This window comes from Micromonospora sp. BQ32 (genome assembly GCF_059358895.1).
In genome coordinates this window covers 57,672-114,669 of sequence record NZ_JCADBI010000010.1, presented here as the reverse complement: position 1 = coordinate 114,669, position 56,998 = coordinate 57,672, and the positions used below count along the sequence as shown (strand labels likewise).

53 protein-coding genes and 1 pseudogene (2 of these 54 only partly in view) are annotated in these 56,998 nt (G+C 70.6%); 30 read left to right on the top strand and 24 right to left on the bottom strand.

Features of this window, described 5'->3' with window-relative positions:
• Window positions 1–317, bottom strand: the 5' portion of a protein-coding gene (locus AC5L30_RS19950; protein WP_494869032.1) for a winged helix-turn-helix transcriptional regulator. Its footprint begins 82 nt before the window's first position; 317 of the gene's 399 nt are visible here — the first part of the coding sequence; its start codon is at window positions 315–317; its stop codon lies off the left edge, out of view.
• Window positions 318–422: 105 nt separating this feature from the next.
• On the opposite strand from AC5L30_RS19950, the gene AC5L30_RS19945 reads away from it, so the two are divergent.
• Together AC5L30_RS19945 and AC5L30_RS19940 are read left to right on the top strand one after the other, a co-directional pair.
• Window positions 423–1,325 (top strand): NADP-dependent oxidoreductase, encoded by a 903-nt coding sequence (locus tag AC5L30_RS19945; RefSeq protein ID WP_494869030.1) that lies wholly within the window; start codon window positions 423–425, stop codon window positions 1,323–1,325.
• Between the two features lie 96 nt (window positions 1,326–1,421).
• Entirely contained in the window at window positions 1,422–2,414 is a 993-nt protein-coding gene (locus AC5L30_RS19940) for a MerR family transcriptional regulator (protein WP_494869029.1), read from the top strand.
• A gap of 199 nt (window positions 2,415–2,613) precedes the next feature.
• Here AC5L30_RS19940 and AC5L30_RS19935 read toward each other — a convergent pair whose 3' ends face one another.
• From AC5L30_RS19935 to AC5L30_RS19920, 4 genes are all read right to left on the bottom strand, one after another.
• Entirely contained in the window at window positions 2,614–4,032 is a 1,419-nt protein-coding gene (locus tag AC5L30_RS19935; RefSeq protein ID WP_494869028.1) for a xylulokinase, read from the bottom strand.
• Window positions 4,033–4,275: 243 nt separating this feature from the next.
• Window positions 4,276–5,508: a helix-turn-helix domain-containing protein gene (locus AC5L30_RS19930; protein ID WP_494869027.1), complete on the bottom strand. Its 1,233-nt coding sequence runs from the start codon at window positions 5,506–5,508 to the stop codon at window positions 4,276–4,278.
• Window positions 5,498–5,665, bottom strand: a complete 168-nt coding sequence (locus tag AC5L30_RS19925; protein ID WP_494869026.1) for a hypothetical protein — start codon at window positions 5,663–5,665, stop codon at window positions 5,498–5,500. The genes AC5L30_RS19930 and AC5L30_RS19925 overlap by 11 nt, the downstream gene beginning before the upstream one ends.
• A 136-nt stretch (window positions 5,666–5,801) precedes the next feature.
• Entirely contained in the window at window positions 5,802–7,022 is a 1,221-nt protein-coding gene (locus AC5L30_RS19920) for a helix-turn-helix domain-containing protein (RefSeq protein WP_494869025.1), read from the bottom strand.
• Window positions 7,023–7,253: 231 nt separating this feature from the next.
• Here AC5L30_RS19920 and AC5L30_RS19915 point away from each other — a divergent pair.
• From AC5L30_RS19915 to AC5L30_RS19905, 3 genes and pseudogenes are all read left to right on the top strand, one after another.
• A pseudogene (locus AC5L30_RS19915) lies at window positions 7,254–7,996 on the top strand (XRE family transcriptional regulator).
• Between the two features lie 278 nt (window positions 7,997–8,274).
• Complete coding sequence (locus tag AC5L30_RS19910; RefSeq protein WP_494869024.1) at window positions 8,275–8,607, top strand: hypothetical protein; 333 nt, start codon at window positions 8,275–8,277, stop codon at window positions 8,605–8,607.
• On the top strand, window positions 8,604–12,440 hold the full coding sequence (locus AC5L30_RS19905) for a tetratricopeptide repeat protein (RefSeq protein ID WP_494869023.1): 3,837 nt from the start codon (window positions 8,604–8,606) through the stop codon (window positions 12,438–12,440). The genes AC5L30_RS19910 and AC5L30_RS19905 overlap by 4 nt, the downstream gene beginning before the upstream one ends.
• A 489-nt stretch (window positions 12,441–12,929) precedes the next feature.
• On the opposite strand, the gene AC5L30_RS19900 is transcribed toward AC5L30_RS19905, so the two are convergent.
• The 5 genes from AC5L30_RS19900 to AC5L30_RS19880 form a co-directional block, all read right to left on the bottom strand.
• Window positions 12,930–14,672: an ABC transporter substrate-binding protein gene (locus AC5L30_RS19900; protein WP_494869022.1), complete on the bottom strand. Its 1,743-nt coding sequence runs from the start codon at window positions 14,670–14,672 to the stop codon at window positions 12,930–12,932.
• Window positions 14,673–14,830: 158 nt separating this feature from the next.
• Window positions 14,831–15,817, bottom strand: coding sequence for an ABC transporter permease (locus AC5L30_RS19895; RefSeq protein WP_494869021.1), 987 nt, complete (start codon window positions 15,815–15,817; stop codon window positions 14,831–14,833).
• 12 nt (window positions 15,818–15,829) lie between these two features.
• Window positions 15,830–16,837, bottom strand: a complete 1,008-nt coding sequence (locus AC5L30_RS19890) for an ABC transporter permease (protein WP_494869020.1) — start codon at window positions 16,835–16,837, stop codon at window positions 15,830–15,832.
• Window positions 16,834–17,886: an ABC transporter ATP-binding protein gene (locus AC5L30_RS19885; RefSeq protein WP_494869019.1), complete on the bottom strand. Its 1,053-nt coding sequence runs from the start codon at window positions 17,884–17,886 to the stop codon at window positions 16,834–16,836. The genes AC5L30_RS19890 and AC5L30_RS19885 overlap by 4 nt, the downstream gene beginning before the upstream one ends.
• Window positions 17,883–18,938 (bottom strand): ABC transporter ATP-binding protein, encoded by a 1,056-nt coding sequence (locus AC5L30_RS19880; RefSeq protein ID WP_494869188.1) that lies wholly within the window; start codon window positions 18,936–18,938, stop codon window positions 17,883–17,885. Before AC5L30_RS19880 ends, AC5L30_RS19885 begins: the two co-directional genes overlap by 4 nt.
• Before the next feature lie 277 nt (window positions 18,939–19,215).
• Here AC5L30_RS19880 and AC5L30_RS19875 point away from each other — a divergent pair, with 277 nt between their 5' ends.
• The 6 genes from AC5L30_RS19875 (at window position 19,216) to AC5L30_RS19850 (ending at window position 26,689) form a co-directional block, all read left to right on the top strand.
• Entirely contained in the window at window positions 19,216–19,764 is a 549-nt protein-coding gene (locus AC5L30_RS19875; protein WP_494869018.1) for a Uma2 family endonuclease, read from the top strand.
• Between the two features lie 32 nt (window positions 19,765–19,796).
• Window positions 19,797–21,233, top strand: coding sequence for a TldD/PmbA family protein (locus AC5L30_RS19870; protein WP_494869017.1), 1,437 nt, complete (start codon window positions 19,797–19,799; stop codon window positions 21,231–21,233).
• Complete coding sequence (locus AC5L30_RS19865) at window positions 21,230–22,636, top strand: TldD/PmbA family protein (protein ID WP_494869016.1); 1,407 nt, start codon at window positions 21,230–21,232, stop codon at window positions 22,634–22,636. Before AC5L30_RS19870 ends, AC5L30_RS19865 begins: the two co-directional genes overlap by 4 nt.
• A gap of 244 nt (window positions 22,637–22,880) precedes the next feature.
• Entirely contained in the window at window positions 22,881–23,687 is an 807-nt protein-coding gene (sdhC, locus tag AC5L30_RS19860; protein ID WP_112583731.1) for a succinate dehydrogenase subunit SdhC, read from the top strand.
• Window positions 23,688–23,699: 12 nt separating this feature from the next.
• A complete protein-coding gene (locus AC5L30_RS19855; RefSeq protein ID WP_494869015.1) occupies window positions 23,700–25,628 on the top strand; it encodes a fumarate reductase/succinate dehydrogenase flavoprotein subunit in 1,929 nt (642 codons plus the stop codon).
• A complete protein-coding gene (locus AC5L30_RS19850) occupies window positions 25,625–26,689 on the top strand; it encodes a succinate dehydrogenase/fumarate reductase iron-sulfur subunit (protein ID WP_494869014.1) in 1,065 nt (354 codons plus the stop codon). The genes AC5L30_RS19855 and AC5L30_RS19850 overlap by 4 nt, the downstream gene beginning before the upstream one ends.
• A gap of 173 nt (window positions 26,690–26,862) precedes the next feature.
• On the opposite strand, the gene AC5L30_RS19845 is transcribed toward AC5L30_RS19850, so the two are convergent.
• Window positions 26,863–27,306, bottom strand: coding sequence for a (deoxy)nucleoside triphosphate pyrophosphohydrolase (locus AC5L30_RS19845; RefSeq protein ID WP_494869013.1), 444 nt, complete (start codon window positions 27,304–27,306; stop codon window positions 26,863–26,865).
• 183 nt (window positions 27,307–27,489) lie between these two features.
• On the opposite strand from AC5L30_RS19845, the gene AC5L30_RS19840 reads away from it, so the two are divergent.
• A complete protein-coding gene (locus AC5L30_RS19840) occupies window positions 27,490–27,798 on the top strand; it encodes a 4a-hydroxytetrahydrobiopterin dehydratase (RefSeq protein WP_112675736.1) in 309 nt (102 codons plus the stop codon).
• Here the strand turns inward: AC5L30_RS19840 and AC5L30_RS19835 are convergent.
• Window positions 27,785–28,207, bottom strand: a complete 423-nt coding sequence (locus tag AC5L30_RS19835) for a VOC family protein (protein ID WP_494869011.1) — start codon at window positions 28,205–28,207, stop codon at window positions 27,785–27,787. The two genes, AC5L30_RS19840 and AC5L30_RS19835, sit on opposite strands and share 14 nt — an antisense overlap.
• Window positions 28,204–28,557 (bottom strand): DUF1801 domain-containing protein, encoded by a 354-nt coding sequence (locus AC5L30_RS19830; protein ID WP_494869009.1) that lies wholly within the window; start codon window positions 28,555–28,557, stop codon window positions 28,204–28,206. Before AC5L30_RS19830 ends, AC5L30_RS19835 begins: the two co-directional genes overlap by 4 nt.
• 114 nt (window positions 28,558–28,671) lie before the next feature.
• Between AC5L30_RS19830 and AC5L30_RS19825 the strand changes: the two genes are divergently transcribed.
• From AC5L30_RS19825 to AC5L30_RS19810, 4 genes are all read left to right on the top strand, one after another.
• Window positions 28,672–29,556 (top strand): LysR family transcriptional regulator, encoded by an 885-nt coding sequence (locus AC5L30_RS19825; RefSeq protein WP_494869007.1) that lies wholly within the window; start codon window positions 28,672–28,674, stop codon window positions 29,554–29,556.
• On the top strand, window positions 29,553–30,308 hold the full coding sequence (locus AC5L30_RS19820) for a class I SAM-dependent methyltransferase (RefSeq protein ID WP_494869006.1): 756 nt from the start codon (window positions 29,553–29,555) through the stop codon (window positions 30,306–30,308). The genes AC5L30_RS19825 and AC5L30_RS19820 overlap by 4 nt, the downstream gene beginning before the upstream one ends.
• A 10-nt stretch (window positions 30,309–30,318) precedes the next feature.
• Window positions 30,319–30,681 (top strand): PH domain-containing protein, encoded by a 363-nt coding sequence (locus AC5L30_RS19815; protein WP_030337500.1) that lies wholly within the window; start codon window positions 30,319–30,321, stop codon window positions 30,679–30,681.
• A gap of 222 nt (window positions 30,682–30,903) precedes the next feature.
• Window positions 30,904–31,635: a class I SAM-dependent methyltransferase gene (locus tag AC5L30_RS19810; protein ID WP_494869005.1), complete on the top strand. Its 732-nt coding sequence runs from the start codon at window positions 30,904–30,906 to the stop codon at window positions 31,633–31,635.
• 105 nt (window positions 31,636–31,740) lie between these two features.
• Here AC5L30_RS19810 and AC5L30_RS19805 read toward each other — a convergent pair whose 3' ends face one another.
• From AC5L30_RS19805 to AC5L30_RS19795, 3 genes are read right to left on the bottom strand one after another with little or no spacing between them, the layout of a single operon-like run.
• Complete coding sequence (locus AC5L30_RS19805) at window positions 31,741–32,184, bottom strand: SRPBCC family protein (protein ID WP_494869004.1); 444 nt, start codon at window positions 32,182–32,184, stop codon at window positions 31,741–31,743.
• A 2-nt stretch (window positions 32,185–32,186) separates the two neighbouring features.
• Window positions 32,187–32,537 carry an ArsR/SmtB family transcription factor gene (locus AC5L30_RS19800; RefSeq protein ID WP_494869003.1) on the bottom strand — a complete coding sequence of 117 codons (351 nt, stop codon included), beginning with the start codon at window positions 32,535–32,537 and terminating at the stop codon, window positions 32,187–32,189.
• On the bottom strand, window positions 32,534–32,992 hold the full coding sequence (locus tag AC5L30_RS19795) for an SRPBCC domain-containing protein (RefSeq protein ID WP_494869001.1): 459 nt from the start codon (window positions 32,990–32,992) through the stop codon (window positions 32,534–32,536). Before AC5L30_RS19795 ends, AC5L30_RS19800 begins: the two co-directional genes overlap by 4 nt.
• 114 nt (window positions 32,993–33,106) lie before the next feature.
• Between AC5L30_RS19795 and AC5L30_RS19790 the strand changes: the two genes are divergently transcribed.
• On the top strand, window positions 33,107–33,481 hold the full coding sequence (locus AC5L30_RS19790) for a VOC family protein (protein WP_494868999.1): 375 nt from the start codon (window positions 33,107–33,109) through the stop codon (window positions 33,479–33,481).
• 60 nt (window positions 33,482–33,541) lie between these two features.
• Window positions 33,542–34,348: a hypothetical protein gene (locus tag AC5L30_RS19785; protein WP_494868998.1), complete on the top strand. Its 807-nt coding sequence runs from the start codon at window positions 33,542–33,544 to the stop codon at window positions 34,346–34,348.
• A gap of 159 nt (window positions 34,349–34,507) precedes the next feature.
• Here AC5L30_RS19785 and ychF read toward each other — a convergent pair whose 3' ends face one another.
• The 3 genes from ychF to AC5L30_RS19770 all read right to left on the bottom strand — a co-directional run bounded on the left by ychF (window position 34,508) and on the right by AC5L30_RS19770 (window position 37,080).
• Window positions 34,508–35,593: a redox-regulated ATPase YchF gene (ychF, locus tag AC5L30_RS19780; protein WP_494868996.1), complete on the bottom strand. Its 1,086-nt coding sequence runs from the start codon at window positions 35,591–35,593 to the stop codon at window positions 34,508–34,510.
• A 122-nt stretch (window positions 35,594–35,715) separates the two neighbouring features.
• Window positions 35,716–36,450, bottom strand: coding sequence for a Type 1 glutamine amidotransferase-like domain-containing protein (locus AC5L30_RS19775; RefSeq protein ID WP_494868994.1), 735 nt, complete (start codon window positions 36,448–36,450; stop codon window positions 35,716–35,718).
• A 126-nt stretch (window positions 36,451–36,576) separates the two neighbouring features.
• A complete protein-coding gene (locus AC5L30_RS19770) occupies window positions 36,577–37,080 on the bottom strand; it encodes a hypothetical protein (protein ID WP_494868992.1) in 504 nt (167 codons plus the stop codon).
• A gap of 140 nt (window positions 37,081–37,220) precedes the next feature.
• Here AC5L30_RS19770 and AC5L30_RS19765 point away from each other — a divergent pair, with 140 nt between their 5' ends.
• From AC5L30_RS19765 to valS, 8 genes are all read left to right on the top strand, one after another.
• On the top strand, window positions 37,221–37,730 hold the full coding sequence (locus AC5L30_RS19765; RefSeq protein WP_112583752.1) for a SigE family RNA polymerase sigma factor: 510 nt from the start codon (window positions 37,221–37,223) through the stop codon (window positions 37,728–37,730).
• Window positions 37,727–38,227: a hypothetical protein gene (locus AC5L30_RS19760; RefSeq protein ID WP_494868990.1), complete on the top strand. Its 501-nt coding sequence runs from the start codon at window positions 37,727–37,729 to the stop codon at window positions 38,225–38,227. The genes AC5L30_RS19765 and AC5L30_RS19760 overlap by 4 nt, the downstream gene beginning before the upstream one ends.
• A 218-nt stretch (window positions 38,228–38,445) precedes the next feature.
• Window positions 38,446–39,870 carry an FAD-binding oxidoreductase gene (locus AC5L30_RS19755; protein WP_494868989.1) on the top strand — a complete coding sequence of 475 codons (1,425 nt, stop codon included), beginning with the start codon at window positions 38,446–38,448 and terminating at the stop codon, window positions 39,868–39,870.
• An 87-nt stretch (window positions 39,871–39,957) separates the two neighbouring features.
• On the top strand, window positions 39,958–41,418 hold the full coding sequence (locus AC5L30_RS19750; RefSeq protein ID WP_494868988.1) for an AlkA N-terminal domain-containing protein: 1,461 nt from the start codon (window positions 39,958–39,960) through the stop codon (window positions 41,416–41,418).
• Complete coding sequence (locus tag AC5L30_RS19745) at window positions 41,415–41,924, top strand: methylated-DNA--[protein]-cysteine S-methyltransferase (protein ID WP_494868987.1); 510 nt, start codon at window positions 41,415–41,417, stop codon at window positions 41,922–41,924. Before AC5L30_RS19750 ends, AC5L30_RS19745 begins: the two co-directional genes overlap by 4 nt.
• Window positions 41,925–41,962: 38 nt before the next feature.
• Entirely contained in the window at window positions 41,963–43,819 is a 1,857-nt protein-coding gene (locus AC5L30_RS19740; RefSeq protein ID WP_494868986.1) for an ABC transporter ATP-binding protein, read from the top strand.
• A complete protein-coding gene (locus tag AC5L30_RS19735) occupies window positions 43,816–45,696 on the top strand; it encodes an ABC transporter ATP-binding protein (protein WP_494868985.1) in 1,881 nt (626 codons plus the stop codon). Before AC5L30_RS19740 ends, AC5L30_RS19735 begins: the two co-directional genes overlap by 4 nt.
• A 93-nt stretch (window positions 45,697–45,789) precedes the next feature.
• On the top strand, window positions 45,790–48,405 hold the full coding sequence (valS, locus tag AC5L30_RS19730) for a valine--tRNA ligase (protein WP_494868984.1): 2,616 nt from the start codon (window positions 45,790–45,792) through the stop codon (window positions 48,403–48,405).
• Window positions 48,406–48,449: 44 nt separating this feature from the next.
• On the opposite strand, the gene AC5L30_RS19725 is transcribed toward valS, so the two are convergent.
• The 5 genes from AC5L30_RS19725 to AC5L30_RS19705 all read right to left on the bottom strand — a co-directional run bounded on the left by AC5L30_RS19725 (window position 48,450) and on the right by AC5L30_RS19705 (window position 52,623).
• Window positions 48,450–49,094: a hypothetical protein gene (locus AC5L30_RS19725; RefSeq protein ID WP_124822273.1), complete on the bottom strand. Its 645-nt coding sequence runs from the start codon at window positions 49,092–49,094 to the stop codon at window positions 48,450–48,452.
• A gap of 93 nt (window positions 49,095–49,187) precedes the next feature.
• Window positions 49,188–49,898, bottom strand: coding sequence for an ABC transporter permease subunit (locus AC5L30_RS19720; protein ID WP_494868983.1), 711 nt, complete (start codon window positions 49,896–49,898; stop codon window positions 49,188–49,190).
• A 1-nt stretch (window position 49,899) separates the two neighbouring features.
• Window positions 49,900–50,811: an ABC transporter ATP-binding protein gene (locus tag AC5L30_RS19715; RefSeq protein WP_494868981.1), complete on the bottom strand. Its 912-nt coding sequence runs from the start codon at window positions 50,809–50,811 to the stop codon at window positions 49,900–49,902.
• Complete coding sequence (locus tag AC5L30_RS19710) at window positions 50,811–51,716, bottom strand: ABC transporter permease (RefSeq protein WP_494868980.1); 906 nt, start codon at window positions 51,714–51,716, stop codon at window positions 50,811–50,813. Before AC5L30_RS19710 ends, AC5L30_RS19715 begins: the two co-directional genes overlap by 1 nt.
• A complete protein-coding gene (locus AC5L30_RS19705; RefSeq protein WP_494868979.1) occupies window positions 51,709–52,623 on the bottom strand; it encodes an ABC transporter ATP-binding protein in 915 nt (304 codons plus the stop codon). Before AC5L30_RS19705 ends, AC5L30_RS19710 begins: the two co-directional genes overlap by 8 nt.
• Before the next feature lie 262 nt (window positions 52,624–52,885).
• On the opposite strand from AC5L30_RS19705, the gene AC5L30_RS19700 reads away from it, so the two are divergent.
• From AC5L30_RS19700 to galT, 4 genes are all read left to right on the top strand, one after another.
• Window positions 52,886–54,376, top strand: coding sequence for a glycosyltransferase family 2 protein (locus AC5L30_RS19700; protein WP_494868978.1), 1,491 nt, complete (start codon window positions 52,886–52,888; stop codon window positions 54,374–54,376).
• Between the two features lie 88 nt (window positions 54,377–54,464).
• Entirely contained in the window at window positions 54,465–55,994 is a 1,530-nt protein-coding gene (cysC, locus tag AC5L30_RS19695; protein ID WP_494868977.1) for an adenylyl-sulfate kinase, read from the top strand.
• Window positions 55,995–56,106: 112 nt separating this feature from the next.
• On the top strand, window positions 56,107–56,916 hold the full coding sequence (locus AC5L30_RS19690) for a DeoR/GlpR family DNA-binding transcription regulator (protein ID WP_494868976.1): 810 nt from the start codon (window positions 56,107–56,109) through the stop codon (window positions 56,914–56,916).
• 12 nt (window positions 56,917–56,928) lie between these two features.
• Window positions 56,929–56,998, top strand: the beginning of a protein-coding gene (gene galT / locus AC5L30_RS19685) for a galactose-1-phosphate uridylyltransferase (protein ID WP_494868974.1). 1,007 nt of this gene lie beyond the right edge of the window; the window shows 70 of its 1,077 coding nt (coding positions 1–70); it begins with the start codon at window positions 56,929–56,931; its stop codon lies off the right edge, out of view.

The following is a 56,998-nucleotide window of genomic DNA, read 5'->3' as shown; positions in this document are numbered from 1 at the left end:
ACCGGGAACAGTTCATGGCCGAGCGGGGTGAGCTCGTAGTCGACGCGGACCGGCACCGACGCGGTGACCGTGCGGGTGACCAGGCCATCGCGCTCCAGCGTCCGCAGGGTCTGGGTGAGCATCTTCTGACTGACGCCGGCGATGCGCTGGGCGAGCTCGCCGTGCCGCTGCGGGCCGTCGACGAGCGCTGGGATCACCAGGGCGACCCACTTGTCGGTGAGCCTGCTCAGCAGCTCGCGGGTCGGGCACTGTTCCAGGAACGCATCGTAGTCACGTTTGGCCTGTTCGCGGCGTTGTGCCGCAGTCGACGTCGCCATGTTGCCTCCCTTTGGTGCCCTAGGCACTTTACGGTACCTACTTTCTCATAGTGCCGATGATTCGTACGGTCGTGGTGATCACGAAATCCCACGAAGGAGACGGCGATGCGCGCAGTCAGCTATGACAAGTTCGGAGGACCGGAGGTCCTGCACGTGGCCGAGGTGCCGGTGCCCGAGCCCGGGCCGGGGCAGGTGCGGGTGCGGGTCGCGGCGTCAGTGGTACATCCGGTTGATCTGATGATCCGCTCCGGTCGGTTCCCGGCTCCGTTGCCGACCGCCCTGCCGTACACGCCCGGTTGGGACGTTGCCGGCAGCATCGACGCGGTCGGCCCATCGGTCGACGGGTTCACGACCGGCGACGAGGTCATCGGCTTCTCGCCGTGGCTACAGACCACGGTCGGCGCCCACGCGGAGTACGTGGTCCTCGACGCCGCCTGGCTGACCTCCGCGCCCACCGGCGTCCCCGCCACCGAGGCGGCGACCCTGCCGACCAATGGCCTCACCGCTGTTCAGGCACTCGACCTGCTCGCGCTTCCGGCGGGCTCGACCGTGCTCGTCACCGGCGCCGCCGGGCAGGTCGGTGGATTCGTTCTGGCGCTGGCCCGGGCGAACGGTCTGCACGCCACGGGACTCGCCCGAGCCGGCGACCGCGAGTTCGTCGAGTCGCTGGGCGCGGCGTTCCTGTCGAGCGCCGACGATCCGACGGAGCCGTTCGACGCGGTCATCGACCTGGCGGTGATCGGCTCCTCGCTGCTGGACCTCATTCGGGACGGCGGCGGCTACGTGGCCGCGTCGCCCCCACTTCGCCCGGAGCCGGTGCGCGGAATCCGGACCTTCGCGCTGGAGGTGCTACCGGACGGATCCCGGCTGGGCGAACTGGTCAAACTCGTCACCAGCGGCGACATCCCGCTCCGGGTCGCTGACGTGTACCCCTTCGCCGACGCGGCGGCCGCCCACGAGCGGCTGGCCCAAGGCGGCGTGCGCGGCGCCGTGGTGATCGTCCCCTGATCGCGGCGGAAGCTCGGCTGTCGCGCTCCACCGCGACCATGCCGCTCGCACGACGGGCTTGCATCTCAAGCCGCTTGAGATCGCATAGTGGGCGTCGTGGACAGAGACGAGCTGTACGCCATCGGGGATGTCGCCCGGCGGGCCGGCCTGAGCGTCAGCGCCGTCCGGTACTACGCGGACGCCGGTGTCGTCACGCCAGCCGCCAGCACCCCGGCCGGCCACCGCCTGTACGACGTGTCGGCCATCGCCCGGCTGGAACTGGTCCGGACGCTACGGGAACTGGACGCCGGCCTGGACGAGATCCGGCGGGTGCTGGCCGGCGAGGCGACGCTGCGCGAGCTGGCCACCACCCACCTGGCCCTGCTGGAACGGCAGGAGGCACGGCTACGCAGCCGGCGCGCGGTGCTGTCGGCCATCCTGCGGCAGGACTCCACAGCCGAGCAGGTCACGCTGATGCACAAGTTGGTCGGCATGCCGGACGAGGAACGCGACCGGCTGGTCGACGAGTTCTGGACCGAGGTCTCCACCGGCTGGGAGCCGCCGGAGCGGATGGTTGAGTGGTGGCGGGCGGCCCGTCCGGAGCTGCCCGAACATCCCACCGCGGCCCAATTGGAGGCGTGGATCGAGCTGGCCGAGCTGGTCCGGGACACCGAGGTCCGGCAGACCGTACGCCGTGAGCTGCACGAGGCGTGCACCACCGGGGCCGGGCCGTTGATGACCTCGTCGCCGATGCTGGACGCCCTGGAAGAGGGCGCGGCGATCGGCCAGCCGGTGATGGACGCGGCGCGCGAGCAGGTGCCGCCGGACTCGCCCAGAGGCCGGGAGATCGCCGACCAGTGGATCGGGTGGCTGACCGGCATCTTCGCGACACCGGACAGCCCCGGCATCCCGGACACACCCGAGTTCCGGGTCCAGGCCGCCGACCACATGCTGAAGGGCGCGGAGTGGGACCGCACGCCGCCGGAGCAGGAAGGACCGTACGACCGGTACATGGAACTCGTCACCACAGTGAACAACGCGCCGCCGGAACGGTTCCCGTACGAGTGGCTGGCCGCGGCACTACGCGCGTCCGCCCTGCCGGCTTCCTGATCGGCGGTACACGGCTCGGCCGGTCGTCCGCACTCCGTCGGATCCGAGGCGTACAACGGCGACACCAGGTAGAGACGCAGGAAGTGGACGTCGTCGCGCTGCGCCGTGAGTCCCTGGCGCGCTGGTCGCGGCTGGGATGTTGGCGGGGGGAAGCATTCGGGTCAGTTACCGCATGGCGGTGACGGCGATGGACGTGCCGTCAGTGAGCGTGGCCGAGGACGTTTGCGCGGGCGACGGCGTACCGTTCGCGGACAGCCGGCACGGCGTCGGCGTCGTACACCTCGACCTGCCCGACCGTCCACGCCGGCGGCCGCTGCCCGCCCGACACCACCCAGGCCGCCTGGCGGGCGGCGCCGTCCGCGACGTACTCCCCCAGCGGTGGGGGGACGAGCACGGGGCAGCCGAAGACCGTAGGCGCGATCCGGCGCACCGCCTCCGAGCGGGCGCCGCCGCCGACCAGGACGACCCGATTGACCGTCGCGCCCTGCGCGATCATCGCGTCCAGCCCGTCGGCGAGTGAGCACAGAATGCCCTCCACCGCCGCACGGGCCAGGTGCGCGGGGGTCGAGGTCCGCAGGGTCAGGCCGTGCACGGCTCCGGTGGCGTGTGGTCGGTTCGGTGTGCGCTCACCCTCCAGGTAGGGCACCAGGGTCAGCCCGTCGGCGCCCGGCGGGGCGGACAGCGCCAGCGCGGACAGCTCCGCGTGGTCCACCCGCAGCATCGTCGCGGCCGCGTCCAGCACCCGGGCGGCGTTGAGCGTGCACACCACCGGCAGGAAACGGCCGGTCGTATCGGCGAATCCGGCCACGATTCCGCTCGCGTCGGCGGCCGGCACGTCAGAAACGGTCGACACAATGCCGGAGGTGCCGATCGACACGATGACGTCGCCCAACTCGGCACCGACACCCAGCGCCGCCGCGGCGCAGTCGCCAGCGCCGGGACCCAGCGGCGCGCCGGTGCGCAGGTGCCCGGCCCGGTCGGTCGGCCCGAGCACCTGCGGCAGCAGCAGGCCATCCCGACCGAACGCCAACTGGATCAGGTCCGAACGGTACTCACCGGTCGCGGCCGACCAGTACCCGGTTCCGCTGGCGTCGCTGCGGTCGGTGCGCAGAGCATCCAGCCCCGGCGCGCCGGCCAGACGCCAGGTCAGCCAGTCGTGCGGCAGACACACCGCAGCCGTACGGGCGGCGTTCTCCGGCTCGACCGAGGCTAGCCAGCGCAGCTTGCTGACGGTGAAGCTGGCCACCGGCACCAGGCCGACCGCCTCCGCCCAGGCTCGCCGCCCGGCCTCGCCGCCACCGAGATCCGAGATCAGGTCGGCGGCGGCGCCGGCCGAGCGGGTGTCGTTCCACAGCAAGGCGTCCCGAACCACCGCCCCTTCGGCGTCCAGGCACACCATGCCTTGCTGCTGCCCGGCGACCGAGGCGGCCGCCACGTCGTCCAGACCGCCAGCCTGTGCGACCGCGTCGGACAGCGCCGCCTCCCACGCGGCCGGCGGCACAGCGGTGCCGCGCGGGTGCGGTGCGCGGCCCTCGCGCACCAGCTTCCCGGTCTCGGCGTCGCGGATAACGACCTTGCAGGACTGGGTCGACGAGTCGACCCCGGCGACGAGCGGCACCGTTCCTCCCGAGGGTTGTCGATGACGGGTCAGCTGGCGTGGTTGGGAGGGGGCGGATCAGGTAAGCGACGGCGAGCCGGACGAGCGGGCGTGGTGTTCGTCGCGGGCGGTCGAGTCCGAGCCGCACCAGATCTGGTCATCGTCGTGACAGGTCACGGCGACGGGCAATTTGTTCAATGGCTGAATTATTTGACGGTCCCCCAGCGCTGTCAAGGCTGCGCGTCGCGATGCCCCGCGCGATCACTACGACATGGCGGATCTACCCGACGAGCCGCCCGCCGAACTGGGCCTATCTGGGGTAGGCCGCCAGGCTCGCAGCACCCCGAGGCCGATGGCGAGCTGCGTAATCGTCGGTGGAGCGTCCGGGTCACCGGCGACCTGGGCGACCACGTCCCGGGCGGCTGGCCGGTGGCGGATCTCGGCGGGCGCGATGCTGTCGGCCCGCAACAGAACCCGGGCCGCGTTGGCGGGGTCATCCGTCTGGAGGTAGGCGCGCGCCGCGTCGATCAGGTGCGCGGCCCGGTGCTCGATCGGCAGCCACCGCCACCCGTCTCGCCCGATCGCCTTCTCGTGCCGAGCGACCGCCTGCGGCCCGTCGCCCAGCTCCACGGCGGCGGCGACCCGCGCCAGCTCGACGGCCGTCGGCCCGAACGCCGTCCAGTGATGGTCGTGTCCGTCGCCCACCTGAACGGCCAGCTCGGCGGCCTCGTCCAGCAGGTCACCGACCACCCGGTCGTCACCCGCCCTGGCCGCGATCAGGGCGGCCTGCACGAGCAGCGATCCCCGCAGCGACATCTCCTTTGGCGTGCCCGGGGCGATCTGGGAAGCGGCGGCGAGCATGACCGGCCTTGCCCGCGCCGACGCCCGCAGCACCTGACCGAGCTGCACCGCCGCGCAGCCCAACAACACCCGGTCAGCGGCAGCGGCGGACATCGCCCGGTCAGCGGCCAGCCAGGCGAGGCTCCCCTCCCCCAGCTTGATCAGGAGCGCCGCCGTCACCCGATACGCCTCCACCACCGCTGCCCGCCCGGTTTGCGCGTGGGCGCGGTGAACCTCGGTCAGCAACGTGGGCAGCAGCTCGACCAGACGCGGGTAGCGGGAGTGCTGGTAGGTCACCCACGCATGCCGCACCTCCCGCGCGAACCGATCGGGCGACATCACGTCACGGTCCGCCGAGCGACCAAAAGCCATTGGGTACGCCGACAACGCCGCCCGAATCCGGGCGACGCCCTCGCGACGCTCAGCTACCTCGGCGGGCTGAACATCGCGACCGAGCAGGGCTGCCGGATCGACCCTCAGCACCGCCGCGATCTCCCGGATGGTCGACACCCGCTCCAGGGCACGGACCCCACGCTCGACCTTGTCCACCCAGCTCTTCGACTTCCCCAACCGATCCGCGAACGACTGCTGCGACAACCTCCGCCGCACCCGCAGGTACGCGACCCGCCGACCGATCGGCACCGGATCACGGCTCACCACGCCACCGCCGATCAGGCACGACCCGAGTCGTTTCCTGCACCGGTATCCGCTCCGCCTCGGCCTGCGCGAGCAACCGCCGCTTGGCTTCCTCCCGTTCGGCGGCATCGATCTGCTCGCCCGTGTTGGGCGTACCGGTGTCGTCCTTGCCGCTCATTCCCACCTCCGCTGTCAGGGGCAGGTTGTTTCGCTTTGGCGACCTGCTCGTACTGCTCCCGCCCTCACTCAGAGCATCGGGTGAACAGGCGGTGACAGAAAGCTAGCGCTTGTCCGCTGGTCGCCCGCGGCGTCCGCTATCGAGCCACGGGCTGGTACGCCTCGTACACCTCGCGGAATGCTGCCGCCTCCGCCGTCCCGGTGTGCTCGACCTTGCGGAGCACCTCCCGCGCCCGCCACCAGTTCGAGGACACCACCCGCCCCGACCGAACCGCGTCGGCAGCGACGACGCTCGCCTCGTCCGGCTGGTCGGCGGCCAACAGCGCCATCGCGAGATCCAGACGGGCAGAGGCCGAGCGCCGTGGTCGCGCACCACCATCGCCGCGCGGGTCCAATTCCGCCAAGGCAATCCGGGCCATCTGCTCGGCGGCTGGGTCACCCGCCCACGACAGCGTGGTCGCCGTGTACGCCAACGCCTTTGTCGGGTCATACCGGTAGTGGTGCTCGGCCCGCTCTGGCACCGGCAAGTTGGCTGTCAACCGCTCCAGACGATCCAGCGCATCACGCGTCCGCCGCACGTCAGCCAACCGGGCCCAGACTCGCGCCTCCTGGGCGGTCGCCTGGATGTACGCCGAACTACCCCGAGGCGCCACCCGCTGCGCCTGCCGCGAAAGGTCCATCGCCCGCCGGCAGTCGCCTTGGGTGAGCCAGTCCCACGCCTGCGTCTCCAGACACCACGCCTGGATCTCCGGATGCTCAGCATGCTCGGCAAGAGCCATGGCCGTACGCAGATGAGCGCTTGCGGCGGGCTGTTGCAGCAGGTCGATGTGAACCGTTGCCCGCAGCACAGTCAGCCAACCACCGGCAACGACGAGCCGCCGACGCTGCGCCAACGTGCCACGACCGTCGAGGAGCCGCCCCACATAGGCCAACTGGCGACGCACCAGCGGCAGCAGATCAACCGGCCGCACGAGCGCGTACGCGCTCGCCAGGTCGTCCACACCCGCCTCGATCCGAGCGAGCGTCTCGGCGCTGACATCGCTGACCCGCACCCGAGCCAGCAACTCCCCGGCCTCGGTGTTGTGGTCGACGGGCTCGTCCACAAGACGGATGAGCGTCCCGTCGGCCTCCAGCACTTCGTCGAGGTGTCTGGCCGTGTCGGGGGTGGGAGCCTTCGCTCCGGTTTCCAGATCGTGCAGGTGGCTCTTGCCCCGGTGAGCGAGTTGACCCAGCGCTCGCAGCGAAAGCCCCCGCTCGGTGCGAAGCGCACGCAGTTGGGCACCGAAGCGCGGATCGACATGCGACACGACGACGCCCCAATCGACAAGCAAGCAGCTCAGACCGGATCGGCGGACCACTGCTACGGACAGTACATCGAACGAACACGGTGTCACGCTGGCTGAACGCTCTCGTTGCCCCCATCGCACGAACGTCCTAACGACTACTCACCACTACCTCCGTTGGCCCGGCAAGCTCCGCTGGCGCGTGCTGCGCACCATGACGTCGAGATGCCGCCTGGCGCGTCGACCCCTCGCGGGCCAGGCACACCAAGGGTGACATCGAGGTAACACAGCGCTATTGTGACGGGCATGGACGCCCCGAACACCGCTCTACGCGCGGTCTGCAGGGGATGCACATGAGCCAGGAACTGTCCGCCCGCGCGCTTCAGGCGGCCGGCCGCCGCGTCGGCGAGCCCAACGACGCCAACAAGAGACTTGTCCAGCGCTGGGAGTCCGGCGCGATCGCCGCACCGCGGCCCGTGTACGCCCGCGCCCTGGAGGTCGTCGCCGGCCTGCCGGTCTCGCTGCTCGGCTTCGCCGCGATACCCAATGGCCAGGTCGTCGATGACCAACACGGCGGGCACGACCTGACTTCACCCATGTCCAGCCTGGCCACACCCACGCCCAAGCCACTCGCGGTCCACGGGTCGTACGAGGGCGTCTGGCTCAGCCGCTACCAATACCACTCCAGCGGCCGGGGAGAATCCTTCGCCGGGCAGCACTTCGTGGTCGTCCTTCAGCACGGGGACCGACTGACCATACGCAGCCTGCCTGGCTCGGCGGCCTCGTCGCTGTCAATGGATCTCACCGTGGACGGTGCCGTGGTCACCGGCACCTGGGTGGAGCAGACCGATCCCGCCGGCTACTACCGGGGAGCCCGGTACCACGGCGCGATCCAGCTACTGGTGGAGCCCACCGGCCGACGGATGACCGGGAAGTGGGTCGGGTTCGGCAAGGAGATGGACGTCAACACCGGCCCCTGGGAGCTGACCTTCCGGGATGCATCCACGTCCAAGGCGACGCTCGACCAGTACAACACCTCGCCCCAATAGGACGACGCTCATGGGCGGTTGCGCGGATGCGCCGCGCCATCAGAGGCTGCTCTACCGACCAATCTGCGATTCTCGCCGACAGCGTTTCCTGTGACGTCGATACGCACTCATGTCAATGAACGATCCGGCGATCTTGATTGTGAGGTGGCCGGTGGAATGGCCTAGACGATCGGCGCGAGCGGATGGCCGTCTGGTTGGTATTGGTGGAGTGATGTGGCTTCCGCACGTGGTTTCCCGAGTGGTTTGGTTGGTGTTCGGTGGGCGTATGGGGAGGCATTGTGGATCGTTTGCTCGTTGCTGTGGACTCCTCGGTCGGTGTTGGCGCGGAGGATCTCGCCGTGGTGTGGCGGGCGGACCCGGAAGCTGCGGCGCTCGGTGCGGCATCGGCTGGGCGGCCGGGCGGTGAGGTTTTCCTGCCCGGCCTGCTGGAGCTGGTCGTAGTGCCGTTGGCGGTGAACGTCGCGAGCACAGTGCTGTTCGAGCTGGTACGGCGGCTGGTGGTGCGTTCGTCCGCGAAGCCGGCCGAGGTGACTGATCTAGAGCTGGTGGAGTCGATAACGGCGGCTGGTGATCGAGTGGTGGTCGTCCGGATGCGCAAGACCCGGTCGTGACTGTCATCACGGTTCGGGAGCGGTCGGCCCGGGACGACGGCTCCTTCACCGTCGAGGTGCACGTCGGCGATGCCGAGCACACGGCGGTGGTGGCGAACCCGTTCGATACTGCGCAGGAGCGGGAGCTGATCTGGTATTTCGAGGAGCACCTGCGGTTCCCGTTTCTGGACTGGGATCGCCGGGACGCGGCGGCGCGGGCGGTGGCCGAGTACGGGCAGGCGCTGTTCGAGCAACTCTTCCCGAACGAGGGTGCCAGGAACAGTTACCGGCGGCTGCGGGAGTCCGGATTCGACGGCTGCCGGATCGAGGTGGTCGGTTCGGCGGGACTGCACCAGCTGCACTGGGAGGCGCTGCGGGATCCGGAGTTCGGGACACCGCTGGCGGTGCGGTTGCCGTTGACCCGCCGCGTCGCCGGTCAGGGGACGCGGTTCGACCTGCCCGCCGAACGGGCCGCAGTGAACATCCTGGTGGTGACCGCGCGGCCGGATGGGCCGAAAGACGTGGGATACCGGACGGTATCCCGGCCGCTGCTGGAGTCGTTGCGGTTGGCCGAGGTGCCGGTGACCGTGGAGTTCGTCCGGCCGGGGACGTGGGCGGCGCTGCGGCAGGCGCTACAGACGAAGACGGACGTGTTCGGGACCGGCTGGTTCCAGGTGGTGCACTTCGACGTGCACGGCCTGTTCGGTGGGCACGCGACGCTGGAGGAGGGCCGCCGTGGCGGTCGGTTGACGTTCGACCCGGCGGACGTGCCGGCGTTCGAGGGGCAGCAGGGGATGCTGTTCTTCGAGACCGCCTCCGATGGTGTCGCCCAGCCGGTGCCGGCGGGGCAGGTGGCGTCGCTGCTGGCCGAGCATCGGGTGCCGGTGGCGGTGCTGAACGCCTGTCAGTCGGCGACGCAGTCCGTGACCGAGGCGGGACTGGCGCAGCAACTGGCGCAGGCGGGCGTGCCGTTGACGATGGGGATGGCCTATTCGGTGACCGTCTCCGCGGCGGCGGCCGCGATGCCGGTGCTGTATGGGAGGTTCGCGGCCGGGTCGCGGCCGGTGGAGGCGGCGCACGCGGCGCGGCGGGTGCTGTTCGAGCAGCGGGGCCGGCGCGGCTACTTCGATCAGGTCATCGACCTGGAGGACTGGGTGCTGCCAGTGGTGTTCAGCCAGCGCTCGCTCGACCTGCGGCTGCGGCCGCGCACGCCGGCGGAGGAGGTGGAGTTCTTCGAGCGGGAGGCGGCGGTCGCTCCAGAGCCGATGCCACGGTACGGGTTCGTGGGCCGAGATCTGGACGTACAGGCCATAGAAAGGCGACTGCTGCTGACAAGTGACGGCAATGAACTGCTGGTAAGGGGCATGGCGGGGGCTGGCAAGTCAACGCTGTTGGAACATCTGGGCTGGTGGTGGCAACGAACTGGGCTGGTGGAGCGAGTCTTCGCGTTCTCCTACGAGGACCGCGCGTGGACCGCGGACCAGATCGTGCGGGAGCTCGCCAAGCAGCTGTTCACCCCAGTGGAGCAGGCGGTGTTCGATTCTCTCAGCGAACCCGCCCGGCTGGAACGCATCGCCGGGCTGTTGCGGGCTCGCCGCTACCTGCTCGTCTTGGACAACGCCGAGTCGATCACCGCCGGCCCGGCGGCGATCCCGCACGCCCTGGACGAGACCCACCGCGCCCGGCTAGCAGAGCTGCTGCGCCGGCTGCGGGGCGGCCGCAGTCTGGTCCTGATCGGATCCCGGCAGGACGAGTCGTGGCTTTCCCCCGGCACTTTCGCCGCCAACATCTACGACCTAACCGGACTGGACCCACAGGCTGCCTCACAGCTGGTCGAGCGAATCCTGCACGAGCACGGCGGCAGCCACTACCGCAGTGACCCTGACCACCGGGACGCGCTGCGCGAGCTGGTCGACCTGCTCGGCGGCTTCCCCCTGCCGATGACCGTGGTCCTGCCCGCCCTGGCGGGCAGCACACCCGCCGCGATCTTGGCTCAGCTGCGGCAGGGAGACATCGCGGCCGACCCGGTGGGCATCATCCGCCGCGCCATCGAGTACAGCCACGGCAACCTGGATCCCGCGGTGCAGCAGTCCATGCTGCTCCTCGCCCCCTTCACCGCCACCATCCCCACCGGCCCGATCCTGGCCGCCTATCAGGAAGAGTTGCAGACCAGCGATCCGGTCCAGGCGCTCGGTGATATCGACCTCGCCGCGGCGGTAGATGAAATCATCCGCGTGGGCCTGGCGGCACCCCACCGACACCTGCCGCTGGTGGAGGTGGTGCCGGTCCTCCCGTACTTCCTGCGCACCCGGCTGCACGACCAACCTGCCCACGTGGAAGCCGCCCGCGACGCGCATTACCACCTCTGCGTCGCTCTCGCGTGGACCATTCACACACTGCTCACCGGACGAGATCCTCAACAGCGCGCTGCAGGCCAGGCCTTCGCCCGGGCCATATACGCAAACCTTACCGCCGCGACCGACCATGGCACCGGTACGGGCAAACCTATTACGCGGCTCATTAATGCGGTCGCTGTGTACCTCCAGCAGCACAACCAACATCCCGCGCTCGCCATACTTCTGGAGGAGGTTCTCAGCCGCCATCAGCCCGACGGCCACGATTTCAGTGTGCTGGAACGTGCCTTCCTGCACGGGTTCGCTGGCCGGACCGCTCTGGAACTGCGCCAGCTCGACGAAGCTGGCCGCCATTATCAGGCCGAACTCAGCCTCAGGGAATCAAGCGGAGAACGAAGAGGCCAAGGAATTATCCACCACCAGCTCGGCATGGTGGCGCAGGAGCAACGGCGGTTCGGGGAGGCCGAACGGCACTACCAGCAGGCCCTCGACATCAAGCTGGAGTTCAACGACCGGCACAGCGCCGCCAGCACCTACCACCAACTCGGCACGGTGGCGGAGGAGCAACGGCGGTTCGAGGAGGCCGAACGGCACTACCAGCAGGCCCTCGACATCAAGCTGGAGTTCAACGACCGGCACGGCGCCGCCGGCACCTACCACCAACTCGGCAGGGCGGCGGAGGTGCAACAGCGGTTCGAGGAGGCCGAACGGCACTACCAGCAGGCCCTCGACATCAAGCTGGAGTTCAACGACCGGCACAGCGCCGCCGGCACCTACCACCAACTCGGCGTGGTGGCGCAGGAGCAACAGCGGTTCGGGGAGGCCGAACGGCACTACCGGCAGGCCCTCGACATCGTCCTGGAATTCAACGACCGGGACGGTGCCGCCCGCACCTACCACCAACTCGGCATGGTGGCGCAGGAGCAACAGCGATTCGGGGAGGCCGAACGGCACTACCAGCAGGCCCTCGACATCGTCCCGGAGTTCAACGACCGGCACGGCCGCGCCCGCACCTACCACCAACTCGGCACAGTGGCGCAGGAGCAACAGCGATTCGGGGAGGCCGAACGGCACTACCAGCAGGCCCTCGACATCTTCCTCGAGTTCAACGACCGGCACGGCCGCGCCCGCACCTACCACCAACTCGGCACAGTGGCGCAGGAGCAACAGCGATTCGGGGAGGCCGAACGGCACTACCGGCAGGCCCTCGACATCGTCCCGGAGTTCAACGACCGGCACGGCCGCGCCCGCACCTACCACCAACTCGGCGTCGTGCTTGAACAACAAGATCACCACGACGAAGCGCTGGCAGCGCTGCTTCGCGCTGCGACCCTATGGCACGAATCCACTAGATCGTGGCCAGGCGAGACCCTCGCCCACATCGACGACCAACGCGAGCACACCAATGATCAGGACTTCATCAACACAGTCAACGCCATCGTGCCGGCCCGTCTGATCGACAGATTTTTCGTCGCACTTGGCCAAGCCCGAGACACATAGCCGATCCCCCGGCTCGGATCTGCCAGACCAGCGAACCAGCAGCGTCGGCCTGCGACGCCGTATGAAATGAGCGTTGAACATCAGCACGCGGGCACGCCTGCGGAGTCGAGCCACCTGAGATTGATTGCTTCAGTGATGGCCTAGCGCATGTCGCAGATCTGCCGCCGACCGGGCACCGCGATGAGTAGCCGGCTGTGGCGCCGAAGCCGTCCGGCCATACCGAGCCGAGTTCATTTGATTGTCTCGAGCGACGGCACGCCGGGCGTCTCCTGAAGGCCACGCGACTGCGGGATTCGATTGCGCCACAATGCGCGCTCTACAGCGGCTGGACGCGATGTCCAGGTCAACGAGCCATGCCTTGCCTAGATGGCGACGTCCCACACGAATGATTGGCGCCGGACCGCCCCTGGTCGAGCCGACCAGTGGAAACAGAAGGGTCCCCTCCCGACGGCGCTGTCGGGAGAGGACCCTGCTGGTCTGCGGTGTGACTTACGGCTTGACGTGCGCGTTCACGAACGACGGGTAGCCGAAGACGCTGGAAATGAAGATCCCGCCCGCCTTGGACCCGTGCACGTTGTAGGCCACGTCGACGAAGAGCGGCACCACCGGCGCGTGCTCCTTCATGATCCGCTCATCGAGCTTGGCCCACTCCGGGCCCTGCTCGGCCGCAGGAAGCGCCGAGATGCGGTCCATCTCGGTGTTGATCGCCGGGTCGTTGAAGTAGGACTGGTTGCTGTTGCCCTCGGCCTTGATGGTGCGGCCGTCGTAGAGCACCGGCAGGATCGAGGCCCCGCTCGGCCAGTCCGCCGCCCAGTTACCGATGTACAGGTCCCAGGGGTTGTCCTTCTTCTTGATCTCGTCGAGCTTCGCGTCGTCGGAGATGTTCCGCAGCGTGATCTTGAAGCCGGCCCGCTCCAGGTTCGCCTTGAGCTGGGCGCCCTGCTGCTGCTCGGTGGAGTTGTCGGCGACGCCGAGGACCAGCTCGGGTGTCTTCCCGCCGAGCAGTTCCTTGGCCTTGTCGAGGTTGCCGTTGGCCCCCGCCGGGTACGCGTCGTACGCCTTGTAGCCGATGGTGGCCGGCGGCATCAGCGTGGTCAGCGGCGCGGCGACGGTCTGCCCGCCCATCGCCTTGATTAGACCCTCGCGGTCGATGGCGTAGTTGAGCGCCTGACGCACCTTCAGGTCGGTGACCCGCTGGTTGTTGATGACCAACTGATTGGCGCTCGGGGTCGGGGAGAGGATGCTGCGCGACTTGAGCGTGGCGTCCCCGGCCACCTTGGCGACCAGCGAGGCGGGCACGGTGTTGAAGGCGAGCGCGCTCTGGTCGGCGCCGTTGTCGGCGATCACCCGGTTGTTGGCGGCGTCCGCGGTGGGGCCGAAGCTCCAGACGAACTGGTCCGGGTACTGGTGCCGGACCGGGTCGGTGTTCGGGTCCCAGTTGGGGTTGCGGTCCAGGGTGATCTGCACACCGACCTGGTTCTTGGCGACCTTGTACGGGCCGGACGAGAACGGCTGCTTGTCCAGGTCGACGCCGGTGTCCTTGTCGGCCGGCAGCGGCGCGGTGGTCGGCAGCGAGACCGCGAACGGCAGGTCACAGCGGGGCTTGGCGAACTCGAAGCGCAGCGTCTTCGCGTCCGGCGTGCTCAGGCCGGGCGGCAGCGACGTCTTGTTCTTCTTGAAGTCCCACTTGGTGTCGAACTGCGGGGTGTCGGCCAGCCACTCCTGGATGTAGGTCGGGCCGCCGGACAGGTCCGGGTCGAAGGACCGGGCGATGCCGTACGCGATCTCCTTGGAGGTGATCGGCCGACCGTCCTCGAACTTCACCCCGTCCTTGATCGTGAATTCCCAGACCTTGCAGTCGTTGTTGACGTTCTTGCCCGGCGTCTCGGCCAGGTCGCCCACCAGGACCAGGCCGCCCTTGCCGTCGTCCTTCCAGGTGGTCAGGTAGCGGGCGAAGAGCGGGTTGGTCATCAGACCGGCGAACGAGTACGTCCGTTGCGGGTCGAGGTGGGAGATCGGCGACTCCCGGATGATGGTGAAGGTGCCGCCCTTCGTAGCGCCGCTCACCTCTGCCGCTGGCCCCTGCGAGTCCTTGGGGTCGGTCGCGATGACCCCGGTCTGCTGCCGTTCGGTGTCCACCGTGGTGCCCTCGCCCGTGTTCTTCGAGCACGCACCCAATGCCACAACCAGAGCGATCGCGCCGCCTGCGGCAACCGCCACGCGTGGTCGCATGAAGTACCTCCTTCACCCATGTGCCGTGCGGTTTCGTCGGGGCGAGAACCGCCGACGTCCCGAGGATCGTAAGGAAGAAAACCTACGAGTTGTGTAACAGTTGTCGATAACTTTCGCCACCAGGCCAGCCGCCGGTCACCCGCTGGACATCGGCCCGCTCAGCGCAGCCGCACCCGGGGGTCGATGGTCGCGTAGAGCAGGTCCACCAGCACGTTCGCCAGCACCACGAAGACGGCCGCGATCAGCACGGTGGCCATGATGGTGGGCAGATCACCCGCGCGCACCGCGTCCACCGCCGTACGCCCCAGCCCCTGGATGCCGAACGTCGTCTCGGTGATCACCGTTCCGCCCAGCGCCCCGCCCACGTCCAACCCGGCGATGGTCACCACCGGGGTGATCGCCGCGCGCAGCGCGTGTCGCCCGTACACCTTGGGTTTGGCCAGGCCCTTGGCCCGCGCGGTCCGGACGAAGTCCTCCGACAGCGTCTCCAACATCTGCGCCCGCGATAACCGGGCGTAGATGGCCGAGAAGAGGAAGGCCAGTGCCACCCAGGCAAGCACCAACCCACTGGCCCACTTTGCCGGGTTGTCGAAGATGGAGGTGTAGCTCGGTACCGGCAACAGCCGCAGGTTGTAGACGAACACCAGCAGCAGCACCGCGCCCACGAAGTACAGCTGCAACGAGGCGCCGGTCAGCGAGAAGCCGATGGCCAGCCGGTCCAGCCAGGTGCCCCGCCGCAGCGCGGAGACCATGCCGAGTCCCACGCCGAGCAGCAACCAGAGGATGGCCGCCGGGATCACGATGCTCAGCGTCACCGGCAGCACCCGGGCGATGGTGTCCGAGACGGCCTCGTTGGTGACGTACGACCAGCCCAGGCAGGGCGCGTCGCACCGGCCGCCCTGGGCGCTGCCGAGGTCCCGACCGGTCACGATGCCCTTCATATAACCGGCGTACTGGCTGATCAGCGGGTCGTTCAGGCCCAGGTCGTCGCGGACCCGCTCCAGCCGCTCCGGGTTGCAGTTCTTCGAGCAGATGCTGCTGACCGGGTCGCGCGGCAGGGCGAAGAACATCAGGAACGTCAACACGCTCACCGCGAAGAGGGTCAGCGTGGCGGAGAAGAGTCGCTTGAGCAGAAATCGCGCCATGATTTTTGACCCCTACCGGGACGACTTCGGGTCGAGCGCGTCCCGCAACGCGTCGCCGAAGAGGTTGAAGGCGAACACCAGCGCGAAGATCATGATGCCCGGGAAGAACACGTACGCCGGGTCGGTCTGGAGGAAGTCCAGACTGCGGTAGATCATTCGGCCGAAGCTCGGCGTCTCGTCGCTGAGGCCGACGCCGATGAATGACAGCGCCGCCTCGCTGGTGATGAACTGCGGCACCGCCAGGGAGAACGACACCAGGATCGGCGCCCAGATGTTCGGCAGCAGCTGCCGGAAGAGCATGTGCCCCAGCCCGGCCCCGCTGGCCCGGGCCGCCTCCACGAACTCCCGCTCGCGCAACGCGATCACCTGCCCGCGAACCAGCCGGGCCGTGCTGGTCCAGCCGAAAATGGCGAAGACGGCGATCAGCACCCCCACCCCGAAGGCGGACGACACCTGCCCCCGCTCACCGTAGAAGCGCAGCGTGATGGTGGGCGTCAGCGCCAGCGCGATGATCAGGAAGGGCATGGCCAGGGTCAGGTCGGTGATCCAGTTGATCACCGCGTCGAGCCAGCCGCCGAGGTAGCCGGCGAGCGCGCCGAGCACGATCCCGATCGTCGCGGTGATCAGGGCCGCCGCGAACGCGATGAACAGCGAGGTCCGCAGCCCGTAGATCAGCCGGATGAAGATGTCCCGGCCCAGCCCCGGCTCCAGACCGAACCAGTGCTCACCGCTGACCCCGCCGGCATAACCCAGCGGCATGCCGAAGCCGTCCAGCAGGTTCTGGAACTGCTCCCGTGGGCCGATCCCGTAGACCATCTCGATCAGCGGGGCGGCCAACCCCAACAGCAGGAAGAAAACCAGGAGTACGCCGCTGACCATCGCCGTCCGGTCGCGGCGCAGCCGCAGCCAGGCGAGCTGACCGGGTGAGCGGCCGACGACGCCCTTCGCGGCGGGCTCGCCCGGGTCCGTGCCGGACTCGATCTCGGCCAGCGCCACACCCTCCACCGGGGACAGGCTCACGGCGACACCTCCTCCACGATCGCGTCTGTCGTCCCCGCCTCCACAGCCGCCCCGCTCTCGGGGCTCGTGCTGTCCGCTTCCCCTTCGGGGAAGTGACACGCGGTGGCCTGCGAACCGCCGTCGCGCGGGATCAGCGCCGGCTCCTCGGTGGCGCAGATGTCCTGCGCCTTCCAGCACCGGGTACGGAACCGGCAGCCCGACGGCGGGTCCAGCGGGGTGGGCACGTCACCGGTCAGCCGGATCCGACCCGCCGGGCCGAGCTGGGTGACGTCCGGGATCGCCGAGAGCAACGCCCGGGTGTACGGGTGCTGCGGGCGCTCGTAGATGTCCGCCCGGTCGCCGATCTCCACGATCCGACCCAGGTACATGACCGCGACCCGCTGACAGAAGTGCCGGACCACGGCCAGGTCGTGGGCGATGAACACGAACGCCAGGCCCAGCTCGCGTTGCAGGTCGCGCAGCAGGTTAACGACCTGCGCCTGGATCGAGACGTCCAGTGCGCTCACCGGCTCGTCCGCGACGATCAGCTTCGGTCGCAGGGCCAACGCGCGGGCGATGCCGATGCGCTGACGCTGACCGCCGGAGAACTCGTGCGGGTACCGGTTGTAGTGCTCCGGGTTCAACCCGACCAGCTCCAGCAACTCCCGCACCCGGGCCTTGATCCCGCCCGGCGGCTTGATCCCGTTGACCTGTAGGGGCATCGCCACGATCCGGCCCACGGTGTGCCGCGGGTTCAGCGAGGCGTACGGGTCCTGGAAGATGATCTGGAAGTCCTGGCGCAGCGGGCGCAACTCCCGACGGCCGGCGTGCGTGATGTCCCGCCCGTCGAACTCGATGCTGCCGCTCGTCGGCTCCAGCAGCCGCACCAGCATCCGGCCGGTGGTGGTCTTGCCGCAGCCCGACTCCCCCACCAGGCCGAGCGTCTCGCCCGGGCGCACGTCGAAGTCCAGCCCGTCCACCGCCCGCACCAGACCGGTGGCGCGCAGCCCCTGGCGTACCGGGAAGTGCTTGCTCAGGCCGCGTACCCGCAGCAGTGGCTCATCGGTCATCGGGCCACCCCCACGGATGCGATGTCCTCGGCGTAGAACGTGGCGCGCTCCTCGGCGCTCAGGTGGCAGGCGACCAGGTGGCCATCGGCCCCGGCTGAGCGCAGCTCCGGCACCTCGGTGTGGGAGCGGCTGCCGGCACGGTCGGAGTACCGGCAACGTGGGTGGAACGCACAGCCCGGCGGCAGGTTGATCAGGCTGGGCGGGTTGCCGGGGATGGGCACCAGGTCCGCGTCCGCGTCGCCGTGCAGCGACGGCACGCTGGAGAGCAACCCCCAGGTGTACGGATGCTGCGGCGCCCGGAGCACCTGCTCGACGCTGCCCCGCTCGACCGCCCGCCCGCCGTACATGACCAGCACGTCGTCGGCGACCTGGCCGACCACGCCGAGATCATGGGTGATCAGGATGATCGCGGAGTGGAACTCGGCCTGGAGGTCGGCCAGCAGGTCCAGGATCTGCGCCTGGACGGTGACGTCCAGCGCGGTGGTCGGCTCGTCGGCGATCAGCAGCGCCGGGTCGTTGACCAGGGACATCGCGATCATCGCCCGCTGGCGCATGCCGCCGGAGAACTCGTGCGGATACTGATCGAAGCGGCGCGCCGGCTGCGGGATGCCGACCCGGTCCAACATGTCGACCGCCCGCTGGCGGGCCTCGCGCCGGTTGGCCTTCGGGTGGTGCACCCGGTACGCCTCGGCGATCTGCCGGCCCACCGTGTAGTACGGGTGCAACGCCGACAGTGGATCCTGGAAGATCATCGCCATGTCCCGGCCGCGTAGCCGGCGTACCTCCTCGTCCCCGAGGCCGACCACCTGTCGGCCACCCACGGAGATCTCCCCGGTGATGGTGGTCCGTTTCGGGTCGTGCAGGCCCAGAATGGCCAGCGAGGTGACGCTCTTGCCGGAGCCGGACTCACCGACGATGCCGAGGGTGCGGCCCCGCTCGACGGCGAACGACACCCCGTCGACCGCGCGCACCACGCCGTCCTCGGTGTCGAACCGGACCCGCAGATCACGCACCCGCAGGTAGGCGTCCTGGTCGGAGCGCTGTGCCGGCACGGCGGGGCGGTCGTCCGGGCCCCCGGACGGCGAGGGTTCCGAGCTGTCCACGGCCACCTCCCTCAGTGACGAAGAGAACTTACAGGAAAGTCCCGAGGGTGAAAATAAGCTACAAAGTCGGCACGTGTCAGCGGGCCCGAGCGTAACGAGTCGGCATCGGCCCCGCACCCCCGTCACCTCGCCATCCACACCCGTTCATGGCCGTACTCGCACGTCGGGTGCGACCATGGGACGAGCGACCAGCAGAGGATGCCTGTGGCACGAGGTGGAGGTGACGATGACCGCGGCGGTGTTCAACCACGAAGGCCCGTGGACCGAAGAGCAGTACCTCGCCCTCGGCGAGACGCAGCAGCGCGTCGAACTCTTCGACGGGAGCCTCCACGTGACCCCAGCCCCCACCCCCCGACACCAGAACATCTCCGGCGAACTACGCGCGGTGCTCCGAGCCCCGGTTCGCGAAGCCGGCCTGCACGTCCTGGAAGCGGTGAACGTCCGCCTCAGGCCCGGCCGGATCCCGATCCCGGACCTGGTAATCACCGGCCCGATCGACTTCGACGAACTCAACGTCGAGGCGGGTGACGTGCGGCTGGTATGCGAGATCATTTCGCCGAGCAACGCGTCGACCGACAAAGTGCTCAAGATGCACTACTACGCAGCCGCCGGCATCGAGTGGTATCTCCTGGTGGAGCAGGACAGCGGCACCTTGCATCTGTACCGGCGGCGGGGCGGTCACTACACCGAGCAGTCCGTAACCAGACCGGGCGATTTGCTGGTGCTCACTGAGCCGGTGAAGGCCACCATCCGGCCGGAGGATCTGCTCCCCTGACGGGTGTCGGTCGGCTGGCCTAGGGTCGGTCCATGACCGAGTTCGACGCGGCCACCGCCGCCGTCCAGGCCGCCCTCGACGCGGGCGCCCGGTACGCCGACGCCCGGGTGATGCACCGCCGCTACGAGTCGATGACCGCGCGCAACGGTGACGTGGAGGAGCTGACCCAGGACGAGAGCATCGGGCTCGGGGTCCGAGCATTGGTCGGGGCGAGCTGGGGCTTCCACGCCGTACCCGATCTGTCCGACGCCGCCGCCCGCGAAGCCGGCCGGCGCGCGACGCGGACCGCCATGGCGAGCGCGCGGGTGCCGGGCCCTCCGGTCGACCTGGTGCCGGTCGAGGCGGTCACCGCCAGCTGGTCCTCCGGCTGCCAGATCGACCCGCTCGGGGTTCCCCTGTCGGACAAGGGCGATCTGCTGGTCGACGCGACCCGCACGATGGCCGAGCACGGGGCGGACCTGGCCGAGGGCCTTTACCAGATCTGGGACACGACGAAGTGGTTCGTCTCCAGCGAGGGTCACCGGATCGACCAGCGGATCCGCGAGTGCGGCGGTGGCATCTCGGCCACCTCGATCGGCGACGGTGAGACGCAGCGCCGGTCCTGGCCAAGCTACCGCGGCCAGTACGGCACCACTGGGTGGGAGCTGGTCGAGTCGCTGGATTTGGCCGCGCACGCCGCGCAGATCGCCGAGGAGTCCCGGGCGCTGCTCACCGCGCCGCTCTGCCCGGCCGGCGAGACGGATCTGATCCTCGGCGGCGAGCAGCTGGCCCTGCAGATCCACGAGTCGGTTGGGCACGCCATCGAACTGGACCGGATCCTCGGCTGGGAGGCGGCGTTCGCCGGCACGTCCTGGCTGGACCTGGCCCAGCTCGGCTCGCTGCGCTACGGCTCGGAGCTGATGAACATCACCATCGATCCGACGATCCCGGGTGCGCTGGGCAGCTTCGGTTTCGACGACGAGGGCTCCCCGGCGGTCAAGCGGGACGCGGTCCGCGACGGTCGCTGGGTGGGTGTGCTCGCCGGCCGGGATTCCGCCGCCATGGCCAGCCTCGACTACGGCGGCAGCGTACGGGCCGACGGGTGGGCCCGGCTGCCGATGGTGCGGATGACCAACGTGGGCCTGGAACCTGGCCCACACACGCTGGAGGAGATCACCGCGGCCACCGACGACGGCGTGTTGATGGATCTCAACCGGTCCTGGTCGATCGACGACAAGCGGCTCAACTTCCAGTTCGGCTGCGAGGTCGGCTGGGAAATCAAGAAGGGGCGGCGGGGGCGGATGCTGCGCAACCCCACGTACACCGGGATCGGCCCGCTCTTCTGGCGCTCGATGGACATGCTCTCCGGCGAGACGGTCTCCTGGGGCACGCCCAACTGCGGCAAGGGCCAACCCGGCCAGATCGGGCACACCGGCCACCCGGCCGCGCCGGCCCGGTTCCGCAACGTCCGGGTGGGGGTCTCGGCATGAGTGGGCAGACGGAGTTGGAGCTGGCCGGACAGGTTGTGGAGCTGGTTCGGCGTCTTGGCGGGCCGGCCGCGCAGGCCGAGACGGTGGTGACGCGGGCGGACCTGGCGCTGACCCGGTTCGCCAACTCGGGCATCCACCAGAACGTCTCCGAGTCGACGGTCGGGGTCCGGCTGCGGGTGCACGTCGACGGGCGGACGGCTGCCGGCGGCGGCAGTGTGGTCACCGCCGACGGGTTGTCCGCCCTGGTGGAGCGCACCCTGGCCGCGGCGCGGCTCTGCCCGCCCGACCCGGGCTGGCCGGGGTTGGCCCCGCCGATGCCCACACCGGACGCGCCGCCGGTCGACGAGGCCACCGCGCACGCCGAGCCGGATCAGCGGGCCGACCGGGTGGGGGCGTTCGTGGCCGCCGCCGGGGGGCTCAGCACCGCCGGTTACTGCCGCACCGCGCACCGTTCGTCGGCGTTCGCCAACTCGGCCGGGCACTCGGCGTACGGCCGCTCGGTGGAGGCGGCGATGGACGGCATCGCCCGTCGCGACGGCGCGGACGGGGTGGCCCGGCGCAGCGCCGACCGGCTGGCCGACCTCGACGGCGCCGAGTTGGGGGCGCAGGCGGCAGCGAAGGCGCAGGCGGCGGCCGACCCGGTCGAGCTGCCACCGGGGCACTACGAGGTGGTGTTCGAGCCGGCCGCCGTGGCGGACCTCCTGCAGAACCTGTCCTTCTACGGCTTCAACGGCAAGCGGTACGCCGAGCGGCAGTCGTTCGCCGAGCCGGGCGCGGCCCAGTTCGACCGGGCGGTGACCCTGGTGGACGATCCGCTGGGCGGGTCCGGTTTGCCGTTCGACGCGGAGGGCACCGGCCGACGGGCGCTGACGCTGGTGGAGGCGGGCACCACCCGGGCGGTGGCGCACGATCGCCGGACCGCCGCCGAGGCGGGCGCGGAGTCCACCGGGCACGCGGTGGCGGGCGGCGCCACCTGGGGCCCGATGCCCCGCAACCTGCGGCTGACCGGCGCGGCGGCGGGCCCGGCCAGTGCGGTGGGCCGGAGCACCACCGGAGCGGCGGCCGGAGCGGTCGTCGACGCGGACACCGCCGCCTTGGTAGCCGGCGTACGCCGAGGGCTGCTGGTCACCGACCTCTGGTACACCCGGGTGCTCGACCCGAAGAGCCTCGTGGTCACCGGGTTGACTCGCAACGGCGTATGGCTGATCGAGGACGGCACGGTCGTCCGGGCGGTCCGTGACCTGCGGTTCACCGAGTCGTACCCGCGGGCGCTCGGGCCGGGGGCGGTGCTCGGGCTGGGTGCGCGGGCGGTGCGCCAACCGGAGCGGGTGGACGGTGCCTGGTGGGCGGCGCCCTCGCTGCGCCTGGCGTCCTGGCACTTCACCGGAGGCGCCTCCGGCTGATGTCCCCGACGACGCGCGACAAACCGGCGCGTGGGGGCTTTTCCGCAGGTCAGACACACGGGACACTCCCTTGCGCGGACGGCTCGCAGAGATCGGCGTAACGTGTGTCACTTAGCTGCGTCGGTCGATCCGGCGTGGTCGTTGGTGTGCGCATGACGTGGCAGCGGGTGCGGGTTCGCCGGTCCGCGTGCCGACCGGAGAGAGACCAGCCCGCCCGTACGGGCCCGTCGAGGAGACGACTCGAATGACTTCAACGGCAACGAGGCCGCGGGGGGCGCGGGCGCGCGCCGCCATCGCGGCGAAGACGTTGCGTACCGACCGATGGTGGTTCGCCCCGCTGATCACCGTGATCGGGCTCAGCGCCTGGGTCGCGTACGCGACGGTCCGGGTGTTCATGCACAAGTGGTACTGGGTGGACCAGTTCCATTACCTGACCCCGTTCTACTCCCCGTGCGTGACCGACAGGTGTGTCGAGGAAGCCTCGCACTTCGGCCGGTTCCTGCCCGGCTGGTGGATCATCCCGGACGCCGCGCTGACCCTGCCGTTCCTGCTGCTGTTCCGGCTCACCTGCTACTACTACCGCAAGGCGTACTACCGGTCGTTCTGGCTGTCGCCGCCGGCCTGCGCGGTCCCGGACGGGCACAAGGAGTACGGCGGTGAGACCCGTTTCCCGCTGCTCGGGCAGAACCTGCACCGCTACTTCTTCTACGCCGCCGCGATCATCTCGCTGATCAACACCTGGGACGCGATTCTCGCCTTCCACTCGCCGAAGGGCTTCGGCTTCGGGCTGGGCAACATCATCCTGCTGCTCAACGTGGTGATGCTCTGGGCGTACACGATCTCCTGCCACTCCTGCCGGCACATCATCGGCGGCCGGCTCAAGCACTTCTCCAAGCACCCGGTGCGGTACAAGGCATGGACCTTCGTCTCGGCGTTGAACGTCCGGCACATGCAGCTCGCCTGGATCACCCTCGGCACCCTGGCGCTGGCCGACTTCTACATCATGGCGCTCGCGGCCGGCTGGTTCTCCGACCTGCGGTTCATCAACTAAAGGGCCCCTGACATGACCACAACCACTCGCATCGAACGACACCACTACGACGTCGTCGTCATCGGGGCCGGCGGCGCCGGTCTGCGCGCGGCGATCGAGGCCCGGTTGGCCGGCAAGAAGACCGCGATCATCTCCAAGTCGCTGTTCGGCAAGGCGCACACGGTGATGGCCGAGGGCGGCGCGGCCGCCGCGATGGGCAATGTGAACAGCCGGGACAACTGGCAGGTGCACTTCCGCGACACCATGCGCGGCGGCAAGTTCCTCAACAACTTCCGGATGGCCGAGCTGCACGCGAAGGAGTCGCCGCAGCGGATCTGGGAGTTGGAGACGTACGGTGCGCTCTTCGACCGCACCAAGGACGGCAAGATCTCGCAGCGCAACTTCGGTGGCCACGAGTACCCGCGCCTGGCGCACGTGGGCGACCGGACCGGCCTGGAGCTGATCCGCACCCTCCAGCAGAAGATCGTCTCGCTTCAGCAGGAGGACCAGCGGGAGTTCGGCTCGTACGACGCCCGGATCAGGGTGTTCTCCGAGACGACCATCACCGAGCTGCTGCTCGACGGTGACCGGGTGGCGGGCGCGTTCGGTTACTACCGCGAGTCAGGCGAGTTCATCCTGTTCGAGGCCCCGGCGGTCGTGCTGGCCACGGGTGGCGTCGGGCGCTCCTACAAGGTCACCTCGAACTCCTGGGAGTACACCGGGGACGGGCACGCGCTGGCGCTGCGCGCCGGGGCGACGCTGATCAACATGGAGTTCCTCCAGTTCCACCCGACCGGCATGGTCTGGCCGCCCTCGGTGAAGGGCATCCTGGTCACCGAGTCGGTGCGTGGTGACGGCGGCGTCCTGAAGAACTCCGACGGCAAGCGGTTCATGTTCGACTACGTCCCCGACGTCTTCCGCAAGCAGTACGCGGAGACCGAGGAGGAGGCGGACCGCTGGTACACCGACCCGGACAACAACCGACGTCCGCCGGAGCTGCTGCCCCGCGACGAGGTGGCCCGGGCGATCAACAGCGAGGTCAAGGCCGGCCGGGGCTCCCCCGCCGGCGGTGTCTTCCTGGACATCGCGAGCCGGCGTTCGGCCGACGAGATCCGCCGCCGGCTGCCGTCGATGTACCACCAGTTCAAGGAGCTGGCCGACGTCGACATCACGGCCGAGCCGATGGAGGTCGGGCCGACCTGTCACTACGTGATGGGCGGCGTCGAGGTGGACCCGGATTCGGGTGCCGCCTTCGGCCACGTACGCGGGCTGTTCGCCGCCGGTGAGGTCTCCGGCGGTATGCACGGCTCCAACCGACTCGGCGGTAACTCCCTGTCCGACCTGCTGGTCTTCGGCAAGCGGGCGGGCGGGCACGCCGCCAGCTACGCCGACGGGCTGGCCGCCCGGCCGAAGGTGGCCGTGCACGAGGTCGAGGCCGCTGTGGAGACCGCCCTCGCTCCGCTGCAACGGGACACCGGCGAGAACCCGTACACCCTTCAGCAGGACCTCCAGGCGGTCATGGGTGACCTGGTGGGCATCATCCGCCGGGAGGGTGAACTGGCCGACGCGCTGGTCCGGCTCGCCGAGCTGCGTGAGCGGGTGGCCAAGGTGAGCGCGGCCGGCGGCCGACGCTACAACCCGGGCTGGCACCTGGCCCTGGACCTGCGCAACATGCTGGTGGTCTCGGAGTGCACCGCGAAGGCGGCGCTGGAGCGGCAGGAGTCGCGCGGCGGGCACACCCGGGAGGACTACCCGGCGATGGAACCGAAGTGGCGGCAGGTCAACCTGGTCTGCGCGCTGGACGGCGACACCGTGCAGCTGACCCGCAAGCCGCTGCCGAAGATGCGGCCGGAGCTGATCGGCCTCTTCGACCGGGCCGAGCTGGCCAAGTACCTCACCGACGAGGAGCTCGCCGACTTCGACGCCCTCGTTGCCGACGCTGGAGAGGCGGACAACCGATGAGCGCGAAGCGTCAGTTCCGGATCTGGCGGGGCGACGAGACCGGCGGTGACCTCCAGGACTACATGGTGGAGGTGAACGAGGGCGAGGTCGTCCTCGACGTCATCCACCGTTTGCAGGCCACCGACGCGCCCGATCTGGCCTGCCGGTGGAACTGCAAGGCCGGCAAGTGCGGCTCCTGCTCCATGGAGATCAACGGCAAGCCGCGGCTGGGTTGCATGACGCGGATGTCGACCTTCGGCGACGACGAGACCGTCACGGTCACCCCGCTGCGTACCTTCCCGGTGATCCGGGACCTGGTCACCGACGTCTCGTTCAACTACGAGAAGGCACGGGAGACGCCGGCGTTCGCCCCTCCGGCGGACGTGGCCCCGGGTGACTACCGGATGCAGCAGGTCGACGTCGAGCGCTCGCAGGAGTTCCGCAAGTGCATCGAGTGCTTCCTGTGCCAGACGGTCTGCCACGTGATCCGCGATCACGAGGAGAACAAGCAGGCGTTCTCCGGCCCGCGGTACTTCATCCGGGCTGCCGAGCTGGACATGCACCCGCTGGACGCCCGGACCGACCGCAAGGAGTACGCGCAGGCCGAACAGGGCCTCGGCTTCTGCAACATCACCAAGTGCTGCACCGAGGTCTGCCCCGAGCACATCAAGATCACTGACAATGGGATCATCCCCATGAAGGAACGGGTCGTCGACCGCAGGTACGATCCCCTTGTGTGGCTTGGTAGCAAGATCTTCCGTCGGGGCGAGACGCCCCAGACCAGCGTGACCACCGCCCGTCAGGGCTCGGCGACGCCGGGCTCCGCCCGGGGTGGGGTGCACTCGCACGCGGGTGCCTCCCACGATTCGCGGGCCGAGGCGCAGGCGCAGAGCGGCGTCAACTGGCACCGGGAGGTGCCCCACCCGACCGCGCCGGCGGTCGACGACCGGGGCAAGCTGCCGCTGACCGAGCTCACCTTCGACCGGGCCGCCGCGCCGTCGCCGTTCGGTGACGACGTGACCTTCCCGCTGCCTCCGGAGCACCTCAACTTCGCCCACCCGGAGCAGGACAACAAGCACTAACCACCCGAACAACAACGGGGGCCGTGGCAACTGCCACGGCCCCCGTCCCACTTCCCCACTCCCGTCCCCGGCGCCCCACCACGGTGATCAAGAGGTTTCGGTCATCAGAAGGCGTGATCGTGACCGAAACCTCTTGATCACCCGGAGACAGGGGCGGGGGCGCAGGGGTGGGGTTAGGGGGTTGGGGTTAGGAGGGGGCGGAGGGCGGCCACGATGGGGGCGTCGGCGGGGAGCCAGGTGACCGAGTCCAGTTCGTCGGCGGTGAGCCAGCGGAGCGCCTCGTGCTCCAGCGCCTGTGGCTGGTCGTCGCCGAGCAGGCGGGCCGCGTACACCTTGAGCACCGAGCGGCCGTGCGCCATCCGTACGTTGCGGCCGACCCGGTCACCGATCTCGACGCGAACGGCCAACTCCTCCGCGCACTCCCGGATCAACGCGTCGGTCTCGGCCTCCCCCGGCTCGACCTTTCCGCCCGGAAACTCCCACATGCCCGCTACCTCGGGTGGGGCGGAACGCGCACAGGCGAGCACTCGCCCATCCCGGATGATCGCCGCTCCGACGATCACCTTCAGGTCCCGTCGTTCGGCCTGCCCGCCATCATTCGCCCGTTCGGTCCGCACGGGCGTCCAGGGTGCCAGATCAATCGGCGGTTTGGGTACCGTAGCCGTCCGCTAGGCCAATAAGACACGGAAGTGTGGGCGTGGACACCCCCTCCGGGCAGCGAGAGACTAGGAGACACCGACAAGACACGGGATGGCGACGATTTGGCCACAAGCCGGCAACGGCGCTTGGGGGGTGCGGTGATGCGCGTGCTGTTCAACAGCAGGGCCAAGCACGACTACCTTTCCGACGCGTTGACCTTGCTATCTGGTTGGACGCGCGAGGGCGAGCAGATCCGACGGACGCTCGTGATCGACGATACCCAACACGCCGCACTAACTGAACGGGTCAAGGTCGTCGCGGATGCGCTGCATCTGCGGCCCGAGATCAGCCGCCGGGCCGACAGCACCCAGATCCGGGTCGGGCACGGCAGCGGCGAGCCGCTGACCGAGGGCGAGGTGCTGTTGGCCGCCCGCATCGAGGATGCGTACCGGGCGGTCACCGAGTCGTGACCACCGTCTCCGAATCCGACCCGGCGTCCTGCGGGTACCAGCGCAGCTCCACCGAGTTGCCGTCCGGGTCCCGCACGTAGATCGAGGTCGCCGAACCGCGGGCGCCGAATCGGCTGACCGGCCCGGTCAGCACCGTGAAGACCCCCGACTCGATCACCTGCGCCCAGTCCAGTGGTGCCACCACCAGGCAGAAGTGGTCCACGTTTGCGCCCTGCGGCTCACCCCGGACAAGGTCGATGATGCTGCCGGGGCTGATCCGCACCGACGGGAACGGAACGCTGCCGGCACGCCACTCGTCGACCCGTACCGGCGCCAGCCCGAGCCGCCCGCAGTAGAAGTCCAGGGACCGTTCCACGTCGGCGACGGTCAGCACCAGGTGATCGAAACCGGTAACCCGCACCGCGCTCACGCCTCCTCCAGCGTGGCCGCCGCGCGCAGCCAGCCGCTGAACAGCGCCGGGTCGACGTCGGCGACGCCGCGCAACTTCACCGCTGCCATCGCCCGCGCACCGGGGATCAGCCGCCCGGACGGGTCGGTGATCTCCTGCCCTCGCCACAGCCCGAAGGTGACGTACGACCCGTACGCCTTGATCAGGCAGATCGGGCGCTGCCCGGGCCGGTCGCCCAGGCCCCAGACCGGGTGCCCGTGCCACATCGCCCCGGTCGCCCCGGGCAGGGCCGCCGCGATGATCGGCGTCAGCTTCTCGCCGATCTCGCGCAGTGGGCCGGCCAGGCCGGTCAGGTAGTCGTCAATGCTCACGTCAGAGCCTTTCGCTCGGTGTTCCCTGCCGCGTTCACGATCCCCGGACGAGGGACGCCGACCAAGACCTGATGCCGCTACGATCGTTGCCCACAGGTCAACGATGGGAACGGTGTGCTGGAGCGGTACGAGGTCGAGACGTTCCTGACGCTCGCGGAGGAGCTGCACTTCGGCCGGACCGCCGAGCGGTTGACCGTCAGCACCGGTCGGGTCAGCCACATCGTGAAGAAGCTGGAACGCCAGATCGGCGCACCACTGTTCGCCCGCACCAGTCGGGTCGTCCGGCTCACTCCGATCGGCCGGCAGCTCGCCGACGAGCTGGTCCCGTTGGTCGCCGGGATGGACGAGGCCGTCCGCCACGCGATGGACGCCGCCCGGGGCGTGACCGGGACGCTACGGGTGGCGTTCCTCGGCGAGTGGACCGCGCCGGTGCTGCTCCGGGCGGTGGCCCTGTTCGGTGAACGGCACCCGGACTGCCGGGTGGAGGTGCACGAGGCCCAGTTGTCCACCACCCGATCGGGGTTGCTCGACGGCACGACGGACGTGTTGATCGCGTCGTACCCGTTCGACGGGATGGCCACCGGCCCGGCACTGCTCTCCGAGGGTCGGGCGCTGGCGGTGGCCGCGGGCCACCCGCTCACCCGGGAACGGTCGGTGTCGTTGGAGGTGCTCGCCGACCACCCGGTGGTGCAGTACCCGACCGTGACCTCGGTGGAGTTCAAGCGGGACCGCACCCCGGAGCGCACCCCGTCCGGCCGGCCGGTGCCGAAGGGCCCGGCCGGGAACACCTTCTCCGAGATGCTGTCCCTGGTCGCGCTGGGCCGGGGTGTCCTGCCCGTCGGCGAGCACACGCGGCGCTACTACCCGCGCCCTGACGTGGCGTACGTGCCGATCCATGATGCGCCGCCGATCGAACGCGGGCCGGTCTGGCTGCCCAGCAACACCACCACCCGGGTACGCGAGTTCGTCCGCGCCGCGACCGACGCGAACCCCCGATGAGACACGCCGAGTTTCGCCACCACCGGCTGGTCCAGGTGTACGACGCCGAGTGCCGGTGGGGGCCGGACGACGACTTCTTCCAGGCGGTGGTCGACGAGACTCCGGCCGCCCGGGTGCTCGACCTCGGCTGCGGCACCGGCCGGTTGACCGTTGCCCTCGCCGCCGCCGGCCACACCGTCACCGGCGTGGACCCGGCCGGCGTGTCCCTGGCCGCCGCTCGAGCCAAGCCGGGTGGCGAGCGGGTGACCTGGCTTGAGGGCACCTCGGCGCTGCTGCCGGAGCGGGCGTTCGACGTGGCGGTGCTGACCAGCCACGTAGCGCAGTTCTTCGTCGACGATGCGGAGTGGGCGCGTACCCTCGCCGACCTGGCCCGGGCGCTCGGGCCTGGCGGCCGGCTGGTGTTCGACGCCCGCGACCCGGCGGACCGTCGCTGGGAGCGGTGGAACCCGGTGGATTCGCATCGGCTGGTCTCGCTGCCGGACGGCGGCCAGGTCCGCGCCTGGACCAGGGTCACCGGGGTACGCGACGGAGTGGTCGACTTCACCCACCACTACGACTTCGACGACGGCGAAGAGATCCTCAGCTCGGCGAGCCTGCGCTTCCGCACCGAGGCCGAGCTGCGCACCTCCCTGACCAGGGCGGGCTTCGTGGTGGACCGCGTTTACGGGGGCTGGCACGGCGAGCCGGTCGGCCACGGTGACGGCGAGTTCGTGGTCCTCGCCCGAGTGGGCGCGGTGGCACCGGTTTTCTAGCCTGGATCACATGGCGAACATCGCGTACGACCGCAAAGAGCAGGTCCAGCAGATTGAGAGTGGCCTCCTCGAAGGCGAGCAGATCATCGCCGTCTACGACGCGGTCGGCACCGGCACCGGGTTCATCGGGCTGACCGACCGCCGCGTGATCATCCAGGACCGCTCCTTCGTCGGGAAGCGGTTCGCGATCACCAGCATCCCGTACTCGAAGATCACCAGCGTGAGCGTGGTCAGCAACAAGTCGTGGGGTGGTTCGTTCTTCTCCACCGGCGCCATCGCCATCCACGTCGGCACGCACACCTACGAGGTGGAGTTCCGTGGCGCGCAGAAGAGCCACCACGTACACAACGTGATCCTGCACCACATCTCCTGACGGCACGCCCGTCATGGGCCCGGCTGGCGTAATCGCCTTGCCGGGCCCGCGGCGTCTCTGGTGTCCTGGGTCGACAGCCGCGCGAAGGGAGCAGCCATCATGCCCAACACGACGAGGTCCCCCGAACCCACCGTCATCCGACCCGAGGAATCGAGACTTCGTGAGCAGCACTGTTTCCCTGGCGCTGTTGGGCGCCACTGACCCCAACCCCGGAGGCCGCTGATGTCGGTCTTCGACGATCCCGGCCTCTTCGGCCGGCTCTGGGCCGCCGACTACGACGGCCCGGGCAACCCCGACCCGGCGCCCGCCGTGGACTTCCTGGCCGACCTGGCCGACGGCGGTCCGGTTCTCGAACTGGCGATCGGCACCGGTCGGGTCGCGCTTCCGCTGGCCGAGCGCGGCCTCGCCGTGCACGGCGTTGAGGCGTCCGAGGAGATGCTCGCGCAGCTGCGGGCGAAACCCGGCGGCGAGCGGATCCCGGTGGTTGTCGCCGACATGGCGGACGTTCCGGTGCAGGGTGAGTTCCGGCTCGCGTACCTGGTCTTCAACACCCTGTTCAACCTGGTGGACGCCGAGCGGCAAGCGGACTGCTTCCGCAACGTCGCCCGGGTGCTGTCGCCCGGCGGCGCTTTCGTCATCGAGACGTTCGTGCCCGACCCGCGCAGCTTCGACTCGGACGAGCAGGTGCAGGTGCGTGCCGTCACCGAGGACTCCGCGACGATCCGGCTGCACCGGTACGACCGGCCGGCGCAGCGGTTCATCCGGCAGACCATCACGTTCGACGCGGACGGTGTGCACCTGAAGCCGTTCGCCATGCGGTACGCCTGGCCGCACCAGATCGACGAGATGGCGCAGCAGGCAGGGCTCCGGCTCACCGAGCGGTACGCCGACTGGCACCGACGACCGTTCCAGGCCGACAGCCCGTCGCACATCTCCGTCTACCGGGCGGGGTAGCAGTTTGATCGGCTCGGGTTCCTTGAACCGGGGGTGTCGAGATGCCCGTGACCCCACGATCTCAAGGAACCCGAGTCGATCTCCGTCTTTCGGTGGTACCGAGAGTCAGTGCCCGTCGCTGATCTGGACGTCGTTCGGCGCCGGCCGGCCGCGCCCCGTCTCGACCAACTCCTTGAGACTCATCAGGAAGATCGCCCACTTGGTGCTGCACTCGTGCATGAGTTCGGTCGGCTCGCGCCAACCCGCGTGCGTGAAGTCGACGATCGTGTACCGACCTCGCTGACCGAGCCGCCAGCCGATCTCGGTGCCGATCCACTCCTCGGGGCCACCGACGACCCGCCACCGCACCCGGCCAGCCGGGTCCAGCTCAAGGATCTCCAGGTCGAAACCGCCCTCGTCACCGAAGTGGACGGCCAATCGCCCGCCGACCTCGCTCTTGCCGGTCGTGTCGATCGACCACCAACCCGCGACGCCCTCGGGGGTTGCCACCGCTCGGTAGACATCGTCGAGCGGTGCGACGACGCCGACCTGGTGCAGAATGTCGACCATTTTCAGCCTCCCTGGTTGTTGGTGCGGTGACGTTCGATCGTTTCGGCGATGCGCTTGATCCGGCGGAGTCGGGCGTCCCAGGTGGAGCCGACCGCCGACAACTGGGCCACCGCGCGGGCGAGTTGCGCCTCGTCCACCTGGTAGTGACGCTCGCGACCGGCCGGCTCGGCGTGGATCAGCCCAACCCGGTCCAGGACCGCCAGGTGCTTCGAGACGGCCTGCCGGGTGACGGGCAGTCGCCTACTCAACGAGGTGGCCGTGCCAGGTCCGTCGGCCAGAAGAAGATCGATCATCGTACGCCGAATGGGGTCGCCGATCGCCGACCACAACTCGTCGTCGACCACCGCGCTCACGGGGTCGCGACCAGCCGCGCGACGTACGCGCCCAGCCGGGGCAGGTAGTGGTCCCAACCGTTCTCGTGGTCGCGGTACTGCTCCTCCAGGGCAGCGACCTCCCAACCCAGCTCGCGGAACCCGGTCTCGGTCATCCGGATCAGCGTCCCGGAGCCGCTGGGCACCAGGTCGAAGGTGACGAACAGCGCCTGCCCGTTCCGGTCCGGCTCGGTGAAGCACCACCGGAAGGAGAACCGCTTCGGCGGGTCGACCTCGACGACGGCGAGCGCGACGGTCTTCGTCTCGCCGGTGTCGGCGTCGCGCCACACCAGCTCGCCGGGCGCGCCGGCGACCGACTCGAACCGCGCGTCGTCGGGCCACCACTCCCGCATGTGCTCGGGTTGACTGACCACCTCGAAGACGACCTCGGGGGACGCGTTGACGTGGATGTCGCGTTCGATCGTTCCCTGTTCCATACCCACAACCTTTCGCAACCTTTTGTTGCACGTAACCTACGACAGCCCACCCTCGTTGCGCAACCTTTCGTTGCCTGTCGTGGTTTCGTCGTACCCGGGGTGCACGATCGGCGCATGTCTGAGCCATCGCCGCACCAACACCACGCCATCGACTACATCGAGCTCACGGTGACCGACATCGCCGTGGCCAAGCGCTTCTACGCGGACGCGTTCGGGTGGCAGTTCAACGACTACGGGCCGGATTACGCCGGCATCCGCAGCCCACACGGCGACCACGCCCCCGAGGTGGGCGGTCTCCGTCTGGACAGCGAAGTCCGGGCGGGCGGCCCGCTCGTGCTGCTCTACTCCACCGACCTGGACCGGTCCGTGCAGGCCGTGAAGGAGGCCGGCGGCCAGGTGGTGAACGGGCCGTACGAGTTCCCCGGTGGCCGGCGGTTCCACTTCACCGACCCCAGCGGCAACGAGTTGGGCGCCTGGGCCGAGCAGTAGGACGCCGAGGTCGCCCGGGCGGTGGCTGAGCATCGTCGCCAACTCCGGCAGAGTGTCCCCATGGCCGGAAGAGGACTGGACGTCGATGGATGGATCGCACGTGAGGGTGCACTGAGTCGGGTCCCGGCCGCGTTCGCCGGTGTTGTCGACGCGGCACGCGCTCGGATAGCCGAGTCGTTCGACGGTGGCCGGCTGCACAGTGCCTACCTCTACGGCAGCATCCCGCGTGGCACCGCCATCCTCGGCGCCTCCGATCTCGACCTGCTTCTCGCCCTGCGCACCGAGCCAACCGAAACCGACCGGGCGGCTGCCACCCTGGTCGAGCAAGCTCTCGACCAGTCCTTTCCGCAGATCGACGGCGTGGGGATCCTACTGTTCAGTGCCCGTACGCTGCTCAGCGAGCGTGAGCGGCACGACCTCGGCTTCTTCGTCGCCTGCCTGTGCACTCCACTGCTGGGCGACGACCTCGCCGACCAGCTACCTCGGTACCGGCCCACTCCCCTGCTCGCCCGCGAGACGAACGGCGACCTGTCACTTGCTCTTCCAGGTTGGCGCCACCAGGCAGCCGCAGCGAACACGGACCACCAACGCAAGGCACTCAGCCGGCTCGTCGCTCGGCGCATCGTCAGGACGGGATTCACGCTGATCATGCCGCAATGGGGAGGTTGGACAAGCGACCTCACCGAGTCCGCCGAGGCGTTCGGGCTCTACTATCCGCAACGCGCCGGGCAGATGCGTAGAGCTACCGTTGTCGGCCGCTCGCCCTCGCCGGCTCCGGGTGTGCTCCGCGAACTCCTTGACGACCTTGGGCCCTGGCTCGCCGCGGAGTACGCAGTCGTCCATGGCGAAAAGGCCGTCCGCCCCTGACGCCGCGAGGTGCATGCTCGCCAGCCATGACGGATCACCCGGTAGAACGTCTCGCGCTCCGGAGCCGGGTGCGGCTGGTAGTCGTACGACTGGGAGTACGGGCGCACAGGCACTCGATCCACTGTGTCTACCGCTTTTGATCAACAGCAGGCGTACGGGTCAGACGTTGAAGCGGAACTCCACCACGTCGCCGTCCTGCATGACGTACTCCTTGCCCTCGATGCGGACCTTGCCCGCCGCCTTGGCCGCCGCCATCGAACCGTGCTCGACCAGGTCGTGGTAGGAGACCACCTCGGCCTTGATGAAGCCGCGCTGGAAGTCGCTGTGGATGACACCCGCGGCCTCCGGCGCGGTGGCGCCGACCGGGACGGTCCAGGCGCGCGCTTCCTTGGGGCCGGCCGTGAGGTACGTCTGGAGGCCGAGGGTGCGGAAGCCGACGCGGACGAGCTGGTTGAGGCCGGGCTCGTTCTGCCCGATCGACTCCAGCAGCTCGCGGGCCTCCTCCTCGGGCAGGTCCACCAACTCAGATTCGATCTTGGCGTCCATGAAGATGGCCTCGGCGGGGGCGACCAGGGCGCGCAGCTCGTCGAGGAACGTCTCGTTGGCCAGCTCGGCCTCGTCGACGTTGAAGACGTACAGGAAGGGCTTGGTGGTGAGCAGGTGCAGCTCGCGCAGGTGCTCCAGCTCGATCTTGGCGGCGGCGGCCCCGGAGTAGAGGGTGGTGCCACCGTCGAGCACCTCGATCGCGGCCTTCGCGGCGGCGACCGCGGCGGCCCGGTCCTTACGGAGCTTGGCCTCCTTCTCCAACCGGGGCAGCGCCTTGTCCAGGGTCTGCAGGTCGGCGAGGATCAGCTCGGTGTTGATCGTCTCGATGTCGTCGGCCGGGGAGACCTTGCCGTCGACGTGCACCACGTTCGGGTCGGAGAAGGCTCGGACGACCTGGCAGATCGCCGAGGCGTCCCGGATGTTGGCCAGGAAGGCGTTGCCCCGGCCCTGCCCCTTCGACGCGCCGCGGACCAGGCCGGCGATGTCGACGAACGACACCGGCGCCGGCAGCACCTTCTGCGAGGAGAAGATCTCGGCCAGCTTGCCCAGCCGCTCGTCGGGCAGCCCGACCACGCCGACGTTGGGCTCGATGGTGGCGAACGGGTAGTTCGCCGCCAGCACGTCGTTCTTGGTCAACGCGTTGAAAAGCGTGCTCTTGCCGACGTTGGGCAGGCCGACGATGCCGATGGTGAGACTCACGACGGGCCAGCTTACGCCGGTCCCGGCCAGGCCGGTCCAGGCGGCTCCGATTCGGCGTCGCGCAGGTGGTCGATCGTCGTTCCGGCCGGGCCCCGGCAGGCGGTTGACCGGCAGCGTGACGCTCAGCCGAGCAGGCGGGGGGCGATGACCGCCTCCCGGACGCTGCCGTCGGCGCCCCGGCTGACCTCGTACGCCGAGACGCCCTCGCGGTCCGCGATCGCCTCGACCAGCCGGGTGCCCCGGTAGACCAGGCCGACACCGTCGTCGGTGCAGTGGCTGGTGGGGAGCGCACCGTCGCCGACCAGCTCGTGCATGAGCGGGCGGCGCTGGCCCTCGCTGTCGTAGTGCACCCCGTTGCCGTACGGCAGCCAGCCCAGGCCCCCGGTGAAGCCGCGCAGCCGGGGGCCGAAGCTGTCGGTGGCACCGCCGACATGCCAGCAGATCGAGCCGGCGGAGACGCCGGCCAGCACCACGCCGGCCTGCCAGCACTCGTGCAGGATCTCGTCGAGCCCGTGCACCCGCCACACCGCGACCAGGTTGGCCACGCTGCCGCCGCCGACCCAGATCACGTCCTGGGCGAGCAGGTGGGCGCGGATGTCCTCGACGTTCGGCATCGGAAACAGGGCGAGATGTGACAGCCGGAACCGGGTGTCGGTGAACGCGCCGTAGACGGCGGTCAGCGAGGTGGGCTGGTCGCCGACGGCCTGCCCGAGGTAGCAGACCCGCGGCTGCGGACCGGCCTCGGCCAACTCGGCCGCCAGCTCGAAGACCGGGCTGGGGCGCAGGTCGTAGGGCCCGCGGTCGCCCCGGAAGAAACCCATGCTGGTGGCGATGATGGTCGGTTCGCTGGCGGGCATCGGGCGTCCTTCCGTGGCGGGCGGTGCGGCGTCCATCCTGCCGCAGCCGGCCTCCCGCCCGTTCGGTGCGGGGCCCGACCGCCACACCCGCGGGTGTGGCGGTCGAACACCCCGCCAGCCGCATGATCAACGAGACTGGTCTGGCCGCCGTTGGCGGGGCACCTCGACCTCGGGCCATCGACCCAGGGCCGGACGGTCGGCCGGGGGCAGTTGCCCGGCGGCGGCACGGGGCAGGGTGAACCGGTCGGCGGCGGCCGGGCCGGCCGAGACCGACTCGCGCAGCATCCACCGCACCTCGTCGGCCGTCCAGCCCAGCCCCGGCCGCGCGGCGATCTCGCGGATCAACCGCCGGCCAACCCTCGTGTCGTCGTCGTAGAAGCGCATGCACCAGTGGTGCGTCCACATCCCGAGCGCCCGCAGGCCCGCGTCGTCGAGTGAGCCGGCCAACCGGCCGCAGGCGGTGTCGGCAAAGCTCTGCTCGGGGTCGCCCGCCCGGTCCCGTTCGATGGCGCCCACGGCGGCCGGCGCGACGGCTCGCATCCGGCGGTAGAAGGACTGCGCCACCGCGCGGGGCAACGGCGGGAACGCACCCGGTGTCGACGCCGCCGCCCAACCCGCCACGCTCGTCATGTCGCCGCACCCCTTCTTCAGTTGGTGGCCGGACGCTACCCGGCACGACCGACACTTTCGGGCCGAAAAACCCCACCGATCATGGATAGCGACGATGACCTGGGACGTCTGTATCTGTGACAACGAAACGGGGGTGGTGGGTGGACGAGGACGAGCGCGCGCGGCTGGCCGAGTTCGTCGGCAGCCGGACTCCGGCGCTGATGCGGGTCGCGTACCTGCTGACCGGGGACCGCAACGCCGCCGAGGACCTGTTCCAGTCGGCGTTGGCGCGGACCATCCCGAAGTGGGGGACCATTCGGCACGCCGATCCGGAGGGCTACCTGCGGGTGGTGATGTACCGCGAGCAGATCAGCTGGTGGCGGCGGTTGCGCCGATGGCGGGAGACACCGCTCAACCCGGCGGACGAACCGGTCGGTGGCGACCCGAGCGGCGGCTCTGACGTGCGGTTGGCGATGCGGGCCGCGCTGCGTCACCTGCCACCGACGCAGCGGGCGGTGGTGGTCCTCCGCTACTACGAGGACCTGCCCGAAGCCCGGGTGGCCGAGTTGCTGGGCTGCTCGGTGGGGACCGTACGCAGCCGTACCCATCGAGCGGTGAAGCGACTACGCGACCTGCTGCCGGACGTCGACATGCTGGAGGTACGGCGATGACCGAGCCCTTCGAGCACCTCATCCGCTCCACCCTCACCGACCTGGCCGAGGAGGCACCGATCGTGCATGACCAGTTGAGCCGAGCGGAACGGCGGGTGCGCAACCGACGCCGCGCCACGGTGACGGTGGGGGCGGTGAGCACGCTGGCGGCGATCCTGATCGCCACTCCGCTCGCGCTGGCCGCGACCGGCTCGGACGAGCCTCCCCCGGCCGTGCCCAGCCCGGCCGGCCCGGCGGCCGTGCCCAGCCCGCCCGTGCCCACGCCGTCCGCGCCCACCACGGTGCCGACGGTCGAGCCGAGCCCCGGAGGTGCGCCCGGGGACCCGTCGATCACGCCGGGTCCGCCCGGCGTACCGGGCCACCCGACTGTCAAGCCGAGCCCGCCCGGCAGGCCAGGCACGCCGGGCGACCCGTCCGTCTCACCAACCCCGACGACTTCGCTGGGCCCGCCCGGCGTGCCGGGCCGGCCGACTGCCTCGCCGAGCCCGTCGCGTTGAGCAGAACCGGTCAGGTCGGTGGTTCTTCCGCCCCGGCCTGACCGGTCAACCCAGGAGATTCCGGTCACCTTCGCACGGCGCTCCCCGTTCCGGCGAGCGCCGTGCGAACCCGCCGACGGGAGCGGACCGTCCACCGAATTTGTCGAGGCCGGTGTGCCCGCTCATTCTTGGGCCATGACCGATCCCGGACACCCGAGGCGCCAACTGCGGGGGCAACGATGAGCACCGCCATGGCCCGGGTGCCCGGCTCCCTCCGGGGGCAGCTCGTCACCCCCGGCGACCGCCGGTACGCGCACCTGCGCTCGACGTACACCAGGTCGGCGTCGCCGGCCGCCGTCCTGCTGCCGAAGACCACCGCGCAGGTGGTGGACGCGCTCCGCTACGCGCGGGAGCAGCGGCTGCCCATCGCGGTCCGCAGCGGCGGGCACGGCCTGTCCGGAGCCTCGTCCAACAACGGTGGGGTGGTCATCGACCTCTCCATGCTCAACCGGGTTCAGGTGATCGACGAGCGGGCCGGGCTGGTCCGGGTCGAGGCCGGCGCCCGCTGGGCGAACGTGGCGAAGGCGCTGGCCCCGTACGGCCTGGTGATCAGCTCGGGTGACTACGGCGCCGTCGGCGTCGGCGGCCTGGCCACCGGCGGTGGTGTCGGCTGGCTGGTCCGCGCGCACGGCCTCACCATCGACCGGATCCGCGCCGTCGAGGTGGTGCTGGCGGACGGGACGCTGGTACGCGCGGACGCCGACCACGAGCCGGAGCTGTTCTGGCTGGTCCGCGGGGCGGGGGCCGGCGCGGGAATCGTGGTGGCCTTCGAGATCCAGGCGGCCGAGCAGCGCAACGTCGGTGTCGCGCAGCTGGTCGTCGAGGCGCATCCGGACGGTCGCACCATCCGGGAGTGGACGAGCTACCTCGCGCAGGCGCCACGGGAGTTGTCCGCGGCCGCCGTGGTGTTCGCGGAGGGTCGGTCGGTCCTCATGTCCATCACGGCCGTGGTCGCCGCCGAGAGCCTGCGCCGGGCCCGACCGGCGGTGGAACCGCTGCTCGCCATCGGCAAGGTGCTCGAACACCGGGCCGATCTGCTGCCCTACCCGACGCTGGTGCCGACCGCGCACCTCAACCCGAACGTCGGGCAGCAGCGTGGCACGACCACCAACGGTCTGTTCACCGCGCTGGACGAGGGCGGGGCGCGGGCCGTGACGCGAGCGGTGACCGGGCCGGGGCGGGCGGTCATCCAGCTCCGCTCGTTGGGCGGGGCGGTCAACGACGTCGCTTCCGACGCGACCGCGTACCCGCATCGTCACCAGGACACGCTGATCGTGGCCTCGGTGTTTCCGCCGCAGGCCGACGCCGCGTTGAACGCCGCCTGGCGGGCCGCCGGGGCGCGCGCCGACGGCGCGTACGTCAACTTCGAGAGCCGGCCGGACCCGGCCGCGTTCGCCCGGATCTACCCGGGCGAGACCGGGGCGCGGGTCCGGCGGCTGTGGAAGCGGTACGACCCGGATGGTGTGTTCCGATCGGCGCTGCTGAGCGGCCAGGCCAACCGCGCCAGCCAGGGCAACCGGTCCAACGGTGCCGGCCAGGCCGATCGGACCGGTCAGGGCTCCCGGACCGGCCGGTCCGGGCAGCCGCACCGACGCCGCCGCTGACCGGAGGCGGGGCCTGCGGCCGGCCGCGCACACCCAGGTCCGATTCCCGCCAGCCGATGGCCGGTCGGGCGGGGCATCATCGGTGACATGGAGATGGATTTCGAGCGGTGTTACCGGGCCGTGGACAGCCGTGACCAGCGGTTCGACGGCTGGTTCTACACCGGGGTGACGTCCACCGGCATCTACTGCCGGCCGTCCTGCCCGGCCATCACGCCCAAGCGGCAGAACGTCCGGTTCTTTCCGTCCGCCGCCGCGGCGCAGGGTGCCGGGCTGCGCGCCTGCCGCCGCTGCCGGCCGGACGCCGCGCCCGGCTCACCGCTCTGGGACGTCCGCGCGGACGTGGTCGGCCGGGCGATGCGGCTGATCGCCGACGGGGTTGTCGACCGGGACGGCGTACCGGGGCTGGCCTCCCGGCTGGGCTACACCGAGCGGCACCTGCACCGGATGCTGAGCGCCGAGATGGGCGCCGGGCCGCTCGCGCTGGCCCGGGCCCAGCGCGCCCAGACCGCCCGGATCCTGATCGAGACGACCGACCTCTCGATGGCCGAGATCGCGTTCGCCGCCGGCTTCGGCAGCGTGCGGCAGTTCAACGACACGCTTCGCGAGGTGTACGCGAGCGCCCCGTCGGAGCTGCGCGCGGCTCGTGGCCGCCAGCGGGCGCCGGCCGGGGCGGGGACCATCGCGCTCCGGCTGGCGTACCGCCCGCCGCTGCACGCCCGGGCGCTGCTGGACTTCCTCGCGGTGCGGGCGTTGCCCGGCGTGGAGGAGGTCCGCGACGGGACGTACCACCGGGGTCTGCGGTTGCCGCACGGCACCGGTCAGGTGGCGCTGACGCCCGCGGACGGGCACGTGGCGGCGACGTTGCGGCTCGCCGACCTGCGCGACCTGGCCCCGGTGGTGGCCCGCTGCCGCCGGTTGCTGGACCTGGACGCGGACCCGGCGGCCATCGACGCCACGTTGGCCGCCGACCCGGCGCTGGCCCCGGCGATCGCCGCCGAGCCCGGCATCCGCGTCCCCCGGTCGGTCGACGCCTTCGAACTGGCCGTCCGCGCCGTCATCGGCCAACAAATCTCGGTCACCTCCGCGAGAACAACCCTCACCCGCCTCCTCTCCCACCGGGTCGATCATGAGGTTGACGAGATCGGCGGAGATCGAACCCCAGGTCGCGAGCTGCGGGGGTTCCTGAGCGCGGAGGAGCTCTTGGCCCTGCCGGATTCGGGGTTTGGGATGCCCGCTGGGCGGCGGGAGGCTTTGCGGGGGTTGGCTCGGGCGGTGGTGGACGGATCCGTCGACCTTGCGCCGGGGGTGGACCGGGGAGAGGCCGTTCGGCGACTGCTCGCGCTGCCCGGCATCGGCCCGTGGACCGCCAACTACCTCGCCATGCGCGCCTTCGGCGACCCGGACGTCCTGCTCAGCTCCGACCTCGCGGTCCGACGCGGCGCCGCCGCGCTCGGGCTGCCCGACACCCAAAAAACCCTCGACGGGTACGCCGAGCGTTGGCGTCCCTGGCGGTCCTACGCCACGATCAGACTCTGGAGAGCGGCATGAGCATCGACAGCACCGTACTGAGCACACCGGCCGGCCCACTGAGCATCCTCGCCGGCCCCGACGGTGACGTACGGGCAGCGGGCTTCACCCCGGACCCGGCGGCGTTGCTGCCCCTGGTCCACCCGGCCCTTCGGGCACCGCTGCGGGAGCGGGCCGACCTCGGCCCGGTCAGCGCGGCGGTCCGCTCCTACCTGGACGGTGACCTCGCCGCCATCGACGCGGTGCCGGTCCGGCAACACACCGGGGGAGAGTTCATGGCGCACGCCTGGCAGGTGCTGCGCGAGGTGCCGCCGGGCACCCCGGTCACCTACACCCGGTACGCCGCGCTGGCCGGTCGTCCACCGGCGGTGCGGGCGGCCGCGGCCGCCTGCGCCCGGAACGCGGCAGCCCTCTTCGTACCGTGTCACCGGGTTCTCCGCACCGACGGCACGCTCGGCGGCTACCGGTGGGGGCTGGACGTGAAGAAGTGGCTTCTCGGTCATGAGCGACGCTTGACAGCAAGCTGACAGAGGCATCGACACCTGTTAGACGCTACCGTCTGGTAGTGCCTGTGGAGAGCGACGGCGACCCGGCCGCCCGGGCCGCCGCGGGCACCCACCCCGTGCACAACCTCTGGCGGCTACGCCCCTACCTGCGCCCGTACGCCGCCGAGTTCGCCTGGCTGCTCGTCGCGGGGCTCGCCGGCACCGCGGCGGGGATCGCCGTACCGCTGGTCGTGCAGCGGGTCGTGGACGGGCCGGTGGCCCGACACGAATCGGTCGGGCTGCTCCAGCTCGGCGGCCTGGCGCTGCTGCTCGGCGTCGTCGAGGCGGTGCTCATCTTCATCCGCCGGTGGGTGCAGTCGTCCTCGGCGGTGGGCATGGAGGCGGCGCTGCGCGCCGACGTCTACGCCCACCTGCAACGGCTGCCGACCAGCTTTCACGACCGCTGGCAGTCCGGCCAGTTGCTCTCCCGGATCACCAGCGACCTGTCGGTGATCCGCCGGTTCCTCTCCTTCGGCGTGTTCTTCCTGGTGCTCAACCTGACCACGTACGTGGTCGTGGTGGTGCTGTTGATCAGGCTGCATCCGGCGCTCGGGGTGCTGGTCGCGGCCAGCGCGGTGCCGCTGCTGCTGATCAGTCGGCGGTTCGGGCGGCACTACCACGCCGCGTCCCGCCGGATGCAGGATCAGCAGGGCGACGTGGCGACGCTCGTCGAGGAGACCGCGCAGGGCCTGCGCACCATGAAGGCGTACGGGCGGGGGCCCGAACTGGCCGCCCGCTTCGCCGGTGCGGCCCGACGGCTGCACGACACGGGCGTCGGCAAGGGGCGGCTGCTGGCCAACACCTCGGCGCTGCTCGACCTGGTGCCCAACGTGACCCTGGGCGTGGTACTGGTGGCGGGGGCGGCCGCCGCCGCGCAGGGCACGCTCACCATCGGCGAACTGGTCGCGTTCGTCAGCCTGCAACTGATGCTCATCTGGCCGGTACAGTCGCTGGGTTGGATCATCGCCAACGGTCAGGAGGCGGCCACCGCCGCCGACCGGATCCAGGAGGTACTGGACACTCCACCGCAGATCGTGGACTCCCCCGGCGCGGTCGCGCTGCCCCGCGACGCGGTGCACGGTCGGCTGCGCTTCGAGCGGGTCGCGTTCAGCTACCCGGGCACCACCACAGCGGTGTTGCACGAGATCGACCTGACCCTCGAACCGGGCGAGACGCTGGCCCTGGTCGGCGCCACCGGCTCCGGCAAGAGCACGCTGCTCTCCCTGGTGCCCCGGCTGCACGAGGTGACCGCCGGCCGGGTCACCCTGGACGGGCACGACCTGCGCGAGCTGCGGCTGGCCTCGCTGCGCCGGCTGGTCGGGGTCGCGTTCGAGGAGCCGACGCTCTTCTCCATGTCGGTGCGGGAGAACCTCACCCTGGGTCGCCCGGACGCCGGTGACGACGAGATCCGCGCGGCTCTCGCGCTGACCCAGGCCGACTTCGCGTACGACCTGCCCTGGGGTTTGGCCACCCGGGTGGGCGAGCAGGGATTGTCCCTCTCCGGCGGGCAACGGCAACGGCTCGCGTTGGCCCGCGCCGTGCTCGGCCGACCGGCGGTGCTGGTGCTGGACGACCCGCTTTCCGCTCTCGACGTGCACACCGAGGCCCTGGTCGAAGCGGCGCTGCGGCGGGTCCTGCGCGACAGCACCGCGCTGCTGGTGGTGCACCGGCCGTCGACCATCGCGCTGGCCGACCGGGTCGCCCTGCTGGAGGACGGGCGAATCACCGCGACCGGGCGGCACTCCGACCTACTGGCCACCGTCCCGGCGTACCGGGCGCTGCTCGCCGCCGAGCCGCCCGCCGGGCATCCGCCACCGACCGGAGCCAGTGGGCCGAGCCCGTCCCCTTCGGACGGGTGGGGGCTGGTGCGTTCGTGAGCGTGCCGGAGCAGGCCGACCCACCTCCCGAGGAGGAGCCCGAGCTCACCCGCTGGCGCGGAACCGCCACCGACCCGGAGGCCGACCGCAGTCGAGCCGAGGACGCCAGCCCCGAGGCGGTGGCCCGGCTGCGCCGGCTCAGCCGCACCCTGCTGCGCGGCCTGCTCCGGCCACACCGGAGGCGACTCACCGCGGCGGTCGGCCTGCTGCTGGCCCAGAACGCCGCCGCGATGGCCGGCCCGTACCTGGTCATGATCGGTATCGACCGGGCCATCCCGCCGTTGCGCGCCGGCGACGCCGGCCCGCTGATCACCGTCGCCGGCGCGTTCGCGGTGGCCTCGGTGACCGAGTACGCGGCCCGCCGTGGCTTCCTCACCCTCTCCGCCCGGATCGGCCAGGCCGTCCTGCTCGACCTGCGACAGCGGGTGTTCGGGCACTTCCTGCGGCTGTCGGTGGGCTTCCACGAGCGGTACACGTCCGGCCGGATGGTCTCCCGACTCACCAGCGACCTGGACTCGATCGCCGAGCTGGTCGACGGTGGGATCGACAGCCTGGTGCTGGCCGGGCTGTCGATCCTGTCGGTGGCCGCCATCCTGCTCTGGCTGGACCTGCCGCTGGCGGCCGTGACGCTGTTCGCCTTCCCGTTCCTGTTCTGGCTCTCCCGCTGGTTCGCCCGGTCGTCGGCCAGCGCATACCGACGGACCCGGGACGCGGTCGCGCTGGTCATCGTGCACTTCGTCGAGTCGATGCGGGGCATCCGGGCGGTGCAGGCGTTCCGCCGGGAGCCCCGCAACCAACGGATCTTCGTGGCGCTCGGCGACGACTACCGACGAACCAGCCTGCACGCGTTCCGGCTGATCGCCACCTACTCGCCCGCGATCAAGCTGATCGGCAACGTGACCGTGGCGGTGGTGCTCTGCTACGGCGGTTGGCGGGTGCTCGGCGGGCAAACCGAGATCGGCGTGCTCGCCGCCTTCCTGCTCTACCTGCGCCGCTTCTTCGAGCCGATGCAGGAGCTGAGCCAGTTCTACAACTCGTTGCAGTCGGCCACCGCCGCCCTGGAGAAGTTGGCCGGGGTGCTCGACGAACGACCGGCCGTCGCCGAACCGCTCCGGCCCACACCGCTGCCGACCGGACCCGGCCGTGGTGAATTGATCTTCCGGACGGTCAGCTTCGGCTACCGGGCCGACACCCCAATTCTCCGCGGACTGGAGTTGACCGTGCCGGCCGGGCAGACCGTGGCGCTGATCGGGCCCACCGGGGCGGGCAAGTCGACAATCGCCAAACTGGTCGCCCGGTTCCACGACCCCGACACCGGCACGGTCCGCTTGGACGGGGTCGACCTGCGCGACGTGCGCGACGCCGACCTGCGCCGCGCGGTGGTGCTGGTGACCCAGGAGAACCACCTGTTCAGCGGGACCGTCGCGGAGAACATCCGATTCGGTTGCCCGGGGGCCGACGACGCCGCCGTCCAGGCCGCCGCGCGGGCGATCGGCGCGCACGACTTCATCGCCGCACTACCCGAGGGGTACGCCACTCAGGTGCACCGACGCGGCGGCCGACTCTCCGCCGGGCAGCGGCAGCTGGTCGCGTTCGCCCGCGCGTTCCTGGCCGACCCGACCGTGCTCATCCTGGACGAGGCGACGTCGTCGCTGGACGTGCCGACCGAACGTCTCGTGCAACGGGCCCTCGGCACCATCCTGCGCGACCGCACCGCACTGGTGATCGCCCATCGACTCTCCACCGTGGAGACCGCCGACCGGGTGCTCGTACTCGACGGCGGAAAGGTCGTCGAGGACGGCCCACCCGCCGTGCTGGCCGAGGCCGACGGCCGGTACGCCGCCCTGCACCGCCAGTGGCGCGACTCGTTGATCTAACAGGGCCTCCCCGGTCGTGGCCGATCCCCACCGGCCGGTGTGTTCGACCGCAACTACGTCGCCCCGCAACCGGCAGGTGCCTACGATCGCAGGATGACCGATACGGCGAGGACGGCCCGCGCCGGCGTTCCCGAGCGTCCCACCCTGGACGGGCTCGAGGAGAGCTGGGCACGCCGCTGGCAGGAGGAAGGCACGTACGCGTTCGACCGCTCGAAGACGACCGTTCCGGGTCGCGGCGCGGCGTCAGACGCGCCGAGCCAGAATGGTCGCAGGAGCGACGTGTTCTCGATCGACACCCCGCCGCCGACCGTATCCGGCGAACTGCACATGGGGCACGTGTTCTCGTACACGCACACCGACACCACCGCGCGGTACCAGCGGATGCGCGGCAAGGCGGTCTTCTACCCGATGGGCTGGGACGACAACGGCCTGCCCACCGAACGCCGGGCGCAGAACGTGTACGGGGTGCGCTGTGATCCGGCGCTGCCATACGACCCGGTGTGGCGGCCACCGGCGGCTCCGGTCGACGACGCGGCCCGCCGCGATCCCACCCCGATCTCCCGGCGCAACTTCATCGAGCTGTGCGAACGGCTGACGGTCACCGACGAGCAGGCATTCGAGGCGCTGTGGCGGCGGCTCGGGCTCTCGGTGGACTGGTCCCTGACGTACACGACGATCGGCCGGATGGCCCGGACCACCAGCCAACGGGCATTCGTCCGCAACCTGCGCCGCGGCGAGGCGTACCAGTCGGAGGCGCCGACCCTCTGGGACGTCGGCTTCGCCACCGCGGTCGCCCAGGCGGAGTTGGAGGACCGGGAGCGCCCCGGCGCCTACCACCGGTTGCGCTTCATCGCGGCCGACGGGCGTGAGGTGCTCATCGACACCACCCGGCCCGAGCTGTTACCGGCCTGTGTGGCACTGGTCTGTCACCCCGACGACGAGCGGTACGCCGACCTGGTGAGCGGCACGGTGCGCAGCCCGCTGTTCGACGTCGAGGTGCCGGTGTACGCCCACCCGCTCGCCGAACCCGGCAAGGGCACCGGTGTCGCGATGGTCTGCACGTTCGGTGACCTGACCGACGTGACCTGGTGGCGTGAGCTGGGGCTGGACACCCGGGTGGTGATCGGCCGGGACGGTCGGCTGCTTCCCGAGCCGCCGCACGGGGTGCCCGCGCAGCCGTACGCGGCGCTGGCCGGGCAGACCGTCAACGGCGCCCGCCGGGAGATCGTCGGGATGCTGGCCGACGCCGGTGACCTGATCGGCGAGCCGCGCCCGATCACCCACCCGGTCAAGTTCTACGAACGCGGCGACCGGCCACTGGAGATCGTCTCGACCCGACAGTGGTATCTGCGCAACGGCGGCCGTGACGAGGCGCTGCGCGCCACACTGCTGGGCCGGGGCGAGCAGTTGCACTGGGTGCCAGCGCACATGAAACACCGCTACGACAACTGGGTGGGCGGCCTGAACGGGGACTGGCTGGTCAGCCGCCAACGCTTCTTCGGGGTGCCGGTGCCGGTGTGGTACCGGCTCGACGACACTGGCGAGCCGGACTGGTCCCACCCTCTCACGCCGGACGAGTCCGCGCTGCCGGTCGATCCATCCAGCGATCCGGCGCCCGGGTACGACGAGTCGCAGCGCGGCCAGCCGGGCGGCTTCATCGGCGACCCGGACGTGCTGGACACCTGGGCCACGTCCTCGCTGACCCCGCAGATCGTCGGTGGCTGGGAGACCGACCCGGACCTGTTCGCCCAGGTCTTCCCGATGGACCTCCGCCCGCAGGGGCAGGAGATCATCCGGACCTGGCTCTTCGACAGTGTGGTCCGTTCGCACTTCGAGCACGGGGTGCTGCCCTGGCGGGACACCGTGCTCTCGGGCTGGATCCTCGACCCCGACCACAAGAAGATGGCCAAGTCCAAGGGGAACGTGGTCACCCCGCTGGCCCTGTTGGAGCAGCACGGCTCGGACGCGGTGCGCTACTGGGCGGCCAGCGGCAAGCCCGGCATGGATTTGGCCTTCGACCCGGCTCAGATCAAGGTCGGCCGGCGACTGGCCACCAAACTGCTCAACGCGTCCAAGTTCGCGCTCGGGCTGGGCGCGGCGGACGCGCTGCGCGCCCCGGCGACCACGCCACTGGACCGGGCCATGCTCGCCGAGCTGGCCACCGTGGTCACCGCCGCGAGCACCGCCTTCGACTCGTACGACCACACGGCGGCGTTGCAGGTGACCGAGGCGTTCTTCTGGCGGTTCTGCGACGACTACATCGAGCTGGTCAAGGAGCGCGCGTACGGCACCGGCGCGGCGGCCGACTCCGCACGGGCGGCACTGGCCTCGGCGCTCTCGGTGCAGCTGCGGTTGTTCGCCCCGGTGCTGCCGTACGTGACCGAGGAGGTCTGGTCGTGGTGGCGGTACGGTTCGGTGCACCAGGCGCCGTGGCCCACCACCTACGAGGTGGCCCGGACGATCGAGGGGTCGGGCGAGCCGGCGCTGCTGCGGCTCGCCGGTGACGCGTTGAGCCAGGTGCGACGGGCCAAGTCGGAGCGGAAGCTGTCGATGAAGGCGGAGGTGCCCTTGGCGGAGGCGCTCGGCCCGGCGGCGCTGCTGGAGCAGCTCACGCTGGTCGCCGACGACCTACGGGCGGCGGGCCGGATCGGCAAACTCGACCTGCTCCCGGACCGTACCCCGGAGCTGGTCATCGCCTGCGCCTTCTGACCGGTGCCCGCCGCCGCCCGGTCGGGTGGCGGCGGGTCGGCGGGTCACCAACCGCGCAGGAAGCGCAGCCCGAGCAGGAACGCGATCACGGAGGGCCCCACCAGCAGGGTGATCGCCTGGAGGCGGTACGGCATCCGGTGCCGGGTCAGCTCCCCCGCGTTGCCCAGCACGATGGCCCCGGCCAGCATCAGGAAGGCGCCCCACCAACCGGTCTCCAGGTGGATCAGCTCCACCCGGATCAGTTGCAGGGTCAGGCCGAGCAGCGCCCCGGTCAGCGCGAGCAGGGCCACCGCCCGGTGCAGGCCGCGGGCCAGCGGGTGGGCCGCCCGCCAGCCGTAGGTGCCGGCGACCGCCAGGCAGGGCAGCACCACCATGAGCGGCCAACCCCGCCCCATCACGCCGAACATCAGCAGCGCGCCCACCGCGAAGACCATCGTTCCGACGCAGGCGAGCATGTACCCGGCGAACGCCCGACCACCGCCGCGGGCCAGCAACGGCCCGCCGCTGGCCGCGATCAACGCGGCCGGGATCAGGATGAACACCGCCCACCAGTGGAACTGGCCGCTGCCCTGAGCCGCCGTGGCGACCGTGGCGCAGGCCAGCCCGGCGACGGCCAGGCTGGTCAGCCACGGCCGGCTGCTTCGGGAGTATGGCTCAGCCAACGACGTCCGCTCCGCTTCGACGCTCACGCCCTTCAGCCTGGCCTGACCTGGCCCGACCGGTCCATCCGGCCAGCCCTACCGCCGCGCGGGGGCTGGCCGGAACAGCGGCTGGCATCGCTGTCAGCTCGTCTCGCCAGCCACGCTGAACGAGCGCAGGCGGTCGATGGCGAGCACGGTGAAGCCGACGCTGACCAGCGCGGTCATCACCGACGCCACCGGCACCGACACGCTGGTCTCCAGCAACCCGGTGGGGGCGATCCGGTCGGCGAGGGCGATCACGTACTGCTGGATGGAGAGCACCTTGGTGCCGCTGACGAAGTTGCCCAGCAGCCCCTCCCAGATCAGCACGTAGACCAGGCCGAGCAGCACCGGCCGCCTGGTGACCAGGCTGAGCGCGAGGAACAACGCCGAGTACGCCAGCGCGCCGAGCGCCGCCGCGGCCGCCAGCGCCAGGCCGAGGCGTACCGAGTCGGCGAGCACGCCCGCGACGTAGAGCGGCACCGCCACGGTGACCGCGGTGACCCCGGCGGCCACCGCGAGCTTCGGCAGCACGATCTGCCAGCGCGGCAGCGGCTTGGTCAGGATGTGCACCACCGTGCCGTCGTCGATCTCGGCGCCCAGCACGCCCGTACCGATGATCAGCGCAACCACCGGCAGCACCACGGCCAGCCCGAGGCCGACCAGCACCGGCGGCCCCCACTCGCCCGGGTCCACCCCCAGCGACCGGCAGAGCACGGCCAGCCCGAGCAGCACCAACGGCAACGGAAGCAGCAGCAGGAACCGACGCCGGCCGAACAGCCCGCGCGCGGTGATCCAGGTAATGGTCGACATGTCAGGCCTCCACCAGGTAGGAGAAGACGCTCTCCAGAGACTCGTCGGACGGCACCAGCTGGCGCACCCGGATGCCTTTGTTCAGTGCGATCCGGGGTAGCGCCCGGGTGAACGCGCCGTAGTCGCCGGCCCGCACGGTCAAGCCGGTCGGGTCCAACTCGACCCCACTCACCGACGCCTCGGCGATCAGCGCGACGGCCAACGCACGGTCGTCGGTGGAGCGCACGGCGAAGACGTGCGGACGGTTGGTCATCAACCGGCGGATGGTCCGGAAGTCGCCGGAGGCGGCCAACCGGCCGGCCACCATCACCTGCACCGTCCCGGAGACCTGCTCGACCTCCTCCAGGATGTGCGAGCTGAACAGGATCGTCCGGCCGGCGTCACCCAGGGTGTGCAGCAGCTGCATCATGTGCAGCCGCTGGCGGGGGTCCATGCCGTTGAACGGCTCGTCGAGCAGCAGTACCTGCGGGTCGTGCACCAACGCGGCGGCGACCCGGGCGCGCTGACGCATGCCCTTGGAGTACGTGCCGATCCGGCGGTCCTGCGCCGACTCCAGCTCCACCAGGTCGATCGCCCGTCGGGCCGCGGCCGCCGGGTCGGGCAGCCGGTGCAGCTTCGCGCTGGCCAGCACGAACTCGTACGCGGTGAGGAAACCCTGCACCGCCTCCCGTTCACTGACCAGCCCCAGCCGCCGGTAGACGTCGGGGTTTCGCCAGGTCGGCTCGTCGTCGAGGGTGACAGTGCCGCGCGACGGGGCGAGGAACCCGGCCATCATGTGCAGCAGCGTGGTCTTGCCGGCGCCGTTCGGGCCGAGCAGCCCGGTCACGCCCGGCCCCAGGGCCATGCTGATGTCGTTGACCGCGACCACGTTGCCGTACCACCGGGACACCCCGGCCAGGCTCAGCGTGCTCATCAGGAGGCGACCTTCCGGTAGCGAGCCAGCAGGAGGGCGGTCGCGCCGGCGACCAACAGCACCGCGGCCAGGGCGTAGACCGGGCCGAACCCGCCGATCATCATCTCGCCCGGATCGCCCTCGACCAGCAGGTCACCCAGCGACCAGATGCCCACCCCCTGCACCAGCGTGGAGGGCGAGGCGAGCCCGGCCAGCTCGTTGGCGGCGCGCGACGGCAGGATGCTCAGCACGCCCACGATCGGGGTGGTCATCAGGAAGACAGCGACCACGCCGCCGGCGGCGAAGGCGCGCTTGCCGGTCAGCGACGCGACCAGCAGGCCGATCGAGGCGAAGACCACCGCCCACAGCCCGGCGTAGAGCAGCCCGGGCAGCAGGTCGAGCAGCTCGTTCCACACCCCGCGCATGCCCTGCTTGGTGGTGAACGCGGCGCCCAGGAACATCAACAGCTGCGGCCCGCCGAGCAGCAGCCAGAGCGCGGTGACCAGCGCCAGCAGCTTGGCCACCGCGTAGTCGGAGCGCGGCAGCGGCCGGGAGAAGTACAGCGGCAGCACACCGCTGCGCAGGTCCCGGGAGACCAGCTCCGGAGCGACGACCGCGACGAAGAAGATGACCAGCCAGCTCATCGCGTCGGCGAACTGGGCGTACGTGGCGACCGGCTCGCCGATCTGGCTGCGTACCGCGGCCAGGGCCACCGCGACCAGGGAGACGATGCCGACCACCAGCCAGGGGAAGATCTTGGCCTTGGCGCTGCGCCCGAACCCGAACGCGGTGCGCAGCCCGTGCAGGTAGAGCGCGCCGAAGACCTGTCGGCGACCCAGCCGCGGACCCTCGTAGCGTTGGTAGCCGATGTCGTGGATGACGCCGGTCGGCGTGGAGCGCACGGCGGCGCTGGTCGACTCAGGCATGAGTGAGCTCCCTCGTGGCGAAGAGTTCGGCCACCCGGTGCCGGCGCTGGTCCAGTCGGTGCAGTGGCAGGTCCAGTTCGGCGACCGCACCGAGGATCAGGTCGTAGGTGCCGTCGTCGGCGAGCGGCACGAGGAGCAGTCGCCCGTCCCGGGCGACCGGCAGTTCCAGCTCGGCGAGTCGGGCGGCGAGCTCCTCGGTGCCCTCGCTGACCTCCACGGCGAGCACGTCGGTGGCCGAGGTCATCGCGGAGATGTTGTCGGCGCGCAGCAACCGGCCGCCGTCGATGGCGATCAGCGTGTCGCAGATCCGCTCCACCTCGCCGAGCAGGTGCGAGCAGACCAGCACGGAGATGCCGAACTCGGTGCCGATCCGGTGCACCAGGGCCAGCATGGCGTCTCGGCCGGCCGGGTCCAGGCCGTTGGTCGGCTCGTCCAGCAACAGCAGGTCGGGGTCGTGCACCAGCGCCTGGGCCAGCTTGACGCGCTGCTTCATGCCGGTCGAGTAGCCACCGACCGGGCGATAGCGCTCCTCGTAGAGCCCCACGTGCCGCAGCGCCTCCGAGGCCCGCTCGCGAGCCGCGGTGCGGGGCAGGCCGCTCATCCGGCCGAGGTGGGTGACCAGCTCGGAGGCGGACAGGTCCGGTGGGAGGCAGTCGTGCTCCGGCATGTAGCCGACGCGGTTGCGGACGGCCGCCGGGTCGGCGGTCGGGTCGATGCCGAGCACCGAGACCTGACCGCTGGTTGGTGCGATCAGGCCGAGCAGGATCTTGATCAAAGTGGATTTTCCGGCGCCGTTCGCGCCCACCAGGCCGATGATCCCGGGCTCGACGGCGACGGTGAGGTCGGCCAGCGCGGTGACCCGACCTCCGTACGTCTTGGTGAGCGACTGGGTCGCGATCAGTGTCACGCGCCCAGCGTAGGGAGTCGATGCCCAGCGTGGACACCGGCACGCCCCCGGCGCTCCCCTGATCCTTTCCGAGCCGGACCCCTAAGGTCCCCACCGGGGCCCTCGCGACGTTTCCGCCGGTCCCGCGTTCGAGCCGACCCCGCCTCGGGAAAGACAGATCCGAGGTGACACCATTCACCTCCCGTTCACTAGCCATCGACCGGCCCGGTGATCGACCGACGACGTGGGAGGGATCCTGATAGCCAAGGTGGGCGTCCCCAAGGTGAGCGTCGTGGTGCCGGCGTACAACTGCGGCCCGCACATCGAGAAGCTCGTCGCCTCGCTGCTGCGGCAGTCACTGCCCGCGGACGAGTTCGAAGCGATCTTCGTCGACGACGGCTCGACCGACGACACGGCCGAGCGACTGGACCGGTTGGCCGCTGAGCACCCACACCTCCGGGTGCTGCACATCGAGAACTCCGGCTGGCCGTCTCGTCCGCGCAACCTCGGCATCGAGCAGGCTCGCGGCGAGTACGTGTTCTTCGCCGACGACGACGACTGGTTCGCCAACGAGGCGCTGGAGCGGCTCTACGCCTGCGCGACGGCGAACGACGCCGACATCGTGGTCGGGAAGATGGCCGGGTACGGACGTCCGGTGCCGCGCGAGCTGTTCCGGAAGAACCGCTTCGACGCCACCCTGGGCAACTCCCCCCTGATCGACAGCCTGACCTGCCACAAGCTGTTCCGGCGGTCGTTCCTCAACGAGCACGGTCTACGGTTCCCGGAGGGTGGCAAGCGTCGGCTGGAGGACCACTCGCTGGTCGTCCGGGCCTACTTCCTGTCCCGGCGCACCTCCGTGCTGTCCGACTACACCTGCTACCACCACGTGCAGCGGGGCGACGCGCGTAACGTCACCGCCGGTCAGCTGGACCCGTCGAGCTACTTCGCCAGCGTGCGGGAGGCGCTGGACGTCGTGGACGCCAACACCGAGCCGGGTCCGCTGCGGGACCGGCTACACCGGCGCTGGCTGCGCAACGAGATGCTCAGCCGACTGCGCGGCAAGCGGCTGCTGGACGCCCCCGAGGCATGGCTGGACCAAGTCGCGCTGGAGACCCAGAAGATCATCCAGGACCGCTTCGCCCCTGGCGTCGCCGCCGGGCTGCCGCCCCTGCTCCGAGCCGTGGCGTACCTGGCGGAGCGGGGCCGCGTCGCGGACCTGCGCCGGCTCGCCCGCTGGGAGGCGGGCATCGCCGCGCACGGCACGATCGCCGAACTTCGGCACGCCGACCACGCCGTCACGGTGACCGTCGCCGCCGAGTTGCGCTCCGCCGACCAACCGATCGGCTTCCGCGCCGACGATGGCCGCGACGTGCTGGTGCTGCCGATGGAGGAGATCGCCCCCGAGGTGCTCGACGCCACCGCGCAGGTGCGCAAGGCCCGCCTGGACCTGGTGGCCCGCCACCGGGAGACCGGCGACGAAATCTTTCTTCCGAATACCTTCCAGACCGAGCGGGTCACCGGTACGACCGGAGCGGACACCGTCCACCTGGTGCACCGGGCCACCGCCACGATCGACTTCGCCGCCCTCAACGGCGGCCGGACCCGGGGCAGCTGGCTGCTCAAGGCCCGGATCACCAATGTGGGCTGGACCGAGGACGCGCGACTGCCGCTGGTGTTCATCTGCCGGGCCGACGGCTCGCGACCTCGGATCCGCGACGAGCGGAAGGTGTGGAACCGGGTGCGGTCGGCGGTAGGCCGGCGGATCAAGCGCTGATCCGCCCGCGCGGGTCTTGGAGTGGCGCCCTCGACCGATCGGCGGTCGGCTGCGAAACTGTGTGCCGGTCAGCGAGTGGGGGGTGTGGATGAGCAACGGCTGGGTGCTGCCCGACGAGGTGCTGCGGGACGCACCGGCGTACACGCCGCGTCCCGGTGAGCTCGCGGATCTGGAGCTGCTGCTGACCGGCGCGTACGCCCCTCTGACTGGCTTCATGACCCGCGCCGACCTGGTCTCGGTCAGCCGACGCGGCCGGCTGGCCGACGGCACACCGTGGCAGGTCGCGGTCGTTCTCCAGGTGCCGGCCGCGCTGGCGCAGAGCTTCGATCCGCGTGACCCGGCCCGCCGGGCACTCGTGTTGACCGACGGGGAGGGCGCCCCGGCGGCCGCCCTCGACGTGGCCGACGTCTGGCCGGTGCGCGAGGGCGTGGCGGGCGTGGGCGGTCAGGTCCGGCGACTGGGCGACGGTGGGCACGGTCCGTTCCAGCGACTGCGCCGCAACCCGGAGGAGGTCCGCGCGCTGCTGCCCCCGGGCCGGGTGCTCGGCGTGATCGCCGATCGGCCGCTGCACCGTCCACAGCTCGCCCAGATCGCCCATGCCGCCCGCACCCTGGCCGCTCATCTGCTCGTGATGATCCCGGTCGGTGAGGGTGGCGCCGACGGGCTCCCGCCGGAGGCGCTGGTCCGTACCATCTTCGCCGCCCGGGATCGGATGCCGCCGGCCACCCTGGTCGCGGTGCCGCTGTCGCACCGGCGCGAGGAGATCAGTGACGCGTTGCTGCGCGCCCGGGTCTCCGCCGCGTACGGGGTCACCCACCTGCTCTCCACCGGGGAGATGCTCTCCGGCGCCGGGCTGCGGGTGCTGGTGCCGCGCGAACTCGCCTACGACAACCGGGACGGGCAGTGGCGTTGGCGGGAGGACATCCCACCGCGCAACCGCCGGCTCGCGCTGACCCAGCCGGAGATCGAGGACCTTCTCGACCGGGGCTTCCCGCTACCGGAGTGGCACACCCCGCCCGCCGTGGCGCGGGAGTTGGCCCGGGCTCGGCCGCCGCGTCGGCAGCGGGGGCTGGTGGTCTTCATGACCGGCCTCTCCGGTTCCGGCAAGTCGACCATCGCCCGGGGGCTGGCGGACGCGTTGCGGGAGAGCGGCGACCGCACGGTGACGCTGCTCGACGGGGACGTGGTGCGCCGGGAGCTCTCTGCCGGCTTGAGCTTCAGCAAGGCCGACCGGGATCTCAACGTCCGGCGGATCGGCTGGGTGGCCGCCGAGATCGCCCGGCACCGTGGGGTGAGCGTCTGCTGCCCGATCGCCCCGTACGCGGCGGCCCGCGCCACGGCCCGGGAGATGGCCCTGGCCGCCGGGGCGGGTTTCGTGCTGGTGCACGTGGCCACCCCGTTGGAGGTGTGCGAGCGGCGGGACCGCAAGGGCCTGTACGCGCGGGCGCGGGCCGGCCTGCTCACCGGGATGACCGGTATCGACGACCCGTACGAGGAGCCGACCGACGCCGATCTGGTGCTCGACACCACCGACCTGAGCGTGGCGGACGCGGTGCAGGCCGTGCTGCACCACCTGACCGAGACCGGCTGGGTGGAGCTGAAGATCGCCACCGCCTGAGGCGTCGCCGTACCCGTTCCTTCCACCGCTGACCGCTACGCGCTAGTGTTCATCTTTGTTGGAACACGTTTGACCGCGTGAGGGTACGTGGACGTCCGGGGAGGCACGGCGGATGCTCGCTCAGCAGCGGCAGGCGGCCATCCTGGAGCGGGTCCGCTCGACCGGCGGCGTCCGGGTCAGCGAGCTGGCCACCGAGTTCGGCGTCTCCGACATGACCATCCGGCGTGACCTGGACGCGCTGCACGAGCGCGGCCTGCTGGCCAAGGTGCACGGTGGTGCCACCACAACCGGGCCGAGTTCTACCGACGAGCCGGGCTTCCACGCCAAGTCGGTCCGCCAACTGCCGGAGAAGGCCGCCATCGCCGACTGGGCGGCTCAGCTGGTCCGGCCGGGAGCGGCGGTCGCGCTCTCCGCCGGCACCACCACGGCCGAGCTGGCCCGCCGACTGGTGGACGTGCCCGAGCTGACCGTGGTGACCAACTCGCTGCCGGTGGCCGAGATCATGCACGCCGGCGGCCGCCCGGACCAGACGGTGGTGCTCACCGGTGGCGTACGCACACCGTCGGACGCGCTGGTCGGTCCGCTCGCGGTCGGGGCCGTCCGGTCACTGCACCTGGATCTGCTCTTCCTGGGCGTCCACGGCATCACCGAGCGGGCCGGCTTCACCACCCCGAACCTGATGGAGGCGGAGACCGACCGGGCGCTCGTGGCCGCCGCGGACCAGCTGGTGGTGCTCGCCGACCACACCAAGTGGGGCACGGTGGGCATCTCCTCGATCGTCGAGTTGGCGGCCGCCCACGTACTGGTCAGCGACGACCGGTTGCCTGCACCCGCACGACGGGTACTCGGCGAACAGGTGGGCGAGCTGATCATGGTTAAGGCAACAGGGGGCGGGCCGCGTGACGCGCACGCCGACAACTGAGGGGACGGCGCCGTGAAGCGCACCGCGATCGACCTGGCCGACGGCCGGGAGCTGATCTACTTCGACGAGCGCGACGACGCGG

Bases quoted from the DNA above. Each gene is read 5' to 3' on its own strand.
- AC5L30_RS19760 (WP_494868990.1), top strand. From the start codon at position 37,727: ATGACCGAGCCCTTCGAGCACCTCATCCGCTCCACCCTCACCGACCTG.
- AC5L30_RS19820 (WP_494869006.1), top strand. From the start codon at position 29,553: ATGAGACACGCCGAGTTTCGCCACCACCGGCTGGTCCAGGTGTACGAC.
- AC5L30_RS19790 (WP_494868999.1), top strand. From the start codon at position 33,107: ATGTCTGAGCCATCGCCGCACCAACACCACGCCATCGACTACATCGAG.
- AC5L30_RS19855 (WP_494869015.1), top strand. From the start codon at position 23,700: ATGACCACAACCACTCGCATCGAACGACACCACTACGACGTCGTCGTC.
- AC5L30_RS19925 (WP_494869026.1), bottom strand. From the start codon at position 5,665: ATGAGCGGCAAGGACGACACCGGTACGCCCAACACGGGCGAGCAGATC.
- AC5L30_RS19755 (WP_494868989.1), top strand. From the start codon at position 38,446: ATGAGCACCGCCATGGCCCGGGTGCCCGGCTCCCTCCGGGGGCAGCTC.
- AC5L30_RS19710 (WP_494868980.1), bottom strand. From the start codon at position 51,716: ATGCCTGAGTCGACCAGCGCCGCCGTGCGCTCCACGCCGACCGGCGTC.
- AC5L30_RS19750 (WP_494868988.1), top strand. From the start codon at position 39,958: ATGGAGATGGATTTCGAGCGGTGTTACCGGGCCGTGGACAGCCGTGAC.
- AC5L30_RS19865 (WP_494869016.1), top strand. From the start codon at position 21,230: ATGAGTGGGCAGACGGAGTTGGAGCTGGCCGGACAGGTTGTGGAGCTG.
- AC5L30_RS19875 (WP_494869018.1), top strand. From the start codon at position 19,216: ATGACCGCGGCGGTGTTCAACCACGAAGGCCCGTGGACCGAAGAGCAG.
- AC5L30_RS19810 (WP_494869005.1), top strand. From the start codon at position 30,904: ATGTCGGTCTTCGACGATCCCGGCCTCTTCGGCCGGCTCTGGGCCGCC.
- valS (WP_494868984.1), top strand. From the start codon at position 45,790: ATGACCGATACGGCGAGGACGGCCCGCGCCGGCGTTCCCGAGCGTCCC.
- AC5L30_RS19900 (WP_494869022.1), bottom strand. From the start codon at position 14,672: ATGCGACCACGCGTGGCGGTTGCCGCAGGCGGCGCGATCGCTCTGGTT.
- AC5L30_RS19895 (WP_494869021.1), bottom strand. From the start codon at position 15,817: ATGGCGCGATTTCTGCTCAAGCGACTCTTCTCCGCCACGCTGACCCTC.
- AC5L30_RS19870 (WP_494869017.1), top strand. From the start codon at position 19,797: ATGACCGAGTTCGACGCGGCCACCGCCGCCGTCCAGGCCGCCCTCGAC.
- sdhC (WP_112583731.1), top strand. From the start codon at position 22,881: ATGACTTCAACGGCAACGAGGCCGCGGGGGGCGCGGGCGCGCGCCGCC.
- AC5L30_RS19850 (WP_494869014.1), top strand. From the start codon at position 25,625: ATGAGCGCGAAGCGTCAGTTCCGGATCTGGCGGGGCGACGAGACCGGC.
- AC5L30_RS19785 (WP_494868998.1), top strand. From the start codon at position 33,542: ATGGCCGGAAGAGGACTGGACGTCGATGGATGGATCGCACGTGAGGGT.
- AC5L30_RS19945 (WP_494869030.1), top strand. From the start codon at position 423: ATGCGCGCAGTCAGCTATGACAAGTTCGGAGGACCGGAGGTCCTGCAC.
- AC5L30_RS19805 (WP_494869004.1), bottom strand. From the start codon at position 32,184: ATGGTCGACATTCTGCACCAGGTCGGCGTCGTCGCACCGCTCGACGAT.
- AC5L30_RS19770 (WP_494868992.1), bottom strand. From the start codon at position 37,080: ATGACGAGCGTGGCGGGTTGGGCGGCGGCGTCGACACCGGGTGCGTTC.
- AC5L30_RS19720 (WP_494868983.1), bottom strand. From the start codon at position 49,898: ATGTCGACCATTACCTGGATCACCGCGCGCGGGCTGTTCGGCCGGCGT.
- AC5L30_RS19745 (WP_494868987.1), top strand. From the start codon at position 41,415: ATGAGCATCGACAGCACCGTACTGAGCACACCGGCCGGCCCACTGAGC.
- AC5L30_RS19840 (WP_112675736.1), top strand. From the start codon at position 27,490: ATGCGCGTGCTGTTCAACAGCAGGGCCAAGCACGACTACCTTTCCGAC.
- AC5L30_RS19795 (WP_494869001.1), bottom strand. From the start codon at position 32,992: ATGGAACAGGGAACGATCGAACGCGACATCCACGTCAACGCGTCCCCC.
- cysC (WP_494868977.1), top strand. From the start codon at position 54,465: ATGAGCAACGGCTGGGTGCTGCCCGACGAGGTGCTGCGGGACGCACCG.
- AC5L30_RS19815 (WP_030337500.1), top strand. From the start codon at position 30,319: ATGGCGAACATCGCGTACGACCGCAAAGAGCAGGTCCAGCAGATTGAG.
- AC5L30_RS19775 (WP_494868994.1), bottom strand. From the start codon at position 36,450: ATGCCCGCCAGCGAACCGACCATCATCGCCACCAGCATGGGTTTCTTC.
- AC5L30_RS19715 (WP_494868981.1), bottom strand. From the start codon at position 50,811: ATGAGCACGCTGAGCCTGGCCGGGGTGTCCCGGTGGTACGGCAACGTG.
- AC5L30_RS19885 (WP_494869019.1), bottom strand. From the start codon at position 17,886: ATGACCGATGAGCCACTGCTGCGGGTACGCGGCCTGAGCAAGCACTTC.
- AC5L30_RS19690 (WP_494868976.1), top strand. From the start codon at position 56,107: ATGCTCGCTCAGCAGCGGCAGGCGGCCATCCTGGAGCGGGTCCGCTCG.